The organism is Bradyrhizobium zhanjiangense (genome assembly GCF_004114935.1).
GTDB classification, from domain to species: Bacteria; Pseudomonadota; Alphaproteobacteria; order Rhizobiales; family Xanthobacteraceae; genus Bradyrhizobium; species Bradyrhizobium zhanjiangense.
On the sequence record NZ_CP022221.1, the window covers coordinates 7,466,587 to 7,524,257 of the forward strand.

Consider the following 57,671-nt stretch of genomic DNA (forward strand, 5'->3'; position numbering starts at 1 on the left):
CGCGTCGAAGGCTTTCTCCAGGTCGAGCGCGCGGTCGCCCTTCGCCGCCTGCGTGGCCGGCGTCTGGCCGATACCCACGGTCTCCTTGGCCTTGTCGGTCAGGCTTTGGCTCGGCATCACCGCCTTGAACAGGCGCTGGCGGATCTGGTCGCACACCATCATCACCACGGAGCAGGTGCTGGCCGTCGAATTCGAGCCTCCGGCAACCGGCGCCGGTGGCAGATCGCTGTCGCCGATGAAGACGGCGACCTTCTCGAGCGGCACGCCGAGCCGCTCGGCGGCGGTCTGGGCGATGACGGTGTAGGCGCCGGTCCCGATCTCGTGGCCGGCGATCTCCACACGGGTGCGGCCATCGCGCTGGAGGCGCACGCGCGCGGCGGATGGCCCCATGTGCGTCGGATAGCAGGTGGTGGCACAGCCATAACCGATCAGCCAGTCGCCATCCGACATCGATTTCGGCTGAGGCGAGCGCTGCGCCCAGCCGAAGGCCTTGGCGGCCTCGTCGAAGCAGGCCATCAGCGACCGCGACGTATAGGGCTTGCCGCTGATCGGCTCAACGGTGGTGTCGTTGATGCGGCGGAGCTCGATCGGATCCATGTTCAGCTCCACCGCCAGCTCGTCCATCGCGCTTTCCAGCGCGAACAGATACGGCACCTCCGGTGGCGAGCGCATGAAGCCGGGCGTGTTGCGATCGGCGCGCACGATCGAGACGAGGCTGTCGACATTCGGACAGGCATAGAGCCGCGTCGTCGTCTTGGTGCCGCCGACGCAATAGGGATCGGGGCGCGAAGAGACCTCGGCGCCCTCGTGCCTGAGCGCGACCAGCTTGCCGTCGCGACGCGCACCAAGCTTGATCTCGTGGCGGGTCTCGGCGCGATAGGTGGTGATGGTAAAGCCCTGGTCGCGGGTCGGGACCAGCTTGATCGGACGGTTCACGCGTTTTGCGATAGCGGCGATGATGGCGGTGCGCGGCGTCATCGAGCCGCGCGAGCCGAAGCCGCCGCCGACATAGGGGTTGACCACCCGGACCTTGTCGGCGTCGATGCCGAGCTGTTCAGCGACGCCGTTCTTCAGGCCGTAGACGAACTGGCTCGGCTCGTAGATGACGAGGTTGTCGCCCATCCAGGCGCAGCTCGTCGAGAACAGCTCCATCGGATTGTGATGCTGCGTCGGTGTGTCGTAGGACGCCGTCAGCTTGACCTCGGCCTCGTCGAACGCCTTGGCGAAATCGCCGACCTTCGGGTCTTCCTTGAACTGGGCATTCTGTCCCTTCGCTGCCGCCGTGGTCGTTCCGGGCGAGTCGAAGGTCGCGCTTGGCGTAGTGGCCGTGTAGCTGACCTTGACCCGGTTGGCGGCCTCGCGCGCCGCCTCGTAGCTCTCGGCAACGACCACCGCAATGATCTGGCCGTCATGGGCAATGTCGGCCGATTTCAACGGCTGGATCGTCGTGCCCGCATAGCCGCCATTGCTGAAGAGCTTCGAGTCCTTCAGCTTCGGTGCGTTCTCGTGGGTGACGATGTCGATCACGCCGCGGACACGCCTGGCGTCATCGAGATCGAAGCGATCGACCCGCCCCTTGGCGATGGCGCTGGTGACGAGGAATGCATAGGCGGGGTCGGCGAGCGGCATGTCGGACGCATAGGTCGCGCGTCCAGTCACCTTTACGGCCGCGTCATAGCGCGGCACGGGCTGGCCCATGTTCGTCTTCGGCTCCGGAGCAGCAGCGGTCATGATCAGATCTCCATCGTTACGGCCTGCTGGAGCGCGCGTGCCACCACGCGCTTGCCGAGCGCGATCTTGAAGCTGTTGTGCCGCCGCCCCCTGGCATCTGCGAAAGCGGCATCGGCGACGCGCTGCGCAAGGGCTTCGTCGAACTTTTGCCCCTTGAGCAGCGCCTCCGCTTCGCGCGCCCGCCAGGGCACAGTGGCGACACCGCCGAGCGCGACGCGCGCGTCCCTGATCGTGCCGTCCTGCACGTCGAGCGCGACCGCAGCCGAGGACAGCGCGAACTCGTAGGATTGCCGGTCGCGCGCCTTGAGATACACCGAGCGCGGCCAGCGTCCTGGCACCGCGAAGGCCGAGATCAGCTCACCGGGCTGAAGCGTGGTTTCGATGTCGGGCGTACTGCCCGGCGTCTTGTGAAGCTGGGCAAACGGCATGCTGCGCGTGCCGGCCTTGCCCGTGATCTCGACAATGGCATCGAGAGCGATCAGCGCCTGGGCGAAATCGCCTGGATAGGTCGCGATGCACTGGTCGGAGACGCCGAGCACGGCATGCATGCGGTTGACGCCGTCCATCGCGGCGCAACCGGAGCCGGGATGGCGCTTGTTGCAGTTCTCATAGGAAACATCGCGGAAATAGCTGCAACGCGTTCGCTGCATCACGTTGCCGCCGAGCGTCGCCATATTGCGCAGCTGGGCGCTCGCCGCGAGCTTCAGCGAATTGGCAATCACCGGATAGTTGCGCTGGATGCCGTCATGCGCGGCGACGTCGGACATCTTCGCGAGCGCGCCGAGCCGCAGGCCGTCATCCTTCGGCTCGATCGCCGACCAGTCGCGCGCGAGCGGATTGATATCGACGATCGCGGCCGGCCGCATCACATCCAGCTTCATCAGATCGATCAGCGTGGTGCCGCCGGCGAGCGGCTGCGCAGGGGCCTGTGTCAGCGGATTGTTCGCGGCCGCGGCGGCGCTGAGCGCCTGCACGGCCATGTCAGGGTCTGTTGCCCTCTGATACGAAAACGGTCGCATGCGCCTAGCCTTTCATGATCTCGGGCGCGGCCTGCTTCACGGCGGCGACGATGTTGGGATAGGCGGCACAGCGGCAGATATTGCCGCTCATATATTCGCGGATGTCCGCCTCGTTGCTTGCATGCCCCTCCTTGACGCAGGCGACGGCAGACATGATCTGGCCGGGCGTGCAATAGCCGCACTGGAACGCGTCGTTGTCGATGAAGGCCTGCTGCATCGGATGCAGGCGGTCGTCGGTGGCGAGGCCTTCGATCGTCGTGATCTCCTGGCCTTCGGCCGCAAGTGCGAGCGTCAGACACGACACCACGCGCCGGTCGCCGATCAGCACCGTGCAGGCGCCGCACTGGCCGTGATCGCATCCCTTCTTGCTGCCGGTGAGCTTGAGCTGTTCGCGCAGCGCGTCGAGCACAGTGGTTCGCGCATCGATGCTCAGGCGCTTGTCCTTGCCGTTCACGTGGAGGGTGACCTCGACAGGAAGCGCCGGATCTTGTGCGACCGGCGCATTCGCGTCCTGCGTGGCGGCACGCGCCGTCATCGGTACGAGCGCGCTCCCAGCGACGCCGGCCATGAAGGCGCGCCGATCGAATGCGGATGCTCTGGAACTTGATTTATCGGACATGGACGGCCTCCGCTGCTTCAAACCAAGCAGCGCACGCCTGCACCGCTCATCGCCCCTTAACCTGAAGCAATGAGCTCCGTTCCGAACGAGAAAGGGCGACGCAGCAAATGCCGCGCCGCCCTTCGTCAACTTTTCCTGATCTGTGCGGGGAACCGCGCGGGCGCTCAATAGCCCAGCGCGCAACCGTCCTTGCGCGGATCGGAACCGCCGGTGAGTGTGCCCTTGTCCCAGTCGATCCAGATCGCCTGGGCACCGCCGAGCGGACCGACCACACTGGTGGTCTTGTGGCCGAGCTTCTTCAGGCCCTCGACGATCGCGGCGGGCACGCTGTCCTCGAGCTGATACTGGCCCTCGTAATGCAGGCCGCGCGGCATATCGATCGCCTCTTGCACGTCGCAGCCATAGTCGAGGATGTTGGTCAGCACATGCGTCTGGCCGGTCGGTTGATACTGTCCGCCCATCACGGCGAACGGCATCACGGAACGGCCACCCTTGGTGAGCAGGCTCGGCATGATCGTATGCAGCGGGCGCTTGCCGCCTGCGATGCAGTTGGGATGGCCCGGCTGGATGCGGAATCCGCCGGCTCGGTTCTGGAACAGGACACCGGTCTTGTTGGAGACGATCGCCGAACCGAAGGAATGGGCGATCGAGTTGATGAACGAGCAGACGTTGCGGTCCTTGTCCACCACCGTGATGTAGATGGTCGACGGATTCATCGGCGGCGCGACATTCGGCAGCTCGAGCATGCCGTCCATCCGGATCTTGCTGATGTACTCGTCGGCAAAGCCCTTGGCGAGCATCTCGGCGACGTTGATCTTCATATGATCGGGGGCAGCGACATGCATCTCGCGATTCATGTAGGCGATGCGCGCAGCCTCCGCCTCGAGGTGGAAGCGCTCGACGCTGAGCGGTGCGAACTTGGTCAGATCGAACCGCGACAGGATGTTCAGCATCAGCAGCATGGTCACGCCGGGTCCGTTCGGCGGGCACTGCCAGACGTCATAGCCCTTGTACATGGTGCCGATCGGCGTGGTCACTTCCGTCGTATGCGCAGCGAAATCATCGAGCGTGTGGAGGCCGCCGATCCCGCGCAGGGTCTCGACCATGTCCTCCGCGATCGGGCCCTTGTAGAAGGCGTCGCGGCCATCCTTGGCGATCGCGCGCAGGGTCTTGCCGAGCTCTGCCTGGCGGATGACGTCGCCGGCCACCGGCGGCTTGCCGCCCGGCAGCAGGTAACGCACGGTGTTGGTACCACCCTTCAGCTTCTCGAACTGGTTCTTCCAGTCGAAGGCGATGCGCGGCGCGACGACGTAGCCCTCTTCCGCCGCCTTGATCGCGGGCTGCAGCAGCCGGTCGAAGCCGAACTTGCCGTGATCGCGCAGCACGGTGGCAAAGGCATCGACCACGCCGGGGATCGACACCGCATGCGCCGAGGTCAGCGGGATGGAATTGATCTTGCGCTCGAGATACCAGTCGGCGTTCGCCGCCTTCGGCGCGCGGCCGGAGCCATTATAGGCGATGATCTTGCCCTCGCCCCGCGGCTGGATCAGTGCGAAGCAGTCGCCGCCGATGCCGGTCGATTGCGGCTCGATCACACCGAGCACGGCCGAGCCGGCGACCGCTGCGTCCACCGCCGTGCCGCCCTCGCGCAGCACCTCGATCGCGGCGAGCGAAGCCTGCGGATGCGAGGTCGCCACCATCGCATTGGTGGCGTGGACCGTGGACCTGCCGGGGAAATGGAAGTTTCTCATGCGAATTCTTGCTTTCTTGGACATCCGGCGCGACGGCGCGCCATCTCGGAAAAACCCGGCCTACATGACATATTCCGGCCGGCCGGAGCAATGCTGGCATACCAATGAAATGGCTGCCATCCGCTGGGCGTATGGACCGTTCGCGGCTTTCAGCCATGCGGGTTTTCCGAGCGCCGGCGGCCTGCTAAACGAGCCGCCATGTCTGACAACAATTCGGTCACCAAGGTCGCCGCCTTCTACCAATTCGCCGCCCTCCCGGATTACCGCGAGCTGCGCGAACCGTTGCGTGCGTTCTGCGCTCGCCTGGCGCTGAAGGGGAGCGTGCTGCTGGCCCAGGAGGGCATCAACGGCACTGTCGCGGGCACCCCGGAGGCGATCGGCGCCTTCGCTCACGAGCTCGCGCACGGCGACATGTTCGGCGGCCGGCTCGACAATCTCGAACTCAAATTCTCGACCGCCGCGGCGATGCCGTTCGGCCGGCTCAAGGTGCGGCTGAAGAAGGAGATCGTCACGCTCGGCGATGCGGCCGCCGATCCGACAAAGCAGGTCGGCACCTATGTCGACGCCGCCGAATGGAATGCGCTGATCGCGGCACCCGATACGCTGCTGCTCGACACCCGCAATGCCTTCGAGGTGGCGATGGGCACGTTCGAGGGCGCGGTCGATCCCGGCATCAAGAGTTTTGGCCAGTTCAAGGATTTTGCCGCCGCGCAGCTCGATCCGGCAAAGCACCGCAGGATCGCGATGTTCTGCACCGGCGGCATCCGCTGCGAGAAGGCCAGCGCGCATCTGCTCGCGCGCGGCTTTGCCGAGGTCTATCACCTCAAGGGCGGCATCCTCAAATATCTGGAACAGGTGCCGGAGACGCAGAGCCGCTGGCGCGGCGAATGCTTCGTGTTCGACGAGCGCGTCGCGCTCGGGCATGGATTGCGCGAACTTGGCTTGCGAGAACTTGGCCTGCGCGAACCGGACAAGGGGCACTGCCGTGACGAATGAGATCAAGATGCTGAGCGAGCGAATCGACACGCTGGAGATGCGCCTTGCCTATCAGGACGACACGATCGAGACGCTGAACCAGACCATCACGGCGCAGTGGAAGCAGATCGATGCGCTGACGCGGCAGATCGCACAGCTGAGCGAACGGCTCCAGGAGGCCGAGGCGAATGCGCCGGGCCCTGCCAACGAGCGCCCGCCGCATTATTGAAAAAGATGAGCTACTGGCCGGACGCCTTGGGCATCAGGCTGGCCACTTCGCCCGACATCATCAACCGGTTGCGCCCGGCTTCCTTCGCGGCGTAGAGCGCCTGATCGGCCGCCTCGACGAGCGAGGCCACGCCCGCTGTGCGCTCCAGCACCGGCCGGCACGCCGCGCCTCCGAGCGAAGCGGTGACGCAACCGGTCGCACGGTTGGTGGTGTGGACGAGGCCCGCCTCGCGGATCGCCCGCCTGATCCGGTTGCCGATCCGGGCGCAGCCTTCGGCATTGGTGTCCGGCAGCAGCATGGCGAACTCCTCGCCGCCATAGCGCGCCGCCAGATCGCCGGGACGCTGCATCTCGGTCGCGATGATCTGCGCCACCACGCGGAGGCAGGCGTCGCCCGCGGGATGGCCGTATTCGTCGTTGTAGGCCTTGAAGTGGTCGACGTCGATCATCAGCAAGGCGAGGCTGGAGCGGTCGCGATAGGCACGCGCCCACTCCTCCTTCAGCCGTTCGTCGAAGCGGCGGCGGTTGGCAAGGCCCGTGAGGCTGTCCTCGATCGCGAGGGTCTCGAGCCTGGTCTCCAGCTTCTTGTGTTCGGATATGTCGCGCGAGATCGCCACCACGCCGTCGACGCGGCCATTGTCCTTGCGCGTCACCCGCATGGTCGATTCGAGCCAGACTTCTCCGTTCTCCCGGTGCGCGTTGCGATAGACGAGGCGCGCCTCCTCCGTCTCGCCACGCTTCATGGCGTCGACGATCGCCTGGACCTGCGGCAGATCCTCCGGATTGATGCCCGCGAGCGCAGGCGTGCCGATCAGTTGATTGGCGCGCCAGCCGACGAGGCGCTCCGACGCAGGCGAGACATAGCGCAGCCGCTCGTCGAGCCCGATGCGGGTCACCATGTCGCTGGAGCCTTCCGCGAGCAGGCGGAAGTGAGCCTCCTTCTCGATCAGGGCCGCGGCCATGCGCTGGCCCCGCTGCAACTGCCGCACCAGCATGGCACCGATGATCGCGATCAGCATCACCAGGGCGATCACGTAGAGCATGCGGGAGATTGCGGCCGCGCGCCAGGGCGCCAGCAACTCGTCCTTGTCGACGGTGGCGAGCAGGACCAGCGGGTAGCGGCTGCTGCGCTTGAAGAAGCTGACGCGCTGGGCGCCGTCGAGCGGCGACTTGAAATGATAGGCGCCGCCCGGCCGCTGCAGGCTAGCGTCGCGGAACAGCGGCTTGTCGGCAACACTGTGTCCGACGAACTTTTCGTTGTTCGGGTTGCGCGCGACGATCAGGCCGTCGCCGTGCGTCAGCGCCACCGAGCTGTTGCGGCCAATCTCGAACTGCTCGTAGAAATGGGAGAGATATTTCGAGCTGATGGTCGCGAGCACCACGCCGCCGAAGCTGCCGTCGGCCTTGTTGAAGCGGCGCGACAGGGTGACGACCCATTCGCCGTCCAGGAGGCTCTTCACGGGACGGCCGACATGGGGCTCACGTTTCGGAGAGAGCTGGTGATGACGGAAGAACGCGTCGTCGCTGAAGGTCGAGCCGATCGTGCCGGGCAAGGTCAGCCAATTGCCCTGATCGTCGATGATGCCGAGGCTGTGAATGCGCTCGATGGCCTTCTTTCGCGCTTCCAGCAGGGTACGCAGCTTCGCGATCGTGGCAGGGCCGGCGCCGTCCATCTCCAGCCGGCTGACGACGCCGACGACGCCGGAATCCAGGAGATCGAGGCTGTCCTCTGCATGCTGTGTCAGCGAGCGGGCTACGTTGGCCATCTCGGTCTCGGCACTCTTGAGCACGGCATCGCGCGCGGCCCATTCGCGCCAGGCGCTGACCCCAAGGATGGTCGCGCAGGTGAGCACGACGAACGCGGCCGCGCGCAGCGGCAGACGGCTCCATCCGGCTCTTTGGGTCGCAGCACTCATGCGGCAGAATTCTCCGATCGTTCGGAAACTCTGCCGCTTCTGTTATTGAACTCTGAAATTACCGCAGCAATGCGCGGCGATCCCGTAGTCGTACGGACGCAAGCGTCAGCGCATTGCTAACAGAACATTAGCGTGCTTATCGGAATCCGGCTCCCGCCGGCTAGCTGAAGATGGCCTTAACTTTGTTCCAGAGCGAGGGATGCTCGGCATCCGCATCCGCCTTCGAGGGTGTCGGTTGCGCGGCGCTCACGGGATCGGAGGCCGGGAACGTATCCTTCAGACCGTCATCGAGCTTGGCGTTGCGATCGGCGGCGAGCGCTTCGCGCAGGTCGTCGGCGTGCTTGTCGTGCGGCGCAGGGTTGAATGTCTGAGCCATGAGATCCTCCTCGATTGGCTGGTCAACGCGGCGCATTTGCGCTGGTTCCCCTGTTCCGCTCGGGCCTCCCACGGTGTATCAGGAACCTCAATCTGCATCAGGACAGCTCGTGCCCCAGTCTGCGACAAAGCCCTTCATCGACGTGCTCTCCGGCCAGCGCCAGGCCATCCCGCCCATGTGGATGATGCGGCAGGCCGGCCGCTACCTGCCGGAATATCGCGAGGTGCGCGCCAAGGCCGGCGGCTTCCTCGATCTCTGCTTCACCCCGGAGCTTGCCGCCGAGGTGACGCTGCAGCCGATCCGAAGGTTCGGCTTCAATGCTGCGATCATCTTTTCGGACATTCTGGTGATCCCCTATGCGCTCGGCCGCTCCGTGCGTTTCGAGGTCGGCGAAGGCCCGCGGCTCGAACCGCTGGATGATCCGGCGAAGGTTGCGACGCTGGCCGCGCGCGCCGACTTCTCCAAGCTCGCGCCGGTGTTCGAGGCGCTGCGGATCGTGCGCGGCGCGCTCGCTCCCGAGGTTGCCCTGATCGGCTTCTGCGGCGCGCCGTGGACGGTGGCGACCTACATGGTCGCCGGCCACGGCACGCCCGATCAGGCGCCGGCACGAATGATGGCCTACCGGCATCCGGAGGCCTTTGCGCAAATCATCGATGTGCTGGTCGACAACTCGGTCGAATATCTGCTAGCGCAGCTCGCCGCCGGCGCCGATGCCTTGCAGATCTTCGACACCTGGGCCGGCGTGCTGCCGCCCACCGAGTTCGCGCGCTGGTCGATCGAGCCGACGCGGCGCATCGTCGAAGGCGTGCGCGCGAAGGTGCCGGATGCGAAGATCATCGGCTTCCCGCGCGGTGCCGGCGCGCAGCTACCGGCCTATGTCGAGGCAACCGGCGTCAACGCGGTGAGCATCGACTGGACCGCGGAGCCGGCCTTCATCCGCGAGCGTGTGCAGAGCAAGGTCGCCGTGCAGGGTAATCTCGACCCGCTGGTGTTGATCACTGGGGGTGCCGCGCTCGACCGCGCCGTCGACGACGTGCTGGCGAATTTTGCGCAGGGACGTCTGATCTTCAATCTCGGGCACGGCATCCAGCCGGAAACGCCGATCGCCCATGTCGAGCAGATGATCAGGCGCGTGCGGGGCTGATTTATTTCGCCCCGTAGGGCGCGGCAAAACAAAAAGTGCGAAAACAACCCCATGCACAGTAGACAAGTCATTGAAAAGTCTAGGCCGGCATGACTCACCCCGCGCGTTTGACACGTCGGGCAAAACAGGCGCAGGATGGCACCATCGCCGATTGTGATCTCGCGGGCAGGCTCAGCGCGGCCGGCTGCGCTCGATGATCTCGGCGGCCCCTTTGGCCAACAAATCCAGCCCCACAGCACGACCGAGCTCGCGCGGACGGTTGGCGGGGCCTGAGTGTGAGGCTTCGATGATGGTATTGCCGGAAAGGTCGAGCACGGATGCGGCCAGCGACATCTGATCACCGGCAATGGTCGAGAACCCGGCCACCGGCGAATTGCAGTGGCCGTTGAGCACCCACAGCACTTCGCGCTCGGCATCGGCGCAGGCATGCGCGGCGGGATCGTCGATCGATGAAAGGATTTGCCGCGTCTGCCAGTCCTGCGCCGCGCATTCGACCGCGACGATGCCCTGCCCCGCCGCAGGCAGCATCTCCGCCACGGTGAATTCATAAGCGATGCGGCTGGAAAGACCGACGCGGTCGAGGCCCGACCGCGCCATGATCAGCGCATCGGCCGGTCCCACCGCACCGCCATCCGGCAGGCGCTGCTTCTCGCCATTGTCGAGCTTGCGCACGCGCGTGTCGGCGGCGCCGCGGAAGTGGATCACCTCCACCTCCGGAAACAGGCGCCGCGCATAGGCGGCGCGGCGGACAGCGTTGGTCCCGATCTTGAAACCCTTGCCGCGGGACTGGCGCAGCGCCTCCAGCGTCACGCCGCCGCGCAGCACCAGCGCGTCACTGGGCGGATCGCGCGACAAGGTGGCGCCGATGACAAGGCCGGGCGTATCCTCGTTGCCAGGCATGTCCTTCAGCGAATGCATCGCCGCCTGGAGCTCGCCCGACAGGACGGCGGCGCGGATCTGCGCCACGAAGGCGCCGCCCTTGCCGCCGTGGGGCAGGAGCTTGCTGGTCTGGTCGAGATCGCCGGTGGTGTCGAACTTGACGATCTCGATATCGAGACCGGGCACGGCGGCGGTCAGGCGGCGCGCGATCTCTTCCGTCTGTGCCAGCGCCATCGCGCTCTTGCGGGTGCCGATCTTGAATCGCGTAGCCAAGTCCTGATCCTTTCGAGACGCGTCATCTTGTTTGAGCATGATCTTATCGGAAAACCGGTTCCCACTCTTCCGGATCATGCTCTAACGCGCATCCTCCAATATCATGTCGGAGGCCTTTTCGGCGATCATGATGATCGGCGCGTTGGTGTTCCCCGACACGAGGTCCGGCATGATCGAGCCGTCGACAACGCGAAGGCCGACGAGCCCCCTCACCTTCAGCCGCTGGTCGACCACCGCGAGCGCGTCATTGCCCATACGACAGGTCGAGGTCGGATGGTAGATGGTGCTGCCGCGCTCGCGGCAGAAATCCAGGAGCTCGGCATCCGTGGATACCTTCGTGCCGGGGTCGACCTCGCCAGCGACGAACGGCTTCAGCGCCGGCGCGTTCAGGATCTTGCGCAGGATCTTGAGGCCCTCGACGTTGGTGGTGCGGTCGGTCTCGGTCGACATGTAGTTGATGCGGATCTCCGGCGGCACGGTCGGGTCGGCGCTTTTGATGCGCAAGGTCCCGCGGCTTTCGGGCCGGAGCTGGCACACGGAGGCGGTGAAGCCGGAGAAATCGTGCAGCTTCTCGCCCATCTTGTCGGTCGAGAACGGCAGGAAGTGCACCTGGATGTCGGGCGAAGCCAGCCGCGGGCTGGTCTTGAAGAACGCGCCCGCCGTGCCGGCCGCGATCGTCAGCCAACCCTTCCGGAACAACGCATAGCGCGCGCCGGCCATCGTGCGGCGCAGCGGATGATTGATGGTATCGTTGAGCGTGATCTTCTGCGAGCACCGCATCACGATGCGGACCTGCATGTGGTCCTGGAGGTCATGGCCGACACCGGGAGCATCGAGCACGATGTCTATGCCATGCTTGCGCAAGAGATCGGCGGGACCGACGCCGGAGAGCTGAAGCAGCTGCGGCGAGTTGTAGGCCCCGCTCGACAGCACGATCTCCTTGCGGGCCCGCGCGCGGCGCAAGGCCGCGCCTTGCCGATATTCAACGCCGACGGCGCGGCGCCCTTCGAACAAGACGCGCTGGGCGTGTGCGGAGGTCTCGATCTTGAGATTGCTGCGGGTCTTCGCCGGGCCGAGATAGGCCACCGCCGTCGAGGCGCGCCGGCCGTTGCGCGTCGTGGTCTGGAACAGGCCGACGCCTTCCTGCGTGGCGCCGTTGAAATCGGGGTTGTAGGGCAGACCGGTCTCGACCGCGGCGTCGATGAAGGCTTTCGACAGCGGATCGGTCACGATCATGTTGGAGACCGGCAGCGGCCCGCCGCTGCCGTGATATTGATCGGCGCCGCGGGATTGGTTCTCGGCCTTCTTGAAGTAGGGCAACACGTCGTCATAGCCCCAGCCGGTGTTGCCGAGCTGGCGCCAGCGGTCGTAGTCCTCGTGTTGACCGCGGACATAGAGCAGGCCGTTGATCGAGCTCGAGCCGCCCAGCGTCTTGCCGCGCGGCTGGAACACCTGGCGTCCCTTCAGCTCGGGCTCCGGCTCGGTCTGATACATCCAGTTGACGCTCTTCTCCTTGAACAGCTTGCCGTAGCCGAGCGGCACGTGGATCCAGATGTTGGAATCCTTCGGGCCGGCCTCGAGCAGCAGCACGCTGTGCCTGCCGTTCGCAGAGAGCCTGTTGGCGAGCACGCAGCCGGCCGAGCCGGCACCGACGATGATGTAGTCGAATTCGGGATCGGACGGGGCGAGCGAGGAATTTGCGTTCATGCGCTACTGTTCTTCTTGTTGGTGTTGGCGTTTCCGTTTCGTCACTTAGCACAATCATGCACGCAGGCGCAGCGCCTCGACCAGCGACCTGAACGCACGGGCATATTCCGCACCCGCCCTTGCGATATCGGCGCGCCCGGCGCAGGCGACCGCGGCTTCCGTGACGGCGCCGAGCAGCAGCCGGGCCAGGGGCTCGACCGGCTGGCGCGCGATCAGGCCGGCGTCCATGGCCGCCGCGATCGCGCGCGGCAGCTTGCCGCCAAAGTGCTTGGCGTCGATCTCGCGCCAGCGTTCCCAGCCGAGCACCGCGGGCCCGTCACGCAAGATGATCTGGCCGGTGGGGCCCTTTGCCGTCGCCGCAAAGTAGTGCTGGGTACCGGCGACCATGGCGGCGAGAACGTCCTTCTCGGCGCGCGCGGTGCTGTCGATCTCGACGACGAGGTCGCGCGAGACCTGGTCGAACACGGCTTCGAACACCGCCTCCTTGGTCTTGAAGTGATGATAGACCGCGCCTTTGGCAATGCGGGCGGCCTCGGCGATCTCGTCCATGGTGGTGGCGGCGAATCCTCGGCTCCCGAAGAGGCGGCGTGCCGCCGTCAGGATCGCTTCCATCGTCGCCGCGCGCCGTTCCGCCTGTTTCGCCATGTGTTTCGTCTAATCGAATTCGCAGCAAGCGGCCAGTTGACTTTTCGACCACCGGTCGGTATTTACCGACTATCAGTCGGTTTTAATCGCGAGGTGTTCGATGCCGAGCCGTGACATTGTCGAGGCGTTTGCGCAGCGGCTGGAAGCCGGAGACTTCATCGGTGCCATCGAACAGTTCTGCACGCCTGATGCCGTGACCTACGAGAACAACGCTGCCCCGACGGTCGGCCGCGACAAGCTCGTCGCCAAGGAACGCGGCGTGCTGGCTGCGTCCAAGGACGTCAAGGCCGTGCGTATCGGGCCGAGCCTGATCGAGGGCGACCACGTCGCGACCCGCTGGGTCTTCAGCTTCACCAATGCCGAGGGCGTCACGCGGACACTGGACGAGATCGCGTGGCAGACCTGGCGGGGCGATCAGCTGATCGAGGAACGGTTTTATTACGATCCGAAGCAGCTGGGGCGGTGACCGCGCCTCTCTCTCGCCCTACCACCGCTGTCATCGCCCGGCTTGCTGCCTTCGCTGATGCCTCGGCGTGCCGAGCGCCCGCGTGGGCCTCGGCGTAGCCTTGGCGGAGCCGGGACCGGGCGATCCAGTACGCCGCGGCGGCTGTGATGAATCGAGGGGCCGCGGCGTACTGGATGCCCCGCCTGCGCGGGGCATGACAGCGGAGTTAGCGGCGAACATTCCCCCCGCCATCACGCATTTGTATCGATTTGTTATCGATACCTTCGTTTGAACACGTAGAAGTGCTCATTCCGATCGCGGCAGCTATGGATAATTCATAGTTCGTCAAAGGTTTGCAGCGAATTTTCCGCTTCTAGCCGGACAATCGGCCGATGCTGCTAGGCTCTGGAATGCGGACTCAAACGACCAGCTATTTCGCACGGCTGTTCGCCGGCGATCTGTCGGCCTTTGGCGGTCCCGCAACCGACGAGGCCGTGGCCGGCCATATCCGGGCCGAGCAGATGTCGCTGGTGCTCGGCTATTCGGTCGGCATCATGCTTGCCAATGCCTGCAACGCCATCGTGCTGGCCATCGCGCTGTGGCAGTCGCCGGACAGGATGCCCGCCCTGATCTGGGCGGTCATCGTCGCCGGCGCCGCGATCGGATTCGGCGTGCAATCCCACGCCGCGCGCCGTATCACCAAGCCGCAATTCGTCTCGCGGCGCGCCATGCACCGGCTGGTGCGCAACGCCTTCATCCTTGGCGCGGCCTGGGGCATCGTCCCGGTCGCCTTCTTCGCCGATGCTTCGACCGGCGGCCAGCTCGTCATCACCTGCCTGTGCTCGGGCATGCTAGCGGGCGGCGCGCTGGCGTTCGCCACGATCCCGATCGCGGCCATCGCCTTCACCGCGCCCATCTTCCTCGGCATCGCCATCTGCCTCGGCAGGAACGGCGATCTCGCCTTCCTGCTGATCGCCTTCCTGGTCGTGGTCTACGGCAGCGTGCTGCTGCGCGGTGTGTTCGTCAATTCGTTCGCGTTCGCGCGGCGCGTGATGCGGCAGATCGAGGCGGAGCGCACGGTGCGGCAGGATCCCCTCACCCATTTGCCCAACCGTGTCGCCTTCAACGAAACGCTTGATGCCGCGCTCAAACGACTGGCATTGTCCGGCGAGGAATTCGCGGTGCTGCTGCTCGACCTCGATCGCTTCAAGGAGGTCAACGACCAGTTCGGTCATCCCGCCGGCGACGAATTCCTGGTCCAGGTCGCAAGCCGCCTGCAACGCTGCACGCGCGCGGCCGAGCATGTCGCGCGCATCGGCGGCGACGAATTCGCGCTGGTCATGAACAATCTGGCGCGGCCGGAAGATGCGCTCGAGATCGCCGAGCGCTTCGTTGCTGCTTTCACCGAGCCGTTCCAGATCGAGGGCCGCCAGATCGTCGGCGCGACCAGCGTCGGCATCGTACTGGCGCCGCGCGACGGCACCACGCCGCTTGACGTCATGAAGAATGCCGATGCCGCGCTCTATCGTGCCAAGAAGGCGGGAGCCGGCACGGTCTGCTTTTTCGAGACCAGCGACGACAGGGTATCGCGCGACCGCAAGGCGCTGCAATCGGACCTCGCGGGCGCGATCGCGAGGGACGAGCTGTTCCTGGTGTTCCAGCCGTTCCTCGACCTTGGCGACAACCGCATCACCGGCTTCGAGGCGCTGCTGCGCTGGCAGCATCCGGTGCGCGGACTGGTGCCGCCGAGCGAATTCATACCGATCGCGGAAGAGACCGGACTGATCCACGAGATCGGCGAATGGGTCATCCGCCGCGCCTGCGCGACGGTGGCGCAATGGCCTGAAGAGATTAGGGTCGCCGTGAATTTCTCAGCGGCGCAATTCCACAACACCGGCGTCCTCCAGACCATCGTGCAGGCGCTTGCCGATGCGAAGGTCTCTCCCAGCCGGCTCGAGATCGAGATCACGGAATCGATGCTGCTGTCGAAATACGGCTCGGCCGCATCAGTCCTGAATGCGCTGCTGGAGCTCGGCGTCACCGTGGCGCTCGACGATTTCGGGACTGGCTTCTCCTCGCTCACCTATTTGCGCAAGCTGCCGTTCAGCCGCATCAAGATCGACCAGTCCTTCATCAGCGACGTGCTGGTGCAGCCGGACTGCGCCGCCATCGTGAAGTCGGTGATCTCGCTCGCGCGGGACCTGCGCATCGGCGTCGTCGCCGAAGGCGTCGAGACCGCCGACCAGCTCGAATATCTGCGCCAGATCAGTTGCGGCGAGGTGCAGGGCTATCTGATCAGCCGGCCGGTGGCGGCCGATGCCGTGCTGGCGCTGCTGGACAGCAGGAAGCATCGCGCGATTTACGCGGCGTAGGCCTCGATCGGATTAGGATCGGTGCGGCCACGAAGGAGGTACGCTCCCTCCCCCGCTTGCGGGGGAGGGCTGGGGTGGGGGTGCCTCCGCGTCGGGATTGTCGAGAATTGCGGAGGCGATCCCAGTGCGGTGAGAGCCCTCACCCGCCGCGCTCGGGACGATGCTTCGCATCGCCCGGGACGCGTCGGCCTCTCCCGCAAGCGGGAGAGGCGGAGCAAACTCGCGGGTGGTCCCCGCGAAATGCATACGCGATAGCCCCCCGCTTGCGGGAGAGGGCTGGGGAGAGGGTCTCTCCACGGAGGGACTCTCCAAGAGGAGAGAACGCTCACCCGGCGCTTCGCGCCGACCTCTCCCGCAAGCGGGAGAGGTGGAGGCCGCGGCGCCGTCCATTTATCCTCACGGAATTCCGGGCTCGGTTAGACCGCATCCGCGCGCAGCAGCGTATCCACTGTGATCGTGCCCCTCGCGCGGGAGACGCAGGCACAGATCTTCTGGTTGCTTTGCTTCTGATGGTCGCTGAAGAAGACGTCGCGATGGTCGATCTCGCCGTCGACCGCGACCACGTCGATGGCGCAGAGGCCGCACTCGCCGCGCTTGCAGTCGTACATCACGTCGTGGCCGCTAGCATTGAGCACATCCAGCATCGAGCGCTCGCGCGGAATCTCGAGCTCGACATTTGAGTCTTTCAGACGCACCCGGAACGTCTCGGTCGGCAGCGTGCCGCTGGAGCCGAACGTCTCGTAGCGAAGATCGGGAAGCGGATGGCCGGCCCCGATCCAGGCGTGGCGCGCGGCATCGAGCATGCGCATCGGGCCGCAGAACAGCGCGAGCGTGCCTTGAGGAAGCGAGGCGAACAGGGCGTCGAGATCGAGGCGCTTGCCTTCGTCGCTGGCATGAACGACCAGGCGATCGCCGAGCAGCGTAGCGAGATCGTCGAGATAGGCGGCTTCGCTGCGCGAACGCACGGCATAGTGCAGCGTGACGTCAGCGCCGCGGCGGGCCAGCGCCTGCGCGGCGCCGAGGATCGGCGTGATGCCGATGCCGCCGGCGATCAGGCAATAATTTTCGCGCGCCCAGTCCACCGCAAGCAACGAGGCGGGCTGCGTGATGTCGAGCCGCGCGCCTGGCGCTAATTGCCACATGTAGCGCGAGCCGCCGCGGGAATCCTCGGCGCGGCGCACCGCGATCTTGAAGCCGTGGGACGAAGCTTCGCCGACCAGCGAATAGGACCGCGTCTCCGGCTGGCCGTCGATGCTGACGCTGACATTGATGTGGCTGCCGACCGGATAGGCGGCGGCGTCGAACTGATCGGGCCGGATCAGGAATTCGCGGATGCCAGGTGCGAGATCGCGGGTTGAGACGAGCGTTGCTGGAATCCAGTTTTCGATGAAGCGCATGGTGATTGCCTCAATCGTTTGCGGTCTTGATCAGCGCGAGCGCCGGCAAGAGGTCGAGATGGGTGCGGTTGCGCAGCGCGAGCCGCAGGTTTCGCACCGCGAGCCGCGCATGCTCGCGCATGACGGCCTCGGCGCGCGCGCCTTCGCGGTTCTCGATGGCGTCGATCACGACGCGATGATGCTCCTGCCCGATCATCAGGATCTGTTGGGCCTCCGGCAGCGCCGACTGCGCCATCACGAAGCCGCTCGGCGAGGCGAACGGTAGCGCCGAGGCGCGGTCGATCTGCCGGATCAAGGGCGGGCTGCGCGACAATTCCGTGAGCAGGGCGTGGAAGCGTGCGTTCAGCGTGACGTAAGACGAAAATGCGTCGACCGAGATCGGCACCTGGCGCAGCAATTCGTCGATCGCGGCGAGGCACTCCTTGAGCGGCTCGAGTTCGCGCGCGGAGACGCCGCGCTCGGCAGCGAACCGTGCGGCGAGGCCTTCCAGCGTGCCGCGCAGCTCGATGGAGTCGGAGATGTCGCGCTCCGAGAACGCCTTCACCATGAAGCCGCCGGAGGGGATCGCTTCCAACAGGCCCTCCTCCTCCAGCCGCACCAGGGCCATGCGCACCGGGGTGCGCGAGACGCCTGTCGTCTCCACCGCCTGGAGCTCGGAGATGCGCTCGCCCGGACGCAACGAGCCCGACAGGATCTGATCGCGCAGCGCGAGCTGCGCCTTCACGGTCTGCGAGATAGAGCGATCGACTTCACGCTCGGCCATGACCTGCTACTCCGCGGCCTGGAGGTGTGTCGGCGCGTTTTCCTTCGCCACCATGCGATCGATCAGCTTGCGCGACCACATCGCGCCGGCGTCGATGTTGAGGTTGTAGAAGATGCGATCCGGGTTCTCGTCCATCGCGCGCTGCTGCGCTTCGAGAATCAGCTCGTCCTCGCGGAAGATGCCGGAGACGCCCTCGCGGATCTCGGTGGTGATGCGCTGCTCGCCGAGGCGATAGTTGCGCACGAACGCCCAGAAATAATGGCAGGTCTTCTCGGTCTCCGGCGTGATGGTGTTGAGCACGAAGCCGTTGACGCTCTGCGAGCGGTCGCCTTCCGGCGCGCCGGTGCCGGTCGGCGCCACGCCGACGTCGATGGCGATGGTGCACGGGGCCTCGAAACGGATGATCTGCCAGCGATCGACGAGACCGGGCTTGCCGAGCTGCTTGGCCCAGAACGGCGGCGGCTCGATGCCGCGCATCCAGCGCGTCACCGTCACCGTCTTCTCGCCATGGGTGACGTCGAACGGCGCCTCGGCCACCGCATCGTTGCCGATCGAAGAGCCATGCACGAAGGTCTCGTGGGTGAGATCCATGAGATTATCGAGCACCAGGCGATAGTCGCATTTGACGTGGATGGTCTTGCCGTCGCCGGCCCAGGCCGGATCCTGATTCCAGTGCATGTCCGGAACGAGCGCGGGATCGGCCTGCGCGGGATCGCCCATCCAGAGCCAGATGTAGCGGTGCCGCTCGACCACGGGATAGGCACGGACGCAGGCGGACGGATTGATGGTCTCCTGCGAGGGCATGAAGGTGCAGCGCCCTTGCGCGTTGTACTTCAGGCCGTGATAGCCGCAGACGACGGTGTCGCCTTCGAGCCGGCCCTTGGACAGCGGCACCAGGCGATGCCAGCAGGCATCCTCCAGCGCGGCGACCGAGCCGTCGGCCTTGCGGTACATCACGATGTGCTTGCCGCAGATCGTCCGCGGCAACAGCGCCGGCTTCACCTCGGCATCCCAGGCGGCGGCGTACCAGGCGTTCATGGGGAAGGGTTTTGTCATCGGTCTCGCTCCCACGGGCTTATGCATACGTTATGTATACAGTATCAGCGATGCGGGATCAATCAAGCCCGATCATGAAGTATTAAAGTACCTAAATCGTCGTTATTGTATACAGCGCACCCGTCATTCCCCGCGAAGGCGGGAATCCAGTGCTCCGCGGCGGACATTGGGTTCACACAACTCCTGCCGCGGCGTACTGGATCGCCCGCCTGCGCGAGCGATGACACCGGAGGATACGGCGACCGCTCCGCTGGAGGGGCCCCTGCGGCGCCGGCCCCGCGCCCTACGCCCCGAACACCTTCGCCAAGCCGGCCTTGGCTTCTTCCTGAATGCGCGTCAGGTGCTCGGCGCTGCGGAAGCTTTCCGCGTAGATCTTGTAGACGTCCTCCGTCCCCGACGGCCTGGCCGCGAACCAGCCGAAATCGGTCTCGACCTTGATGCCGCCAAAAGGCTCGCCGTTGCCGGGCGCCTTGCTCAGCGTGGCGCGGACGGGATCGCCGGCGAGATCCTTCAGGCCGAGCTGCTCGGGTGTGACGGACTTCAAAATGGTCTTCTGCGGCCCGGTGGCGGCGACGTCGATGCGCGCGTAATGGGGCACGCCGAACTCGGCGGTGAGGTCATTGAAGAGCTGGCTGGGATCGCGGCCGGTCTTGGCCATGATCTCGGCTGCGAGCAGGCCGAGGATGACGCCGTCCTTGTCGGTGGTCCATACCGTGCCGTCGCGGCGCAGGAACGAGGCCCCTGCACTCTCCTCGCCGCCAAAGCCGAAGGAGCCCGTGAGGAGGCCGTCGACGAACCATTTGAAACCGACTGGCGTCTCGACCAGCTTGCGGCCGAGCTTTTTCGCAACGCGGTCGATGATCGAGCTCGACACCACGGTCTTGCCGATCGCGGCATCCTTGCCCCAGTCCGGCCGGTGCGCGAACAGATAGGAGATCGCGGTCGCAAGATAATGGTTCGGATTCATCAGGCCGCCGGTGCGCGTCACGATGCCGTGGCGATCGGCATCGGTGTCGTTGGCAAAGGCGACGTCGAAGCGGTCACGCATCCCGATCAGGCTCGCCATCGCGTAGGGCGAGGAGCAGTCCATGCGGATCTTGCCGTCCCAGTCGACCGTCATGAAGCGGAAGGTCGGATCGATCGCCTCGTTCACGACGGTGGCCTTGAGGCCGTAGCGCTCGATGATCGGATGCCAGTAATGCACGGCGGCACCGCCGAGCGGATCGATGCCGATCGTGACGCCGGCGGATCTGACCAGGTCGAGATCGACGACATTGCCGAGATCGGCGACGTAAGGCGTGATGAAATCATAGGCGTGGACATTCGCGGATTTCTTCGCCTTGGCATAGTCGATGCGCTTCACGCCCTTGAGGGCGTCGGCGAGATAAGCATTGGCGCGCTTTTCGACCACGCCGGTGACATCGGTGTCGGCGGGGCCGCCATGCGGCGGATTGTATTTATAGCCGCCATCTTCGGGGGGATTGTGCGAGGGCGTGATCACGACGCCATCGGCGAGGCCCGAGCTGCGGCCCTTGTTGTAGGTCAGGATCGCGTGTGAGATCACCGGCGTTGGCGTGTAGCCGCCGTCCTTGTCGATCATGACGTCGACACCGTTGGCCGCGAACACCTCGACGGCGCTGACCAGCGCGGGCTCGGCCAGTGCATGGGTATCGATGCCGATGAAGAGCGGGCCAGTCAGCCCCTTTTCTCTTCTGTAGTCACAAATCGCCTGCGTGGTCGCGAGGATGTGGCCCTCGTTGAAGGTGTTCTTGAACGAGGTGCCGCGGTGACCCGAGGTGCCGAACGCAACCCGTTGCGCGGGGTCGGCCGCATCAGGCTTGCCGGCGAAATATTCCGTCACCAGCCGCGGAATATTGGTGAGCGCGTCCGGCGAGGCCTGCTTGCCCGCCGCGGGATGAACATCAGCCACTGAAACACCTCGTCCTTGTCAAATTGAGGCCTGCTGCACCATAGCATCGGGCTTGCACGCGCCAACTCAAAAGCCACTGGCCGACACCGGCAACAAATGGCCGCATTTGGGCCCATGAATAGTGACATGACCATTTTCGCAACGACCCTGCTGCTCGCCAGTTCCTTGACGCTATCGTCTCCGGCAAATGTCGGGCGAACCGACGTCGAACTCAACCCGATGCTGCGCAACGCGGCCGTGGATCATGACCTCGCCAAGGTGAAGCAGCAGTTCGAACGGGAGCTCCACAGCGACGCTGCAGACCGCTCCGCGGCATCCAGCCAGCGCTAGCGCCGCGGGCCGGGCGCATCCAAAGGCATTCCTGACGGCCGCACATGGCGTTTACTTCCTTGGGGCCGCCTTGAAAGAGGCAGGCACCACAATGCAAATTGCGGGATCATGCTATGGTTGATGCGTCCCCGCTGCCGCGCCGCAAGGCCGGTTTGTTAACTCCAAAGCTCTATCACAGACCCATGCTGTGGGATCGGACACGCTTCAATCTTGGCGCGACGTGGGGACGCGTGGCGGTCGCTCTGCTTTTGTCGGCTCCGATCTGCGCGCAGGCCAAGGACGGCGGTCCGGACGAGCCGCGCCCGACGGCGGCGCTGCCCGACGGCGGGACCGAGTTCGGCGCCGGAGAAACGCCGGCATCCCGCGCCGCGATCCGGAAAATCATCGAGAGAGAGATCGCAAACACCCATTTGCCCGCCGACATCGCCGAAGCGGTGGTCTTCGTCGAGAGCGGCTACAATCCGGCCGTGATCGGCAGCGTCGGCGAGATCGGGCTGATGCAGGTGCGGCCCGAGACCGCAGCGATGCTGGGATTCCGGGGGAGCAATGCCGAACTGGCAGAGCCGGACATCAACATCCATTACGGGGTGATTTATCTCAGCCAGGCCTGGCGTCTGGCCGGCGGGGATCTCTGCCGTGCGCTGATGAAATATCGGGCGGGTCATGGCGAGGAGACGATGACCCCGCGGTCACAAGTCTATTGCAACCGGGCTCGTAACCGGCTTCTCGCGATGAACTCGGCATCGCTGAACGTCGAAGCCGCGGCCGTTCCGGCTCCCGCGCCCCCGGCCATTCCCGCGGCTCCTGCGGCGCCGGCAAAACTGGCAAGTGCACCGAAGATGTCGACGCAGCCCAAAGCCGTCTATGCCCGATACCGTCAGGGCACGGCCGCCGCCAGCCGCGCCTATTGGGCCGCCCACGAGGCCCGGATCAGCCAAATCAAGGCTCGCATCGAAGCAAGATGGAAGCGCGTTGCATCGCGTTGACGGCGATGCCCCGATCTGCCGCTAGAGCCGCTCCCTGAGCGCGAGCTTGTAGCCGACTCCGGTGACGGTCGCGATCACGGGCGTGCCGCTGCCGGTGCGACACCGCCAATTCGGCACATCCGGCTCCGCACGTCCGCCGTTAACGTAAAGGACGCCTTCGGCTTCGAAAACGCCGGCTCCGCCTCTATGGTCCCCGCTCGCAGATACCAGACCACGGAGAAGGCGTGATGCAGGGGCAGGCCCGCTTGGCAACCGGTCGAACCAAAGAAGGCACAACGTCCTTCGGCCGTTCGCACACGCTCGACTTGCTGCGCGGTCTTGCCATTGCCGGCGTGATGGCGATCCACGTCTCACAGTCGTTCCCGTCGCACATCGGCGCCGTCGACTTCGCCTTCATGTGCGGCTGGACCGGCGTCAACGTGTTCTACTTCGTCAGCGCCATGACGATGTGCCTGATGTGGACGCAGCGCACCGAAACGAATCCGGCGCGCAAGTTCTACATCCGCCGTTTCCTGCGCATCGCGCCGCTGTTCTGGCTCGCGATCCCGGTCTACCTGCTCGTCAACGGCACCGGGCCGAGCGCCAACGCTCCCAACGGCATCGGACCGCTTCAGGTGATCCTGACCGCGACGTTCCTGCACGGCTTCTGGCCGGACAGCGTCAACAGCGTCGTGCCGGGCGATTGGTCGATCGCCGCGGAGATGACGTTCTATCTGGTCTTTCCGCTTCTGATCACCGCGTTCGGAGCACGCCGTCATCTCTATCTCGCGCTCGCGATCGTGCTGCATCTCGTCAATGTCTGCCTCTTTAAGCCGTGGGCCTTCGCGCTGTTCTCGGCCTATTACGGATCGGGCAACGAAGCCTTCGTCTGGACCACGCTGCACATCAGCTTCCTCAACCAGCTTCCGGTTTTCCTCGTCGGCTGCGCGCTGTTCTTCTCGCTGCGCGACGGCTTTACGAAGTCGGATGCCGCGGTCTTCGCCGTCTTCATCGCAGTGTCCTTCATCGCCGACCGCGCCACCGGCTCGCATGAATTCAACTATCTGATGATCAATCTCGTGCTTGGTGCGCTGGTCGCCGGCTGCATCCGTCTCGAGATCCGCTGGCGGCCGCTCGAGACGCTCGGCCGCAATTCCTATTCGATGTATCTGTCGCACTTCGCGGTGATCTGTGGCCTGAGCCAGATCTGGCCGCTCGCGGACGGACCGGTCTCGTTGCTCATCGCCTATGCCGTCACCGCCGCGCTCAGCTATTTCGTCGCCCGCGCGACCTGGCATCTGGTCGAGCGGCATGCGCAGGATCTGGCGCACCGCCTGACGTCCGCTCGAGCGGACCGATCAATCATCCGGCCGACCCTCGCCGCCACTGCGGCCGGCCTGCGCTGAGCGGCCTGCTCCGTTCCGGCGCTCGCCCTCGATGCGGCTTGCTTGGCTTGCCGTCTTCAAATCTACTGTGAAAAATCTTCACGCTGGAGGTGGCGCAATGGAGGTCATACTGCTCGGCACCGGCGGCCCACGCCCGGATCCACGCCGGATGGCGACGACCACGCTGATCAGGCTCGGCGACGAGAACATCCTGATCGACGCCGGCCGCGGCGTCGTGCTGCAGCTCAGCAAGGCCGGCGTGCCGCTCGGCGCCATCAACACGGTCTTTCTCACCCATCACCATTTCGACCACATCGGCGACCTCTACGATGTGATGCTGAATTCATGGATGCATGGCCGCAAGGACGAGCTGCGCATCTATGGTCCCCCGGATACCGAACGGCTGGTCAATACGCTGATCACGCAGGTCTACGACAAGGATATCACCTGGCGGGATCGCGGCGAGCCGACCTTCGGCGGCTGGAAACCGGTGGTCGCAACGGACATCGTGCCCGGCCCCGTTCTCGACACCGGCCGCTGGAAGATCAGCGCCGAGCTCGTCTCGCATGGCGATGGCCTCGACATGCCGCGGGCCTTCCTCCAACGCTGGATGTGTCTCGGCTACCGCTTCGAGGCGGAAGGCAAGGTCATTGCGATTTCCGGCGACACGGTCCCCTGCCCCGGTCTCGAGCGACTGGCTGAGGGCGCCGACCTGCTGGTTCAGTGCTGCTTCCTCGCAACGCCAGAGATCAACAACGAGCACTTGCGCCGGCTTGCGAAATTCACGATCGCCTGCGGCGATACGGTCGGCAAGGTCGCGGCCAAGGCCGGTGTCAAGAAGCTCGCCCTGACCCATCACGGACCGCGCACCGACGATTCCATGCTGAACGCACTGCTCAACGATGTCCGGCGGGATTACTCAGGCCCTGTCGTGCTCGGCGAGGACCTCACGCGCATCGAGGTCTAACGGAGATCTCAGGACGATCCGATGTCGATCCGGAACGACAAGCGTTCTTCCGCTCCCGCCGCGATATGCATCAGGCCAGGCTTGTCGGTGAACTCGCCCTCGAAGCCGGCGGGACTGGCATGGCCGCGCCAGGGCTCGATACAGAGGAACGGCGCGCCCGACGGCTTCGACCAGACGCCGAGCTCGCGAAAGCCGCTCCAGGACATTTTCAGCCAGGGCCCGGTTGATGCGCCCGGCCCGGCGGCATAGCGGACCGAGCTGCTCTCAATGCGGTCGAAGATGACAGCGTCATCCACGAACAAGGCTTCGGACAAGCGCAGCGATTTATCTTTGACCGGACTTGGCTCCGTTGTCGCGCGCAGCAAGCCGCCGTCAAGACGGCGGACGGGAGACGCTTCCGCGTTCGCAAAGGTCAGCGCATAGCTCTCCTTCGCCAGTCCGGATTGCAACGGCCAGTTGAAGGCGGGATGACCGCCGAGCGACGCCGGCAATGTCTCCTGGCCGGTGTTGGCGATGGTGAACGTCACATCAAGGCCTGTGTCGTCGATCGCATAGGCCACGGTGAGCCGGAACGTGAACGGATAGAGCGCGCGCGTCGCCTCGCTGTCTTCGAGCACCAGGGTGCAGCGGCTCTCGCCGCGCTCCGTCCACGCAAAGCGGTTGTCGCGCGCAAAGCCGTGCTGGGTCATCCGATACGTCTTGCCCCGGTGCCGCAATTCGTCATTGGCGAGGCGCCCGACGATTGGAAACAACAGCGGCGCGTGGCGCGGCCATTCCGGCCCCGCCTGCCAGACGAATTCGATGCCGCCTCCGTCCTTGAGCGAGCACAACTCGGCGCCGTGCGCCTTGATGGCCGCGCTGAGCCGGCCGCTTCGAATGGAGTGGGTTTCATCGCTCATGCGCGACATCTACACCGCGACCCCGCATGCAGCAAGGCGGCGCCAGCGGCGGCGTGACGGTCATCGATGGCGCTTGCTTGTACAGAGCGTTGAAACGTAACTGAGAATTTGGTGTGGACCATCGCCAGCTCGACACCGCATGATCAGGACGATGCGGCCGGTTTCGACTCAGCACGACGGGATACCCCAGCGCCGGCGAGTTCGTCGGAATTGGAGTTGCGTAACAGGAACAACGACCTCCAATCGCGCTGATGGCCAAATTCGATATAGCGATAGCTCAGGGCACTTAGCAGGATTGTTATTGCAAGATACGGAAATGAAAGTCGAAGCGTGTCTTGCAACGGAGACGTATCGGGCGGGATCATTTCAACCATGATGATCGAATGCCACGCATAGATACTGTAGCACATGCATCCGACGACCTGAATCGGCCACACCTCGAACAAGCGATTTGCGGACCATGCCCCGCACAACACCGCCAGCAGCACCATGGAAAACCCGGCGCAAAAGATCGTGGCGTAGAGAATGCTCACAGCCCAGGGGCCATTATCCTTGAGATATATGGCGGCAATCATCAGCAGCAGTCCCGGCAGCAGGCCGCGCGACTGAAATCTCCTGAGTGAAACACTGTCCCTGGACTTGACGTAGAGATCGCAAACCAACATTCCGAAAATGAACTGGTAACACGACCCAAATATTCCACCCACAAACGGGCGAAACATCCCAATCCGATCCACCGCGATAAGATGCCCAGCCACCACGAAAGCTGAGCAAATGACGACGCTCAACAGCAACAGCCTTCCAAGGCCGAAGCGCGCGATCAGAAGAATCAGCATCGGAAACAAAAGGCTGAACCAGATCTCAACGCCTACGGACCACAATACGGGATTGGAGGGGGGCATAAACCCGTGCGGCACAAAAATGAAAAGCGTAGATAACAGTCCGCCGAGCTCCAGGTACCACGCGTGCGATCCAGCGGGCGACTTGGCATGGAGTGCAACCGTCACGAGGACAACCGTATAGTAAAGTGGAAGCAACCGGGCTGCGCGATGCCAATAGAAATGCGGGAAGTCGGCGAGCCGATCGATGGCTCGCTTCTTTGTGCGATAGGGCAGGTACAGAACGAATCCGGAGAGCACAAAGAAGATATTTACGCCCAAGAAGCCGTGCTTCGCGACAATGGCCAGGAGACCGTTTGGATCAAGTTCGCCGGGAAACGCCGGCGCGCTGGATGTGAACGGAACAAGCAAGTGAAAGAGGATCACCATCAAGATGGCGAGTCCGCGAAAACCGTTGACGGCCCCGATCTTCTGCGCGCGACTATCGGCTATGATGGTGGAACCTGGGGATTGTAACGACAAGGGGGCAATCTCAGTATTCGTGGTTTCCTGTTTGCGATGTTCGCTACGTTGAGCGAGCTGTCAATCGATGGCCGTCGCATCACTCACGACACGTGCGATGCCAAACCGAAGGCGCATTAACCAGCAAATAGGCAAGTCACCGGATCGCGGGGGAATGCAGCGAATATCTCGTATCGCGAACACCTCACGCCTCGTCGGAAGCGATCCTCAGGCGAGCGCAGCCCTCCCCGGACACGGCGAACGACGTGCCTTCAAATCGTCAATTACGGCATCTATCAACTACGGGATATAGACGGTAGCAGGTTAACTCTGAGGCAGAATTATGAGTGGGCGCGTATAGTTTGATGGTTGGGCTCCTCATCATATTTGTTCTGCTCGCGATTGGCTTCGCGGCCGGCTACGGCACGCGCGAGCTGATCTCTCGTAAGCGGCACGCCGAGTACTTGCACTTGCAGCCCTACGTTTCGCCCGCGCTCAGAACCGGGCGACCATCTTCCGATGAAAGCACCAGGACGCGATACGCCACACCTCAACCCGCAATGACTGAGCAGGTGAATTATGACATGCCTCAGTCGTTTAAACCCGTATCCATTCGGGAGCCGAAGCCAGTGAAATCGAAATCCGGGCCTGCCGGCGCAAGCTTGCGTCTGATCGAGCCGCAGTCCTCTAAGCCCGATACCGGATCTTTGCAGTCCGTGGACATTGAGCAGAGCCTCGAAGAACTGGTCGGACTCCTCCTGCGCAAAAGGCAGGGAAGCTAGGACCGGTCTCATCCGAGGCGTCTTGGTCACGAGCCTCTTGCCGCATTTGCGTGTCGGCCTGTTGCCGAGGTCGACCACCCGGGGTGGAAAAGTAAGCCCCTGGAACCGAAAAGCACCAATGTCAGCACGAGAACTCCGGGATCCAGGGGACCGGATCGACGACCGAGCACGTTCCAGGGCAGAACCGCCCGCCCGCAGCACGGCGGCAGGCGCACCAAAGATTTGGCCACGCCCGCGCAAAAGTGGTATGTTTTTAGCGGTTCTGTGGCTACAATACGGCCCGTCACGCGTCCAGAACATCTCTGGTGCAAGAGCAGGAGGGCAGATCTTGGTTGTGCTGATGATCGCAAGCGCCGTGGCCGGTGCTCTTCTGGGGCGTTTTCTTCGCGCATACGCCCTTATTCCCGCAACGATGCTGATCCTGGTTGCCGCGTGGTATTTGGGTCTTGAGCAGGGTTTCGCCACGGGCTTGATAGCATTCGTCGCAAGCGCGGTAATTTTGCAAGTGGTCTATTGCGCGAGCCTGCTGATCTATCTGCTCATCGCGAACCTCTCGGTGCTCGACCAGGTGCAGTCGGAGGCATCACCGCAGATGCGTGAATCGCGAATCGCAGTCTAATCAGACCCCTATCATGAGCGGCCGGCGAGGATGTTGTCGCATGGCCCGTATATTGTTACATCCTCCTGTAGAAGCTCCGCACCTGCTTAATTGCCATGCAGATCATCCCGCAGGGCCGCATTCCTGCCGGTGTGCTTGTGAGCGCTTCGTTTACGCGGCATGATCCCCTGCGCGCGTGATGCTCTACAGAAAGCTGTTGCCGCAGCTCCAATCTGCTCAACGGCTCGAAAGATCTCCGGCACCAACTGAATGCGCTTGGCGGAGGCTTCTTCTTTGACTTTGATTTCGGCCCCTTGAAACTTCAGCGGAATGGCTGTGTTGCACAAAGTCGACCGGGCAAAATGTTTTTGGACGACACAACCGGCGACAAGCTGGAGCGACAAATCAAGTATGCTCAAGAACGTTTGGAAATGAATGGCAACGCAATTTATTTGGAACCGACGCGAAGCCGTCGGCCGATATTCCTCGATTGCAAAGAAGAAGCGCACATTTGCGCCCTGCCACGGGCTTATGAGGCTAGATCAACCCGCTGAGACAAAGTGACCGTCCATAGCACCTATATTCGCCGTCTTTATTCGATAATGCAGATGTGATCGGTTGGCTGGAAATTAAAAATGGAATTGCTGGCGAGAACAGCCGCGGGCGGCAACGGCGCGCAGAACGCGTTACAAAAGTTGATCGTAAGGGGTCAAGCGGCTGTCGCACTTTTGACGCCAGCGCGATCACGAGCCAAGCAGCGTCCCGATCCGGTCATTCACCGGATTGATACCCGGCCCCTCGACTTCGGCGCCGATGAGATCGTGGCTGTCGGCAAGCTCCGCAACGAAATGCTGCGATTACCCGAATTCCTGCGCCATCATCGCCGGCTCGGGGTCGGACGTTTCCTCGCGATCGATGACCGTTCGGATGACGGCACGCGAGCATTCCTGCTCGATCAGCCGGACGTTCACGTGTTCGAGATCCGGGAGCCCTTTGCAGAATCAAGTGGTGGCGCGCGTTGGACCAGCGCCGTGCTCGACCAATTCGCGCCAGGACGGTGGGCGCTGACGCTCGACGCCGACGAACTCTTTGTCTATCCCGGTTGCGAAAATTTTGATCTTCGATGGCTGTGCCGATATCTGGAGAGCACCGGCGCCGATTGCATGACCGCGGAGATGGTCGATATGTATCCACGCTGGCTCGGAGGCCCGGAGCGCTACCAAGCCGGTGAGAGCCTCGTCGCGTTCTGCCCCTACTTCGATTCAGATACCTATGTGAAGCGCCGTCGGCGCGGCTTTCCGACCAACTACCTGGTGGGCGGTGCGCGAGCGAGGCTGTTTTATGACGAACCGATGCCGCCGAAGATCGCCCTTTATGACGCACTTGTACAGTTGCTTGAGCCATACGGGCTGGCGCGGCTGCTGCCTGCAGTTAACATCACGCGCTGGCAGCCACCGCTGCTCACTAAAGTGCCGCTCGCGCGCTGGTTGCCCAGCCGTCGCTATATCGCCGCCGGTCACCTGATGGCCCCACCAGGCAAGCTAGGCGATGTCACAGGCGCCCTGCTCCATTTCAAATTTCTCCACGACTTCACCGATAAGGTCGCAATCGCGGTCCGTGAAGGGAATTACTATCTCGGATCGGTCGAGTATCAGCGCTACGCGGAGCGACTCGATCAAAATCGGTCATTCGAGCTCATCTATCCGAAAAGCCTGATCTACCAATCATCCGACGACCTTGTCCGTTGCGGCCTGATGCGTCTCTCTCCGGCCTATCAGGCCGCGACGCGATAACCTGCCCCATCGCTTCTTGTACACAGGAGGCGCGCTGGAGCCTTCCTCCAATCGTCATCGGACCCCGTCGTTGTGCTTGATGTTTTCGTCGGAAGGACCGACCGGTATCCGCTGTTCCGGAGCATTGATCTCATCGATCAGTTTGCGGCCGAGAAGCCGAAGGAGAAGCTTCCTTCCACGCACCAGTGCCGGATAAAGTGCCCTTGCGAGGCGTGGCCGGGAGAACACCAGCCGATTAAGGCGATTGAAGACAGTCGTCTCCCCGGCAAGCGTTGCCAGCAGATGCATTGCATCGGCCCCATGGTAGTGCCGCCCACGCCAGCGAACCACCATGCCTTCATTGAGATCGAGGTTGCGGGCGCGGATATCGCCGACGATCGGATGCTCCGAACGCGCGTCGATCAGGTGAATGCGCTGCCCACGCTCCCGCAACTGGTACAGCAGAACATAGCGGCTGCATAACGGGCATTCGCCGTCATAGACCACCCAGATATCGTCATCACTATGGGTCAATTCGATAGTCCGTTCGATTCCGAACGTCGCGCACAAGCTTGCCCTCCGCCAGGCCGAGGCATACTGAGTCCACCACATAGTGATAGGCGACGATATCGTCCATGGTCAGCTTGTTGAATTCGCCATACAGCCATGGATTGGACAGCATGTGGTGCGGATAGGCATAAAAGCTGTTGTTGTCCTTCACCCAGGGGTAGACACGAAAAAAGCGATCCGTCTCGCGGACCAATTTTTCCACGGCCTCCATGGATACGCCTGTGTCCTGACGCGGAAGGATCTCCGGGCCGCAGGTGGTCGCGTCGTGCCAAGTCGCAAGATCGTGGTTGTTGCCGCCAACGCGAGCCCGGAAATGATTCTCAGGGATGTACATGGTTCCGGTTCCGATCATGTACGAGTAGATGCCGAAATACGTGGAAGGCGCGAGAACTTGGCGACCATCGCGGGTCTCGACGAAAAGCCGCGGGCTTGCCAGCTTCGGCCCGTCCAGCCATCCCAGGTGATTGGTGTAGAAGAAGAACCGGCCACAGATGACGGTCACGACCATCACAACCTTCATCGCCGGGGTGAACCCATCACGCGGCAGCGTGCGTGCCGCGGCTACGATGAACAGGTTGAGCGCAATCCAGAAGAAGAAAAGAGCCCCGAGCGTGAAGTACACGCCGATGTGGAAGACGTCGAACAGCAGGCAGAAGAACGACAGCGCGCGCGTCGAGATCGCAGCCAGGGGCGACAGGAGCTGGGCACCCAGCACGAAGACGTTGAAGATCAGCTGGTTGCTCACGATCGCGTCCCAGATCGTCTGCAACGCGCCCGACCACAGGCCGAGCGGGGCGTCGCCGCGCTCGAGGCCCATCAGGATCGAGGTCTGCGTGGGATTTGCGAACAGCCAGGTCCATGGCTTCTCGCCACCAGCCTGCAGCTTTGCGATTCCCGACCAGAAATAGCTGCCGAGATGCGCCCCGACGGCGCACGCCCAAATCAAGCCATAGGCGCGATCGCGAAGCTGCTTCACGTCATATGCGGGAGCGAACAGAGTTCGCAGCCACGGCACGCGATCCATCACCCAGGCGCTGGTGAGAACGATCGTGCCGAGCACGCCAAGCACGGCGAAGTTACCGACGTCGAGCATGCCGAGATAATCGGTCTCCGTCACGAAGATGCCGGACACGACGCTCACCATTTCGCGCCATGCATGATAGAAGTAGAACAGCGGCACCAGAAATGAAGGACGCCAGATCGCGGCTATTCCTGCCACAACCGCAAGCACCGCACCGTAGCGGAAGAACAGAATCTTGTCGCCCGACCCGAACAGGATGTTGGGGGGCCCTGCGAAGGGCCCCAATGAATCGAACAGCAACTGCACGAAGATCGTCATTCCGATCGCGAAGGCGGTGATCCGCAATGGCGGCGAGAAATCACGGTAGCGAATGGAGCTGAAGGCGAGCGCGCCGGCAAATGCCGAGCAAACCAGCACCAGAGCGTAAATGTCAGACCAGCGCGCGAGATGTGTGACGGCCCGCCGCGAAATCGCAGACAGAATGACGGCTACTGCAAGGAGGAAGAGAGGTCCCGCAAGCGACGCGACACCAGACCGCGCTCCTTGCCGTGATGCAACAGTGTACAACGTCATCCCGTCTCGGACCTCCGGAGCTTCGCCATCGAGATCAACCAAACATTATAGAATGACTAGCGGCCTGCAAATATCGCAAGCGCAGCTTGCCCTTCTCTTGGTGTAAGTGCTCACAAAATCATCTCACGGGAACCTCAGCACTGTGAATTGAAATATGACAAACTGCGGGCATTGATGTGACCACAAGTGTCCGCATTGACATTGGTGACGTCCGGCCATCGCTTGAAATCAGTTTCAAACAGGCTCGCCAGGGTACGCCGATCCCACATCGCCCGATCACGTCTTCCGTTCGTGTCAAGGCCAAGCTAAAAGCCGGAGACGATCGGAACCGCCATCGTGCAGCGCGCTGGATTTCCCGCGGCATTTGCTGGCAGGCGCGAGACCGCGCAAGAGGTGTTTGAGATCGCGGGGTGAGCTCGTTGGACAAGGACAGCAAGTCACGGGCCGTAACCAACATCCTCATAACAGGCGGGTCCCAGGCCTGGAAACTGTCGGCCGGTTTTGTCCTGACGATATTCTCGACGCGAAATCTTGCCCCGTCCGACTTCGGCCTGCTGGCCATGTCTGCGACGGCCGCAACGTTCCTCGGGCTCATCAAGGATGTCGGCGTTGGACAGGCCATCATTCAACGCACGGAAATCGCCAAGGGCCAGATCGATGCGCTGTTCTGGCTGTCGGTGCTCGCTTCCGCGGCATCTGCTCTCGTTCTGGCGTTGAGCGCGCATCCGGTTGCGCTGTTTTACGGCGATACGAGGCTTCAGCAGCTCATGATCGCAATTGCCGGCCTAAGTTTCATAGCTGGCCTTCCGACCGTTCCGGCGGCTCTCCTTGCCAGAGAATCCCGATTTAAGGCCCTAGCAATCCTGGATGTCGCCGCGACAACCGCTTCCGTTGTCGCAGGGATCGTCGCTGTAATCATCTTGAGAAACTATTGGGCACTTTACCTGTCCACGCTCGTTCTTACGCTCTTTTCGACAATCGGGATCTGGGCCTATTCCGGCTATCGCCCCGGATATCCCAGTCTGGACAGCGAGACGCGGCACATGGCGCGATTTGGCCTGCACGTGTCAGGGTTCAACCTCGTCAACTATCTTTCGAGAAATGCGGACAACATTCTCATCGGCAAATTTCGAGGCGGCGACGAACTTGGCCTGTACGATCGGGCCTATAAGCTGTTGCTGCTGCCGATCGTCCAATTACACAACCCGATCGGCCAGGTGATTGTCCCGCTGCTTTCGCGGCTTCGTTTCGATAAGGAGAGATATCTCAGTACCTACAACGATGCCCTTGCCATGGTTATGCTCATATGTCAGCCGGGCATCGTGTTTGCCATCCTGCTCTCGGAGCCGCTCTTCAGAGTTCTCCTTGGCGAGCATTGGGTGGGCGCAGCCCCGATTTTTTCCTGGCTCGGCGTTGCCGGCTTGATCCAGGTCGCGACCGCGACGGCAGCTTGGCTGCTCCTCAGTCAGGGCCGTAGCCAGGAGTACTTCAGGCTTGGCGTTTGGACCGCCTTGATCAACGTGACCTCATTCCTCGTCGGTCTTCCCTGGGGCGCGCTTGGAATCGCCGCGGCGTATACGCTGGTGAACTGCACCGTCGTGCTGCCGCTTTGCGCGATATCTATCGGTCGTCATGGCCCGGTGACGACAACGAGCCTGGTCAAGACGACCGTCCCGCATTGGATCGGTTGTGGCGTTGCGGCGGGCGTCACAAGGATTTCGAACATCTCATTGCTGGATGGAAACTCTTTCGCTGGGCTGGTTACGCTGCTGGCGCTTGCCTATGCATCATATCTCCTCGCCATGATCTCCTTCACGCGGAAACGGGAACTTGCGAAACGCGCGTTGCGCAACGTTGTTCGAAAGGCAAAGACCTTCAGCGAAGCATGAAGTCATGCAACTCCGCCAGATGGACATCAATCGGGGCTACCGCGTGAACGGCGTCGACCTGATGAAGGCTCGAGTCAACATCTGGATAAGTGGTGGCCGCGAGGAGCCCTACCTTGGCCGTTTCATGAAACGCCTCGTTAACTAAGTCATATGCGTTGGAGGTGACGGACTGCTCGAACACGAACCCCTCGCCTCCCAGGCGCGCGGTGCCGACGGCCGGTGCGGTAGCAGGAGGCTGCGACGGCGCAACCGCCGAAAAATCAAAGCTAGCCTTCGGAGGATCGATGACCAGCGTGCCCCCGGATCCGTCGCTCGAGAGATTGAAGGTCGAGTTGGTGTAGTCGCCAACAAGCGAGATATGTGCCGTGTGATTTTGAGCGTCGACCACGGTCAACACGCCACCGGCTGTATCGCCGGAAAAGGACGCCGTCGTTCCCGCTCCGTACGCGATGTCCTTCAGGTCGATATGGTTGGAATTTGACGCGGTGCCGTCACCCGTCAGACCGATGAGCGTTCCCGTAAATTGCGACGCGTGGTCCAACACCAGATTGCCGGTCGACGCCTTGAAGGTGATCGACCCGGAAGCGGCGCCGGACAATTCGAGCGTGGCGCCGGGGTCGACCGTCGCGGCCTGTGACATATTGCCCAGATTCAATACGACATTTCCGGAGATCTTGAGGATGGTCGATGACGTATTGATTACACCATCGCCATTGAGGTCCTGATAAAACGTCGTCTCGACCGCTTTAAGAGCAGGGTCGGTCGGGGACACCTTGTTCAGGAGGTTCGATAGATAGTTGCCATTGCTGTCCGTGGTCCACACACAGAGTTCGCCGGTGGCCGGAATCTTCCAGGCGACATCATAGCCGCTGGTCGTTTGCTCAACGCCCACCGGCGTCCAAGCGCCGAACTGTCCCGACACAACCGCTACGCCACCGTACTTCAAGGTCGGCCCCGCGCCGCTGGCCATCGCGTCGAGCAAGTAATTCGAGCCGACCAGAACCAGGCTGGTTGAGCCGGACGCCTCGATTGTCGTGCCTGAAACCTGCTGGGGCGTTGGTGGAAGACCAATCACGCCATCACCGTTGAGATCCTGGTGAAAGAGGGTCTCGCTCGACTCAAGAGCCGGGTCGGTGCCGGACACCTTGTTCAGATAGTTGGATACGAAATTGCCGTTGCTGTCGGTGCTCCAGACCGCGAACTGGCCGGTCGAGGGGATCTTCCACGCGACGAGATAGCCGTTCGACGACGCTTCCGCAGCCACTGGCACCCATGCGCCAAGCTGCCCCGCGACAACCGCCGTTCCGCCATTCTTCAGGATCACCGATGAGCCGGCCGTCGAAAGGTAGAAGTTGCTTCCCGACTTGATAAGCGATGTCGTGCCGGTCGCTTCGATCACCGTACCCACGGCGGAACTGAAAGCATTGGAAAGCTGGCTCAAATTGCCGGCGATGTCGGTGGCGGTCGCGGTGAAGCTGTGTTGCCCTGCCGTGAGCGATCCGGTGGTGACGCTCCAGGCCCCACTCGTCGCCGCGACGCCCGTGCCGAGCAAGGTCGCGCCTTCGTACAGCCGGACAGTGCTTCCGGCTTCTGCCGTGCCGGACACGATTATCGCGCTTGAAGCTCCAGGTGCGCCCGAGGTCAGGATGGGTGCAACCGGTGCACGCGTATCGACCGTGACGTTCAGCGCACCGGAGGAAGCGCTGACGTTGCCGGCGGTGTCCGCGGTCTTGCCGGTAAAGGTGTGATTACCGTCCGCCAACGTTGCGGTGGCAAAGGACCAGGCGCCGTTGGTATCGGCGATCGCCGTTCCGATCATCGTCGCGCCGTCGAAGACCTGCACCGTGCTCCCGGCGTCCGCGGTTCCAGTCAAATTCACGTGGTTGACATTGGTGACGCCATCGCCGGCGACGTTGCTGTCGGGCGAGAACGACGCGAGCTTGGGCACGTTCGGGGCGATCGTATCGATGGTGACATTCACCCCGGCTGAGAGCGCGGTGAGATTGCCGACACCGTCCATCGCTGCGGCGGCAAAGGTGTGGCCGCCTTCGGCCAGCATTGCAGTCGCCATGCTCCAGCTACCGTTGCCGTCGGCGATCGCCGTGCCGATCTGAGTTGTCCCGTCGAAAACCTTGACGGTTACACTTGCCTGCGCGCGACCCGTGAGGACCAGATGATTTGTATTGATGAGGCCCGACACGATCGAGCCGCTGTCGTTGACAGCCGAGATCGTCGGCACGGCGATAGATGTCATCGTCATCGGCGAATTCGTCGCGGAAACGAATGAATAGTCGGCCGACGTCAAGCTGGTGACGCCCGCAATGCGCAGCGTATCTGCTCCACCCGCGTAGTGAACGGTCCACACGTCGTTCACATGGGTCAAATAGGCGCCGCTATCGTAACCTTTCAGAATCAGCTTGTCGTGTTCGGCAGTCGCGCTTGTGAAGACGTGGAAATCGGCGACCGTATCGTTGCCGCTGCCTACATTGTAAATGAAGGTATCGTTTCCGGCTCCTCCGGAGAGCCAGTCATTCCCGCCCGCACCATCCAGGAAATCGTCACCGCTCGAGCCGACCATACGGTTTGCCATTTGGTTGCCGACGCCGGCGAGCCCGCCCATCATCAACGTCAAGTTTTCGACGTTTGCCGACAACGTGTACGACGTCCACGCCTCCACGCTGTCAACGCCGCCGCCGGGATTCTCGACGATTTTCTGGTTCGCATTACCGATGACGTAGGTATCGTCGCCGTTCCACCCGACGAGCGTGTCATCGATATTGACCGCCGAGAGCTTGTCGTTCGCCGCGGTACCGTACACCATGCGGCTGCTCGCTTTCCCGCTGATCCAGGACGTAATTGTCCCGCCGACCGGGAGCGTTGCTGGCAATTGGAAATCGTCGCTGGTGAATACTGAGACCGTCGTGTTGCGGAACACCAGGGTATCCTGGCTCGTCAGCTTCAGATATACGTCGCTTCCGACCTGGCTCATCGCCGCTTGAACGTCGGCGAATGAGGTGAAGGCAAAGCCGTTCAATTGGACAACATCGTGTCCAGCGCCTGATCCCGGCGAAAAGTCGGTGATGATGTCCGAACCGTCGCCGGAGTTGATTACGAAGCTATCCGCACCGCCCCCGCCGGTCAGGATATCATTGCCGAGCCCGCCGGTGATCACGTTTGCCGCGGCATTGCCGATGATGATGTTGGACTGAATATTGCCGGTCGCGTTGATGGCCGCCGAACCGGTGAGCGTCAGATTCTCGACGTAGCTCGAAATTGTATACGTCACCGAGGAGTTTACCGTGTCGATGCCTCCGCCATAGGCTTCGATAACCTTCGCACCGGAATCGGTGACGACATAAGTGTCATCGCCGGCACCGCCGGTCATGACATCGGCCCCTCCTGCACCACCGATCAGATCATTGCCGGATGTGCCGCTCAGCGTGTCCGCAGCCGCGCTTCCCACGATCGTGTTGGTCGTTGCGCCACTCGTGAGCAGGGTGTAGTTCGCAAGCGTGTACTCCGGCAATTGATAGGCTTTGATTGAATCGATCGTCATCGTCGCCGTCGATCCCGGAGCGGCGTTGCCCGGCCAGCTCCCGCCCATCGCCAGATTGGCGATCATATACATCGCCGAATTCATGTCGGAGGGTGTGGCCTGCTGTGCGACCGCCTTCCCGTCGACGAAGAATGTCAGGTCGTAAGGGGTCCATTTGAGCGCAAACGTGTGTTCTCCGGTGGTCAGGTTGGCTGTATTTGCCCAACCCCCATTCGTCGCAGGCGCGTAGGGCGAGTGAATGGCCCAATGCGCCTGGTCAGGATCCTGACCAAAGGCCTCGAGCACATCGATTTCCGTCTTGAGGTTATTGGCAGTGCTGGGCAGCAACCAGAACGCCGGCCACGCGCCGCTCGTGCTGGGCAGTGTGGCCGTCATCTCGAAATAGCCGTAGGTCTGGGTAAAGCTGTTCTGGGTCGAGATCATGCCCGACGAAAATATGGCACTGCCCGTATAAGGCGTTGCGCTCGCGGGCAAGGGCTGCGCCGTGATGACGAGGTGACCGTCCTGAATCGAGAACGGATTAAGCCCAAGCGACGTTGACGCCTGAGTTGCCGGCAGCCCGGAAAAGCTGGGATCGACATACACTTCCTGTTCGCCGGCCAGCCCGTAGCCTGCCGCTCCGCTCCAGGCATAGCTCGTGCGCCAGGTCAGGCTCGGATCCTGACCCGCGGACAGCGTGTTGAAGTCGTCGTTGAAGGTCTGCACGAGCCCGGTCAGGGGGCTGACGATGTTTATATTGGCGGCCGTGAGATTCTGGAGACTGGTGTTTTCAAGTGTTATCGTTTCGCCGCTGGCGATCGTCAGGACAAGGTCGGTGCCCACCTGCTTCATGGCCGCCGTGACATCGGTGAACGTCTTGAAGCCGGTGTTGTTGAGCTGCAGGATGTCCCCGCCGGCGCCCGCCTGAAAGTCGGTGACGATGTCGTTGCCGTTGCCCGCTGTCACGACAAAAGTGTCGCGACCGGCCCCACCGGTCAGCACATCGTTGCCTCGCCCGCCGTCAATCATGTTGTCGCCGGCATTGCCGACAATGATGTTGTTGAGATCATTGCCGGTGGCGGGCGACGGAACACTATCTGTCAGGACAAGATTCTCGACGTTCGGCGCATTGACGAGGCTGTATCCATTGATGTTCCAGACACGGATCGTATCGATACCCTCTCCGGCCTGCTCGACAACCTTGGTGTTGTGGTCATAGACATAGTAGGTGTCGTCCCCTGCTCCGCCGATCAGCGTGACGCCCGTGCCGCCGGCCTCCATGCCGTCATTTGTCGCCCCGGTCGTCAGCGTGCCGCCTGCGGGGACGGTACCCGCCCAGTTCCATGCCGTTCCGCTCGCTGGCAGCGGATTGTCCAGCACGACATTGCTTGCAACCAAGGTCGAAAGCGCGACATTCTGCAGCGTCAGGGTTTCGGTGGACGACAGCGTGACGACCGTATCGGAGCCCATTTGGGTGGCCGCTGCCAGGAAACTGGCGAACGTCGCAAAACCGTAGTTCTGCAACCGCAACACATCGCCGCCTAAACCCGCCTGAAAATCAACGACCGTATCGGAGCCGTACCCCTTCGAGATGACGAAGGTATCGCTGCCTGCGCCTCCGGTCAGAACATCGTTTCCGGTCCCGCCAAACAGAACGTCAGCACCGGAACTTCCATTGATAATGGACATGATGGATACGTGCTCCTTTTACGTGGCACACAACTATGCATGCGTTCAAAAGAACCTTATGGATTCGACGCAATTTGACGCATGACGAGAGAAACAGCTGGCGGCTGGCGATTTCTGCGGAGACACCGGAATGCTACGGGCTCATGTGAAGTCCACGCTGCTTTGCAAGTGTAGGACCCGTCATTCACTGAGCAGGCGCCGAACACGCTGGGTTCCGATTAGGGAACCGTGTTCCGCATCCGATATGTGTGCACATCATCTTGCGAAGTTCCCGTTACGCACGCTCCTCGACTCGCCAGGACTTTCGCCGGAGGGCCCTCAGCGCGAACTCGGCCGTTTTCAATGCACACCACATGGTCCGCATCGCGCACTGAATCCAGGCGATGTGTTATCAGCAACAAGGTTCGGTTCTTGAATTGTAGCTGGATCGCGCGTCGAATGCTGTCCTCGAGCGTCAGATCGAGCGCGCTCATCGCTTCGTCGAGGATGAGGAACTTCGGATTGCGCACAATCGCACGTGCAAGACCAAGACGCTGACGCTGACCGCCCGAGAAGCGCAGACCATGCTGTCCTATCCAGGTGTCGTATTTGTGAGGTAAGGCCTCGACGACCTCTGAAATGCCCGCGACCCGCAGCGCCTGCCGAACCTCTTCCTCGGAGGCGTCGTTCCTAGCCATCCGCACGTTTTCGATCACCGTGCCTTCGACCAGGTCGACATCCTGGCCCGCAATCGCGAGCATGCCGAGCCAATCGGTTCGATGAACGTCTTCGATGGACCGCCCATCAACCCGTATGTCACCCTCGTTGGCCGAATAGAGCCGCAACAATAGATTTACGATCGTGGTCTTGCCCGCTCCACTGGCTCCAATGAGCGCAGTGGTCTTCCCCGCAGGAATGTCAAACGAAGCATCCAAAAGAGCGGGCTCCGTACCGGCATCATAGCGGAACGTCACGTTGCGAAATGAGATGCCGTTCTCCAGTTTAGCCACGGCCACGCGCCCGGCGTTCGGATACTCCTTGTCATCCGTCGACAGCATCTGTCTGATGGACCGAAGCTGTGGCTCGATCTGCGCCATATACAGCAAGTTCCCTTCCAGATCTCGCATATGCGGCTGCAATCGATAGAGCAACGCGACCGCGGTCAGGCTCGTCGCGAAGCCGATTCCCCATAAATCAGCGAATGCGATTACGAGAAACAGCACGACAAGATACCCCACCTCCGTCAGAGGCGAGACCAGGGCGGATAGGCGCGCAAGGCGCAGCGCGACCTGTCGGGCCTGCGTCGAAGCCTGCTCGAAGCGTTTCTGGTGAATCTCCTCCTGGCCATACGCGCGGATCGTGCGCATACCCTGGAGTGTCATCAGCATATGCTCACCCAGCTTTTGATGAACCAACTTTACGCCGGCACCCAACTGCTGCATGGGCAACGAAAGATGGCGCAATCCGGCCGATACAACCATCGAGGCGACGAGAGCGAGGACGGTTACCTTGATCGAGAGCGCCAACAGAAATGACGCGAAGAGAAAAACCGAGCACGAACTCACGATAATGCGGGTAAGAGTGGCGTATGCCCCGGAGATCACCCATGTCTCGGTTCCCAACACCTCCATGAGATATGCTTCGTCATGGCGTTGGAAGAACGAATACGAAGTTGACAGATACTGCAGATGAACGCGGTTGCGCGCGACTTCATTGATCTTCTCTCCGACACGCGCACTGATTAATGTGTTGATAAAGGAAAGAGCACCGCGAGCAATGATGAGAAGGAGCAGCACGACAGCAGTTTCGGTCGAGCTGTGAAACCAGTTAGCCGCATATCGGAGCGCTTCGCCCAGGAGGCCACTGGTCGACGTTGCAAGTTCCACCTGACCCATGGCGAAATAGAAGAACAGGAGTACGAGAGTAATCCCGACCGTCTCCGCCAACGATGTAGCAAGGCCAAGGACAATCAGCGCGGGCGTCACCCAACCGGGCAGCGGAGCAAGCTTGAGCAGCTTGAACAGTTCGACCAATGCAGCGCGGCGAGCAGCTCTCGGTCTTCGTATGTTGTTCGGGTGCTCTGTCATAGCGATTGACTTGGATCGCCGATGGCAAACAACGAAGCTGGAGGTCGAACCACCCTGCGACGCTGATGACGCCATTTCCACCGGATTTCCGAGACGGTATCCCGCGGAACATCGTGCACGGCGACCCTGAGCGCGAGCAAGGGATGCCGTCTGAAAAGGTGTCCAAAGATTGAAACGAAGTACCACAACTGACCGCCCGTCAGAGCTCTGCGAAGCAGCCAACGCGCATAGTTTCTGAAGCCCATGTCGAGGAGCGCCCTGCGCTCAGGGTGCCGCGTCATGATCTCATCCGCGACCAGCATCCACGACCGGAACATCCGCGTCTTGTTGCTTGACATGTTGTTCGGGAGGTAACGATAGCCGATCTGGTACTCGGGCACGACCGCGAAGTGGTACGCCTCCGCGACACGGCAATAGAACAGCAGATCCTCGCAGCCTTCTGCCCCCGATGCCCTGAGTCCGCTCTCGAAACCTTTTGCAGCTATGAGGGCTTCGCGGCGGACCAGCGCCGAGCTGCCGTTGCCAATGAAATTTCCCTGACAGAGATAGTCCAGCACCTCGCCCGCATGAAAGACGGGATCGGACCTGGCAGTTACGCGACTATCGGCATCGATCCAGTCATACCAGCTGTAGACAAGACCAGTCCGCTCCCCTGCATCAAGCAAGGCTTGAAGCTGTTGCTCAATCTTGCGGGGCGTCCAGAGATCATCGGCATCAATGAACGCGACGAAGTCCGCGCGCGCCGCCTGCCAGCCCGCATTCCGGGCGGCCGCCACCCCTGCATTACGCTGTTCTATGATCGCTACTCGAGAATCCTGACTCAGATGCCGCTGGACAACTGCGACCGTGTCGTCTGTGGAGCCGTCGTCCACGACAATGATTTCCAGCTCCCGGTGCGACTGGGATCTGACGCTGCGAAGCGTCTCATCTATCGTTGCAGTGGCGTTGAAGGCGGGAATAACCACACTGACCAGAAGCGCACCGGTACTCATTGATACTGCTCCAAGCAGCGCGCGAATGTGTCCAGCGTAAAATCGCCCCTGACCTCAATTCGCGGCAGGTCTAACAAATTGTCTCTGAGGGTGGCGGCCCGGCTGACCGTGTTGAACAGGGTCTTGTAGCCGCATTCGGCTGCGAGGATTCCAAGCCGCTGATCCGTGGAGCCAAACGGCGCGGCAAGCGACGTTATAGGTCGCCCAAGCCATCGCTCCAATTGCGCACGAGATCGCGTCAGTTCCTCGGCGAGATTCCAGGTCGCAAGTTCCTCGCTGCGCGGGTGGCTCGCCAAATGGCTACCAAAGGATACGCCTTCGGCGGCAAGCCCGGCAATCCTGACCGCATCGAGCAGCGGAGCGGGTTCTCCGAACGGAGCATCCCACTCCGCCCGCTTTCCCACGAAGTCGGTCGCAACGAACACCTCTGCCGAGAAATCGTTTGCCTGCAGGATCGGCCATGCATGCTCGGCAAAATCCTCGTACCCATCGTCGAAGGTGATCAGCACCGGCCTGCCAACGAACGGATGATTGCTTGCCACGAACCAGGCGAGCTGATCCGAATTGATCGCGTGGTAGCCATTTCGGCGCAGCCACAGCATCTGTTGCCCGAACGCATCCGGAGACAAGCGGTACCGCGCCAGTTCGCCGGGTCCTTCGGCCGCAATTCGGTGGTACATCAGGACCGGAACGTGCGTGCGTCTTTCGGATTGCGCGACGTCAAACCTGCGCGCCGCGGCCCCACCCCACACGATTGACCGCGCAACCTCGACCTCGATCGGCGCGTCGATAGCCGCGCATTTCACCTGTGTGTCAGGGGGCGCTTCGCCCGGAAGTAACCGCCTGAACCGATCGATACGGTACAGCTCCGTCTCGATCGATGTCTCCAGGGCGAGCCCGGGTACGCCCTGGATAGTCCGCGTGATCGTCTCCGCCCCATACGGACTCTCCCAGTCGAGCCCCGTACGCGACATGTTGTCCTTCAGCACAAAGGCATGGGCCGCCACGAGGTGACCGCCAGGACGCAGCGCCTGCACCAGTCGCTTCGCGACCGACTCTAGTTCGGCTTCATTATTAAGGTAGTAAAGGACCTCGGAGCAGACGATCAGATCGATGTCCTGTGGGAGCGGATCGGCGGACAAATCCAGTTCAGAGAATTCGATATTCTGATGCCCATTGCATCGGACACGAGCGCGATCGAGCGCCCTGGTCGAAATATCGGCGGCCCTGAGGCGCTTGACCCTGGGTGCCAATTGCCGCGTGAAATGTCCTTCCGCGCACGCGAGCTCGAGCGCGTGATCCACTGGCTGGTCTGGCAGAAGCTCGAGCTGCCGAGTGTACTTTTCCTGTTCATACGGCGAACCATAGTTCCAGGGATCCTCCTGCTCGAAGAAACCCTCCCAAAATTGCTTGCGTGCGGTGTCTCGAGGCTTTTCGGCACATCGCTTACGTCTGCCGGAATCGGGGATACCTGAAATGGCCAGCGGCCGCGCCTCACGCGAGGCCCGCGTGGCCAACTCGCGCAGGCGCCCCCGATGAGTATCTCGGCCGTCTCGCATCAAAGATCGAACCCGTTCGGTACGCTTGTGGAGTGCGATTTTCGCCCGAACCAGCCTTCCGATCTGGTCTTTGACCTGCAAATGAACGAGGCCATGGGCGGCCAGCGCAATCCAGAAGCGGCTGTCGACAGTGCCGAGGGCACCAATATCGAGCAGCGTCAGGATGCGAGGCCCGTCACAGAGATAGACGTACAATCGATCAACAGTCCCGATCGGCCTAATGGTGCCGATACGGCGAAGGTCAACGCGCGTGCCGAACGTCAACGTGAGGACCCTGGGCGCCGAAAGGTCGTCATAGTCGAGCACTTTCCGCTCAAAGCGGTATTGGCACTTTCGCCCTGCCGCCGGGTCGTTCCATGCGCGACCGATCGCTGAAATGAGGTTGGTTACGCCCTCCCCGTATTGCGGCCACCGTTCCGCCAGCTTGGCGGGCACCGTTCTTGCCCCGACCGTCACGGCATCGAGCAGAACAGCGGCAATGAAGTCCGCCGTTGTCTCGGTCTTTGGAATGTCGCTGAGCGTTTCCAGCGATGGATCGCTGGCGTTCCCCCGGCCGCATTCAAATCCGGCACACCAGAGCGCGAAATACGCATACGCCGCCGCGGCGCTGCCATATGCAGCAGTTGACGCTCCCGCCCGATGTGCGGGTGCCGGCTCGCTGATGCGGTCATCGCTGGAAAATCCGCGCGCAATGACCACCCGCGCATCGGCCAGCATCCGTTTGACGTCTTGTGTCAGTGAACGGTCGCTTGTTCGATAATAGCTCAATTTCTCATCGACATGGATCCACCTGCCGCCGCAGCGAGCGATCCGTTGCCATAGGTCCCAATCTTCGCACGTGCGGAGACTGGTCTCAAAGCCACCGACCTTTGCGACCGCGCCCTTTAGGACGAGCACGCCATGGATGAACGTGGCACACGTGCGGGCGAACCGTTCAAATGCGTTGTCCTGGATGGCCGGATCGCGGCGAACGGGAGTTTCACTGCCGTCAGGCATAACCCGGCAACAGTTGCAATAGGCGGCCACCGCCGCGGGATCGCGATCCAGCGCAGCATTCATCCGCGCAAGGAAGGATCGATCAATCCAATCGTCACTGTCCAGGAACAGTATTCGTTCGCCGCGCGCGCTTGCAATTCCCTTGTTGCGGGCACCTGAAGCGCCTGCTCCGCCAGACTGCAGAATCCGAAAGCGGGAATCCCGCGCCACATATTCAGCAACGATCGCGGCCGTGGCATCGATCGAACCGTCATCCACGACAAGCGCCTCCCAGTCGGCGGCGCTCTGCGCGAGCACGCTGTCAAGCGTTTCAGCAATGGTCCCTGCAGCATCGCGGGCGGCGATCACGACGGACGTACGCGGATGGGCTGTCATCTGCGAAACCTTCGACGATGATAGAACAGCAATCCGGCGAGATACCCCGTCATCTCCTCTTTGAGGAAGCGGTCGCCAATGCTCCTTCCTTCCATTGCTTTCCGGAGCAACCGATAGAGATACCAACGCGGCTTGTGATAGTAGGCCAGACGCCGGTTCGCTGAGATTCCGGTTCTTTCATACTGCACCAAAAGTGCGGCTGCATGACCGCGCATGTAGTGATAGATCTGGCTGGCCAGTCCATCCATTGTCCTGCGGTGAAAGTGGAATGCGACTGACGCCGGATTGTAACGACACGTGTAGCCGCCCGCGAGCAATCGATACCAATACTCCGAGTCGCCCGAGCAGCCGGCCTGACCGACGTCCAGGCGCTCATCAAAGAGCCCGACGGCCTGAAACACCTCGCGCCGGAACGCCATGCTCGCTCCGGCGCCGATGTCCCACGCGGGAAGGACCTGGCCGCGATGAGATCGGAAGGCTGCGCTGTCGTAATCCTGTTCGCGATAGCCCTTGCCAAATCCCCAATACGTCTCGAAGTGCCGTTGCGCCTCAGTCGCGAGCTCGGCGGGAAGCACAAGCCCAGTCACCGCACCGATTTCGGGAGAATCAAACGCACATGTCAGTTGCTCCAGCCAGCGCGGGTGAAGCAGCACATCGTCGTCCGTATAGGCGACAATTTCTCCGGTCGCCTGGAGCGCGCCGGCATTGCGTGCAATATCCAGACCGGGTCGCTCCTCGCGAATATAGGTTGCTGCCGCGGCCAACGCGACATCCCGCGTCCTCCGATCCCGCGATGCATTGTCCACCACAATGATTTCTCGTGGAGGATGGGTCTGTTGCGGCAATGACGACAAGCATTTGCTCAGATCGTCCGGGCGGTCGCGCGTGCAGATCACCACGCTCGCCGAGAGCCTCACTTTCGTCGGGATTCGCACTTGGGAATCGACGGCTGACAGGAAGGTGTCGTCGATATGATCGATCCTGGCGTCGGTTATCTGGCCTTCATGCATCAGCACATGGCCGATCGGCTGGTCGGCGCGCCAGAACACCGTCATGCCCTCGTTCAATGTCGTTACCGCAACATCGGACGCCGACGTCACGGAGACATGCGCCACGCCTCTTCCCAGTCCAATTCCTGCGAATGGGGTGTCCATCATCGTCGTGCGAAATCATGCCGGCGGGTTGCTATCGCTCCACCTGAGTGCAGTCTCAATAATGAAATCGATCCCGGATTGCCGCGGGCTCCAACCGAGCTCCCGCTTGGCTTTGGCAAAGGAGGCGACGAGCATGGGCGGGTCGCCCGCGCGGCGCGGGCCGCGGCGGACGACCGGATCGTCTCCGGAGACACGCTTCACGGCCTTTATTAGTTCGAGCACACTCGTGCCAACCCCTGTACCGAGATTGAAGACATGAGTACCGCCTCGAGCCACCAGCATGTCACCTGCGAGAAGGTGCGCCTGCGCCAGGTCATTGACGTGGATATAGTCCCTGATTGCACTGCCATCCGGCGTCGGAAAGTCCGTTCCCAGAATGGTGAAAGGCCGATCGGGTCGGCGCGCTGCTTCGATCGCCAGCGGAATGGCATGCGTTTCCGGTTCGTGGCGCTCGCCGAGTTCGCCGTCAGGGTCACAGCCCGCCGCGTTGAAATAGCGCAGCGAAACCGACGACATCTCGTACGCGCGACCAAAGTCCTCCAGCATACGCTCGATGATCATCTTGGACCAACCATAGGGATTAATCGGCGCCTGCGGATGTGTTTCGTCTATCGGGGTGTGCTTGGGTACTCCGTAACTGGCACACGTACTGGAAAAGAGCACGCGCGAGCAGCCGGCCGCTCGCATTGCCTCCAGGAGGGCAAGCGTTCCTCTCGTGTTATTGTCGTAATAGACGGCGGGATCAGCCACGGATTCGCCGACATAAGCCAGCGCCGCGAAGTGCGCGACGAGGTCTGGCTTATAGGTGTCCAGCACTGCGCGCACGCCGGCTGAATTGCGAATATCGCACTCGACCAACGGTCCCCAGCGCACCGCATCGCGCCAGCCCCGGGAAAGATTGTCGAGCGTCACGACGTTCCAACCCGCCGTCGCAAACGCCTTGCAGCAATGCGAGCCGACGTAGCCGGCACCGCCGGTGACCAGAACGGTCTTCTTCATCTCGCCGCGTCCGCGCGCTGCGCATCGGTCGGAGGTGGGGGACTACCGAAATTTGTCGGACCGGCAAAATCGTTACGCGGCTTAATCAACCTTCGCGCCAACAACACTCAACTCCTTGTCACGAAGAACGACCTTGTTCTTGATCTCCAATATTCCAAATTCCATCAAATCATATCTAGATGGATTGTGGCGTCATTCGTACGATCAAACGGCGGCGCGCAGACGCGTGGAGCTGCCACGCGCAGTTGCAAAGGCCCGAAACGGTGCAATACATGGATTGATGTTGCGAAGTTATTGCTTCGCTACGGTTTCATCCGCGGGATAGAATCGCGCCTGATGCGCTTCCGATAGAACCTGTCCCGTCGATGATTTCACGAGGGCGGTCCATTCATACAGACCCGGCTTGCAAGGACCAAATGTCCGGATCGTCCCCGACGGCACGACGCCATTACCAGGAACCGGAACGTTCTGGCCTCCCATTTCGCGAGCGCCTTCCGCAAGTGTGAGCGTCATCGAAGTGGCACCGGCGGGAATGTTGCGCAGACGTATCTCCGGATTTGGGAACAGCGTGACACAGCCGTGCGCCCCGCGCCATGAGAAATCCAACGTCATCGGATCGGCCAATGCAGGATGACAGACCGCTAGCAACAAAGCGACGGCAACAACAACAGCTCTCACATATCGCTCCCAGTCCGATTCGCTTCCGATCTTCGAGCGATCGGGGCACGCACTATTCGCGATTCACGCAGAATAGATCGCCCATTTTAAGGCGCCATCGGTAAGCCCACTTGCAACCGAAGCATCAAAAGAAGCAGTCACGAGTTGGCCATTCTTTTGACGGACCGTCGGTTCGTCCTTTGGCGTGCATCAACGACCATTCCCGCGCCTGCCAACGGATTGAGCAAACAATGGCAAGTGGCAGCTAAACCGTGTCCAGAAACGTCCTGATCGTCGTACCCGTTTTGAACGAGGCTTCCCATATCGAGACCGTTGTCCGCAATCTGGCGCGGGACAGTCTCGACGAGGATCGCACGATAGTGGTTGCAGATGGCGGCAGCACCGATGGGACGCCTGACATTGTCCGCCAGCTCGGCAGGGAGATTCGCGGCGTCCATCTGTTGCGCAATCCCCAGCGGCTGCAGAGTGCCGGGGTCAATCTAGCCGTACAAGTCTATGGTGCTGCGGCGCAGGTCCTGGTGCGGTGTGACGCCCATTGCGAATATCCAGCCGATTATGTTTCGAGCCTCCTCAAGACTCTGGACGAGCGCAAGGCCGACTCGGTCGTGGTCCCCATGGACTCCCGAGGTGACGGCTGCCTGCAAAAGGCCGTCGCCTGGGTCTCGGACACCAAGGTCGGTTCGGGCGGATCGGCACATCGCGGCGGAAAGCAAAGCGGCTTTGTCGATCACGGGCATCATGCGGCGATGACCATCGATGCCTTTCGCAGGGCTGGTGGTTACGATGAAACCTTCACTCACAATGAAGATGCAGAGTTTGACTGCAGGCTGCGTGCACTCGGCGGCCGGATATTTCTGGATTCGGACATCCGCCTTTCATATCGACCGCGGTCGAGTTTTCTGAGTCTGGCGAAGCAGTACTTCAACTACGGGCGTGGTCGATCGAGAACGGTGAGACGGCATCCAGGATCGTTGCGACTGCGTCAATTCCTGGTGCCCACTCATGTTGCATTGACGCTCGGCGCCATCGTGCTGTCGCCGGCGGCGCCGCTGCTGTTGACATTGCCGGCAGCCTATCTGGCGATACTGGCGCTGACTGCAATGATGATTGCAGTAAAACATCGCTCTATTTGCGGGCTGCTTGCACTGCCGGCCGCTGTCGTGATGCACTTCGCGTGGGCACTTGGCTTTTTCTGGGGCATCCTGTCGATCCGCCAGGCCACCTGGCAGATGACCCCTTCAGTTTCCTGAACCCTGCAGAACCTGGGCACTGGCCGGCGCGCCCACACGCCGGCCCGCCTTCGCATAGGCCGCCTCGGTCAGGCGTGCAATCGAGGTCCACGTCGGCACCGAGTCTCGCAGATCCAACATTCCTTGACTCTTGCGGTTTCGATAATCGGGGTCGCTGATCAAGCGCTCGAGCGACCGAGACAATGCGGCGGGATCACCTGGAGGAACGAGTGTCCCCTCCGCCCGATCGCTCAGCCATTCCGAAAACGTTCCAAGGTTCGAAGCGACGATCGGACGTCCCGCCGCGATCGCCAGCATCAGCACACCCGATGCGTCGATATCCCGGTACGGAAAAGCCAGGATGTCAGCGCGCGCGACCAGCGAGGTCACTTCATCTTCCGGAACGAAACGCAGGTCGAATTCGACATGGTCTTCGAGCTGCAGATCCTTCACCATCGCAAACAGCGGCTCCATCGCCATTTCCGGCCAGCCCACGACCTTCACCACGCAATTCGCCCTGACCTCTCGGGGAAGCAGCGCAAGCGCGCGAAGCATGACGTCGACGCCCTTGTAGGGCTTTATCTTGCCGAACAGGAGTATTTGAACGCGCCCGTCCCCGGCCGAGGGCTCGTCGGCCGGTCGGGTGATATGATCCGTCAGCAATCCGTGCGCGATAACGGATATCTTTTCGTCCGGGATACCAACGCGTAGCAGGCGATCGCGCGCAACGGTCGTATGAACGATAAGATGGTCGAAGCAATGCAGAATGCTGAACGCGCCAATTCGCTGTATCCGCGAGCTCGGATTGTTATTGAACGGATTCGAGTCATGAACGGTCAGAACCGTTGGCGCGACCCTCCTGAACTTGGGAATGAACTGGCTGTCGACGATCGCCAGCGGCGCCCATTGAAAATGGATCACATCGGGCGGCGTCTTCCTGAAGCGCCTGATCAGCCGTGTCATTGATTCAGCGTGACTGAGGCCCTTCAACCCCAGCTGCACGTTGCGTGGAAGTCTCTTGAAAAAGCGCGACTGCAATCCCGGATAAAAATGCCGGTCAAGAAACAGGTCTTCATCAACGGAGGGCTTCCGCCCGAGCTGGCGCCCGACAATGCTGGCTGCGTGCCCAATATCGGTCAATCCTTTGGCTAATTTAAGATCATATGGCCAAGTAAACAGTGACGGATCGATCAGAGCGATTTTCATGCGATTGCCTCACCAACCATGCTTTGCGGACCGTGAAATTACTTCTGGCTCATCAAAGCATGGATTGATAGCCTCTTCTGTCACCTTCAAATTGTGAGCGACACGCGTTGAAGATCAGCATCGTCATAACTGTCTACAATTACGAACGGTATGTCGGATTGGCAATCGACAGCGCGTTGAATCAGACCCGTCCGGCGGACGAGATCGTCGTCGTCGACGACGGATCGATCGACGGTTCCCGCCAGATCATCGCCGGCTATGGTGACAGGATTCGAGCCATATTTCAGGCAAATCAGGGCAACATCGCAGCATTCGAAGTTGGGTATCGCGCGGCGACAGGCGATGTACTGCTGTTCCTCGATGCGGACGACATCCTGATGCCGACGGCGGTCGAAAACGTCGCCGCGCACTGGCGTGAAGGTGTTTCGAAAGTTCAGTTCAATCTGGACATCATCGATGGCGCCGGCAGGCGACTTGGGCGCTCGTTTTGTGCGTTTCCTGAATCCTATGCGCCAGACGATGTGCACGCAGAATTTACCCGGTCGGGAACGTACATCTGGCCAGTCATGTCGGGAAATGCGTACTGCCGAGAGTTTCTTCGACAGGTCATCCCCCTCAACCCGCCCGTCGGATATGACGGCGCCCTCAACACGATCGCGCCTCTTTACGGAGACGTGGTCACGGTGCAGGAAACCCTGGGGCAATATCGGCTCCATGGCAGAAATATCAGCCGAAATGACGCGAAGGGCCGGGCGCAGCGCTTTCCGGATTTTCCTAGGCAGATCGGGTTCCGCGTCGCCGAGTTCGATATTCTGAAGGCGCATTGCGACAGGAAGTCCATGCATGTGCAAGCGGCACGGCCGATCGATAACGAGATCGTCTTTGTCAACTATCGCCTCGCATCGCGTAAATTGGGACTGCGCTATGTTGGGCAGGACGCGGACACGTCGAGTTCACTTCTCCGCCGTGGGATATGGCTTGCGCTGACCACGACCACACATTGGCGCGCCGCCGCCTCTCATATCGTCTGGTTCACAGGGCTGTTCTTGAGCCCTTCCTGGCTTGCGTACCAGCTGATCATGCTCCGGTTCAACAGGGCAGAACTCCTGAGGCCGCTCGTCAGGTTCGGAAGTGTCATCCGCCGCAAGCCCGCCTGAGGGGCAACGGCGCAAAGGCAACCGCCTCGTCAGATCTCGTCCCGCGCACTCCCGGCGTCAATCACGCGCTTTCGATCGTACGAATTGTCTCCGGCATTGGCCCGGAAAGACTGGTTGCGCCGACGAGGCGGGCGCGAATTCGTCTGTCGGACTGGCGAAGGCGGATATTTTCCGACAGGCGCAGAACATATTCCTTCGATTTCCACGCAAACCGAGCCGCTCTGTCAAACGCACTAGGCTCGCGGACCGACTCCGCCGCCTTTGCGATCGAAGATGTCAGCGTCGCCTCAAGGCACGGAAAAGGAAACAAGGCATAATTGTGGAGGCCATTTGCCCAGAAGCGGTCCATCTCCCAGTCGATCGGCCGATGGATCGTTGTCACGCTGTCGATGAATCGACGCGCGGCATGGCCGGAGATCAGATACGCTTGCGTTCCCATTGGCGCACGCTCAAACCGCACCAATTCCCGCTGATCCAGCCAGGCAACGTGCTTGCACGGCGCCATGTGTCGTCCATACAGCCGTAGATAGCCGATCTTTGCAGCCTTGCAGATGTCCGGAAGCGATCGAAAGCTGAACCCGGCATCGAGAATGACGTCGTCTTCGATCACAAGTGTCCATGAATTGTCGGCATCTGACGCTGCCACTTGCGCCATGACGCTCATATGACTCGCTGCGCAGCCGATCTCGGCACGTGAAAGGCCCCTGCCCCAAAAGCGGATGGCCAGCGCTTCATCATATTGCGGGAGCCCCTTGGCCGGCACACGCAAGGCATCAAAGAAGGTCCATGGAATCTCAAGCGACTCCAGATTTGCACTCGCGCGCTCGCGGCGCACGGAACCGGCCAAACTAATCGCCACAATTCTGAGATTGCTGCCCATGGATTGATCAGTCCGACATCCTTGATTGGGAACCGTATTGCACGTGATCTCCAAACGATTACCGCGAACTTGTCTCTGCTGACAAGGACGCGGCACGTCCGGCGGCTGCCATGCTGGTGGCCATTTCACATTCTTGTCTCGTAAAGCACAGCGAAATCTGCGGCTATACCGAAAGCCGCCCGCATTCGGACGCCTTGGATCGAACCAATGGCTCCTCACCGACGAGTGACCATGTACCTGGCGAAAGTCGCTACGGTCTCAAGCAAGAGAGGCGTGGATGCCATCAAAGCGTCGAATGAACAGCACCATTGCAGCATTGTTCGCCGCATCATTGGTTGTCGGTGGCTCAGTAATTTATCTTGGCCTGAGCAACGATGGTTTGCGACAGCGCCTGCAATTCGTCCCGCTATTTAAGGAACGCAGCCAGGTCGTCGGCGGCGCCGTCATCGGCCAGAATGGCAGCGGGTTGTATGCGGGCTATACGCTGTCGTGGGGTGATGAATTCAACACTCTCGATATCGTGGGTCCTGCAAACCCTCGCGGCAAGTTCTTCCCGACTGGCGCCTATCATCCAGGCATCCGCGGCAATACCACGTCGCTCGGCACGGCTTTTGATGCCGACCCGCTGACCACAGGCTACAAGGACCGCAACCGCGGCGTCGCGGTCGGCTTCGACAACATGTCGGTCTCCGGTTCGGTGCTGCGCCTCGGAGCGCGCAAGGCAACAACGCGCGAGCAGGCATTTCTTACGCCGACCGACCGATCCATCAACGGAGGCGTGCGGCCGCACCTCTCCGCGATGATTCATACCGCCGGGGCGTTTGCATACTACCCGACCACCAACGCCGTCATCATCGAGATGCGTGCCCGGTTCAGCCCCAGGCTTACAAATCCGGCTGGCTTTCATCCCGCGTTCTGGACCTATTCGGTCGCACCCGTGCTCAATCCAACCGGCAACGAGTGGGATCTGGAATGCAACTCCCAAGGGATGCACTTCAGCAATATCGTCCATACCTCGGGGACAATCTCGACCGACAACAGCGCCGGACCATTCGACTATATGGACGGCACGTTCCACGTCTTCAGCTTTGTCTTTCGAAACGGTGGAAACACCCAACTCTACGTCGATGGCGCGCTTCGATCCCAGTTTGCCGGCGTGGATTCCAATACCAAGAATATGCCCTCATTTGTGCTGCTGACGTCACACATATTCAACAACACGTTCGCGGGCGAGGCGTATGACGCCGCAGCGTGGGCCAGCTCGGCGACCGGCGCCTATCTCGATGTCGACTGGATCCGCGGCTGGCGGACGACAGGCGTCAAGCATTGGAAGCCGCTGGTTTCGGTCGCAGATCTCAATGTCGATTACGACGGCAACGGCAAGATTGTGCTGCCGAGCGCCAAGGCCCTCTGGGGTGATGCGGGCGTTACCGAATTCGTCCAGGTCGTACCCTATGACAGCTCCGAACCCGGTATGACGGAGCAGACGACGTTTACGCAATTCCCGGAAGGAATTTCGTACGATGCGGTGTCGCGCACGATCAAGGCGGACTTCACCGCCGGCAAGGGCAATGCCGGACGGTCTCATGTCGTCGTTTATGGCTACAAACCTGACGGCTCAACGATGGAGCCCGTGCGATTCTCCATCAATCGCGGTCCGCGCGTGACGACGGGCCCCCTTTCAGCCGCCGCAAGCGACAGCTACCACCACGATGTCTATGGGGAGTGCGATGTCGGGGTCATGATGCCGAAGATCTTGTCCGTCAAAGGACTGCCGCGGGGGCTCTCCTTTGACCGATCCACCGGACTGATCAGCGGCGGCCCAACGGCAACAGGGGTCAGCAAGCTGACAATATCCTGCGCAAACAATGCGGGCCAGACGACAGAGAGGACGACGACGTTCACCGTCCACGCGCACGATGAGGCGAGCCGCCCGGACGGAGGATGATGCTCGACCTTCAACCTTGATCCGTCGGGGCGGAACCGCCAAGAAATTTTGCGAGGGCCTCGGCCACACTCGTGCTCAATGGCCGGCTCAACTTTTCGAAGGGCTTGCTCCAGGCATCGACAAAGGTGCTGATTTTCCCATAATTGTTGTCAAGGACCGAGTGCGGCACATTCAACAACACGCAAAAAATGTGCGTGTGAAGCCGGTCCGTGATCACATAGGCCGACGATCCAACTTGTCTCATTCCGCGGGCTACACGGTTCGACGCCAGAAGGTGAAACCAGCGAATACGCACATCGAGCTCTGACGGCTTCCTGCCCTTGAGCACGAGGAGCGCCGTCTCAAGCAGCGCCTTCACAAACAACCACTTTCCCAAGCCTCGTTGTTCGACGAGCCAGTCCTCGACAACTGCAACGTTTGGGAGCGGAGGGAAACCTTTTCGCTCCACCTTCTCGTGATCGGTTCGGAGCAGCAGCAACAATTTCCTGGTTATTGCTGCTGGCGAGCTCTGCGCCCCCAGACAGAACGCCATGTCCGGACAGAGATCGACGGGCGCCGTAAATTCCTTTGTCGCGATATTCAAACTTTGCACGTCGCGGACCAGAATCCGGAACTTTTTATGCGAGTTGATGATGTCCGCGGCGCGCTTGAGACTTGCCGCCGAGGAGAAGTGTATGGTTTGCGGCAACTGGATGATCTGGCGATCCGGAAACTCCGACAGAAGCCTGAGCCGAAACTCCTGATGGCTGGGCCACAGGTCGCCGAAATTGCCCCCACCATGGATAAGGATAGGTCCGGCAGGAACGGCTCTTTCAAACTCTTCCCTTGACCAGGTGTCATAGGTGCAGACGTAGGACGGTGCTCTGCCTAGCTTCTTCTGCAGATAGGTCTCTTCACCCAACCATATGGCGCTGTCGCCCACATTTGAGTGGTTGGGGAAATCCACCAGCGCAAAATTCTCGACGCCCTCCAGATGAGGCCCGATGACCCTGTCGATTTCATTCTGTAACTCGGTAATGAGGGAACGAGAATCCTTCATGGGCTTTTCGGCCATCGTCCTGAGCTCTTCGGCGCCACCGGTCGCATCACAGCATCGAACCGCTTCTGATGCATCACCCAAACTTCGCATTTCGACAAACCTACTTCTGCCATTGCGCGAGGCACTCGCTACGGTTGCGCGAACGACTTGACCGCAACGCCGGACTTTTGCGCTGCCGAGCTTCCCGCGTCGGTCATTCGACCTTTGGCACTCAGCCGGCTTCTGCCTCTAACACGCGTGCTCCCTCGGCGTCCCTGCCGATGCGGAAGCTGACCGGGTTCCAGAGCACGGAATAGATCGGCTTAGCAGCCAAAAGGCAAGTCTCGGCAACGGTGCCTTAGCGACAACACCGCACATATTCATGACAAAAATCGAATCTATTGAAGTCCTAAGGCAGGCAAATGTGTTCATCGCAACGAACATAGGCATCGAGCCTACGGGAGTGCCGCTTCTTGCAGCAAGCCCGCACCCAGGTGCGTTAGCGAGCTCGGAGTCAACTGAATGATTGGTTTGTTGAAAGACTACGTAAAGGCACGCCTGCTCGATAACGACTTTATGATATCCGGCACCTCAAAGGAGGAGGAGCTCAGGGAGTTCTTCCGGGACCTTTTCCCTGTCGTGACGGACAAGAAGTTGATTCGACTGGGCGGATCGGCTGATGGCGGCTATCTGGTTCCGGACGACCTGGATGGATGCGTCGGCTGCTTTTCACCGGGCGTCTACAACGTCTCTGACTTCGAGCTCGGCCTTGCCGAACGCGGCATCCCATGTTTCCTCGCTGACTTCTCGGTGGATGCACCCGCGATCCACAATGACCTCCTCGATTTCGAAAAGAAATTCCTCGGAAACGAAAACAATGCCAAGTTCATGACTCTAGAGAACTGGATGTCGAGGAAGGGCCCTCACACCGGCGACCTCATCCTCCAGATGGACATTGAAGGCGGCGAGTACGAAGTTCTCATTGAAACGAGCTGGGAGTATTTGAAGCGCTTCAGGATCATAATCATCGAGTTCCATTCCTTGGACAGAATTCTCAATCCGATCGGACTCAAGCTGATCGGCGCTGTTTTCAAGAAGATCACCAAGCACTTCGACGTCGTACACATTCATCCAAACAATTACTTCAAACCCATCGAATACAGGGACTTCAAGGTCCCGCCGATCATGGAATTCTCGTTCTTGCGCAAGGATCGCGTTTCTCGCCGGACACCTGCGAGAAGGTTTCCTCACGACCTCGATAGGAGAAACGTCGCAAACAGGGATGATGTCGTGCTGCCGAAATGCTGGTTCGCTCCGGAGTGATCGCCCCCGCGGCCGCGCCGATGAATCGCGCCAGCCGCTGACAACGGGCGCGCGGATGCGCGACCGTTGGCTCGCAATTGCGAGGCGCGGTCCCTACTCCCCCGCCTGACGGCTTTCGCTGAGATATGCCTGATAGGCCAACTTGAGCCCATCCTCGAGCGAGGTCTTGGCCCGCCAACCCAGCTTCGCCAACCGGTTGACGTCGAGCAATTTGCGTGGGGTGCCGTCGGGGCGCGAGGTGTCAAAGCTGATCTCGCCGGAATAGCCGACGGTCGCCGCGACTAGGCGTGCAAATTCGGCGATCGCAATGTCCACGCCGGTGCCGATGTTGACGAGCTCGCCGCTCGAATAGGTCTTCATCAGGTAGATGCAGGCGTCCGCCAGATCGTCGACAAAGAGGAATTCGCGCCGCGGCGTGCCGGTGCCCCACACCACGACGTTCTTCGCCCCCGACGTCTTGGCCTCATGGAAGCGGCGGATCAACGCCGCGACGACGTGGCTGTATTCGGGATGATAGTTGTCGCCGCGACCGTAAAGGTTGGTCGGCATC

The 57,671-nt window shown here is 61.7% G+C and carries 46 protein-coding genes (2 of these 46 only partly in view); 17 read left to right on the top strand and 29 right to left on the bottom strand.

The genetic code is table 11. The features are described 5' to 3' along the window. The 4 genes from XH85_RS35880 to ggt all read right to left on the bottom strand — a co-directional run. Positions 1 to 1,731, bottom strand: the 5' portion of a protein-coding gene (locus XH85_RS35880; protein ID WP_128935668.1) for a xanthine dehydrogenase family protein molybdopterin-binding subunit. It extends 561 nt beyond the left edge of the window; 1,731 of the gene's 2,292 nt are visible here — the first part of the coding sequence; its start codon is at positions 1,729 to 1,731; its stop codon lies beyond the left edge, outside the window. A 2-nt stretch (positions 1,732 to 1,733) separates the two neighbouring features. Beyond that, complete coding sequence (locus tag XH85_RS35885) at positions 1,734 to 2,750, bottom strand: FAD binding domain-containing protein (protein WP_128935669.1); 1,017 nt, start codon at positions 2,748 to 2,750, stop codon at positions 1,734 to 1,736. 4 nt (positions 2,751 to 2,754) lie between these two features. Beyond that, complete coding sequence (locus XH85_RS35890; RefSeq protein WP_128935670.1) at positions 2,755 to 3,369, bottom strand: (2Fe-2S)-binding protein; 615 nt, start codon at positions 3,367 to 3,369, stop codon at positions 2,755 to 2,757. 164 nt (positions 3,370 to 3,533) lie between these two features. Then, entirely contained in the window at positions 3,534 to 5,120 is a 1,587-nt protein-coding gene (ggt, locus tag XH85_RS35895; protein ID WP_164939182.1) for a gamma-glutamyltransferase, read from the bottom strand. 198 nt (positions 5,121 to 5,318) lie between these two features. On the opposite strand from ggt, the gene trhO reads away from it, so the two are divergent. Together trhO and XH85_RS35905 are read left to right on the top strand one after the other, a co-directional pair. Next, on the top strand, positions 5,319 to 6,116 hold the full coding sequence (gene trhO / locus XH85_RS35900) for an oxygen-dependent tRNA uridine(34) hydroxylase TrhO (protein WP_128935672.1): 798 nt from the start codon (positions 5,319 to 5,321) through the stop codon (positions 6,114 to 6,116). Positions 6,117 to 6,123: 7 nt separating this feature from the next. After that, complete coding sequence (locus XH85_RS35905) at positions 6,124 to 6,324, top strand: SlyX family protein (RefSeq protein WP_206734280.1); 201 nt, start codon at positions 6,124 to 6,126, stop codon at positions 6,322 to 6,324. Between the two features lie 10 nt (positions 6,325 to 6,334). On the opposite strand, the gene XH85_RS35910 is transcribed toward XH85_RS35905, so the two are convergent. Together XH85_RS35910 and XH85_RS35915 are read right to left on the bottom strand one after the other, a co-directional pair. Continuing rightward, positions 6,335 to 8,239 carry a diguanylate cyclase domain-containing protein gene (locus tag XH85_RS35910; protein ID WP_128935674.1) on the bottom strand — a complete coding sequence of 635 codons (1,905 nt, stop codon included), beginning with the start codon at positions 8,237 to 8,239 and terminating at the stop codon, positions 6,335 to 6,337. Positions 8,240 to 8,399: 160 nt separating this feature from the next. Then, on the bottom strand, positions 8,400 to 8,615 hold the full coding sequence (locus XH85_RS35915) for a hypothetical protein (protein ID WP_091898984.1): 216 nt from the start codon (positions 8,613 to 8,615) through the stop codon (positions 8,400 to 8,402). Between the two features lie 109 nt (positions 8,616 to 8,724). On the opposite strand from XH85_RS35915, the gene hemE reads away from it, so the two are divergent. Then, positions 8,725 to 9,759 (top strand): uroporphyrinogen decarboxylase, encoded by a 1,035-nt coding sequence (gene hemE, locus XH85_RS35920; RefSeq protein ID WP_128935675.1) that lies wholly within the window; start codon positions 8,725 to 8,727, stop codon positions 9,757 to 9,759. A 171-nt stretch (positions 9,760 to 9,930) separates the two neighbouring features. Here the strand turns inward: hemE and hemC are convergent, their stop codons facing one another. From hemC to XH85_RS35935, 3 genes are all read right to left on the bottom strand, one after another. Continuing rightward, a complete protein-coding gene (gene hemC, locus XH85_RS35925) occupies positions 9,931 to 10,911 on the bottom strand; it encodes a hydroxymethylbilane synthase (protein WP_128935676.1) in 981 nt (326 codons plus the stop codon). 81 nt (positions 10,912 to 10,992) lie between these two features. Next, positions 10,993 to 12,618 (bottom strand): GMC family oxidoreductase, encoded by a 1,626-nt coding sequence (locus tag XH85_RS35930; RefSeq protein WP_128935677.1) that lies wholly within the window; start codon positions 12,616 to 12,618, stop codon positions 10,993 to 10,995. Positions 12,619 to 12,672: 54 nt separating this feature from the next. Continuing rightward, positions 12,673 to 13,263, bottom strand: a complete 591-nt coding sequence (locus tag XH85_RS35935) for a TetR/AcrR family transcriptional regulator (RefSeq protein WP_128935678.1) — start codon at positions 13,261 to 13,263, stop codon at positions 12,673 to 12,675. 100 nt (positions 13,264 to 13,363) lie between these two features. Between XH85_RS35935 and XH85_RS35940 the strand changes: the two genes are divergently transcribed. Continuing rightward, the gene (locus XH85_RS35940; protein WP_128935679.1) at positions 13,364 to 13,729 is read left to right on the top strand and encodes a nuclear transport factor 2 family protein; all 366 of its coding nucleotides are present in this window, start codon (positions 13,364 to 13,366) and stop codon (positions 13,727 to 13,729) included. 389 nt (positions 13,730 to 14,118) lie between these two features. After that, a complete protein-coding gene (locus tag XH85_RS35945; protein ID WP_128935680.1) occupies positions 14,119 to 16,080 on the top strand; it encodes a putative bifunctional diguanylate cyclase/phosphodiesterase in 1,962 nt (653 codons plus the stop codon). Positions 16,081 to 16,496: 416 nt separating this feature from the next. Here XH85_RS35945 and XH85_RS35950 read toward each other — a convergent pair whose 3' ends face one another. The 4 genes from XH85_RS35950 to pgm form a co-directional block, all read right to left on the bottom strand. Further along, entirely contained in the window at positions 16,497 to 17,477 is a 981-nt protein-coding gene (locus XH85_RS35950; protein ID WP_128935681.1) for a PDR/VanB family oxidoreductase, read from the bottom strand. A gap of 10 nt (positions 17,478 to 17,487) precedes the next feature. Next, positions 17,488 to 18,240, bottom strand: coding sequence for a GntR family transcriptional regulator (locus tag XH85_RS35955; protein ID WP_128935682.1), 753 nt, complete (start codon positions 18,238 to 18,240; stop codon positions 17,488 to 17,490). Positions 18,241 to 18,246: 6 nt separating this feature from the next. Further along, the gene (locus tag XH85_RS35960; protein WP_128935683.1) at positions 18,247 to 19,296 is read right to left on the bottom strand and encodes an aromatic ring-hydroxylating dioxygenase subunit alpha; all 1,050 of its coding nucleotides are present in this window, start codon (positions 19,294 to 19,296) and stop codon (positions 18,247 to 18,249) included. A gap of 283 nt (positions 19,297 to 19,579) precedes the next feature. Further along, positions 19,580 to 21,226 carry a phosphoglucomutase (alpha-D-glucose-1,6-bisphosphate-dependent) gene (pgm, locus tag XH85_RS35965; protein ID WP_128935684.1) on the bottom strand — a complete coding sequence of 549 codons (1,647 nt, stop codon included), beginning with the start codon at positions 21,224 to 21,226 and terminating at the stop codon, positions 19,580 to 19,582. A gap of 126 nt (positions 21,227 to 21,352) precedes the next feature. On the opposite strand from pgm, the gene XH85_RS35970 reads away from it, so the two are divergent. The 4 genes from XH85_RS35970 to XH85_RS35985 all read left to right on the top strand — a co-directional run bounded on the left by XH85_RS35970 (position 21,353) and on the right by XH85_RS35985 (position 24,873). Beyond that, positions 21,353 to 21,556: a hypothetical protein gene (locus XH85_RS35970; RefSeq protein WP_128935685.1), complete on the top strand. Its 204-nt coding sequence runs from the start codon at positions 21,353 to 21,355 to the stop codon at positions 21,554 to 21,556. A gap of 182 nt (positions 21,557 to 21,738) precedes the next feature. Beyond that, a complete protein-coding gene (locus XH85_RS35975; protein WP_128937547.1) occupies positions 21,739 to 22,542 on the top strand; it encodes a transglycosylase SLT domain-containing protein in 804 nt (267 codons plus the stop codon). A 227-nt stretch (positions 22,543 to 22,769) separates the two neighbouring features. Then, positions 22,770 to 23,927: an acyltransferase family protein gene (locus tag XH85_RS35980; protein ID WP_128935686.1), complete on the top strand. Its 1,158-nt coding sequence runs from the start codon at positions 22,770 to 22,772 to the stop codon at positions 23,925 to 23,927. A 97-nt stretch (positions 23,928 to 24,024) separates the two neighbouring features. Beyond that, complete coding sequence (locus tag XH85_RS35985) at positions 24,025 to 24,873, top strand: MBL fold metallo-hydrolase (protein WP_128935687.1); 849 nt, start codon at positions 24,025 to 24,027, stop codon at positions 24,871 to 24,873. 8 nt (positions 24,874 to 24,881) lie between these two features. On the opposite strand, the gene XH85_RS35990 is transcribed toward XH85_RS35985, so the two are convergent. Both XH85_RS35990 and XH85_RS35995 read right to left on the bottom strand, forming a co-directional pair. Continuing rightward, positions 24,882 to 25,772: an aldose 1-epimerase family protein gene (locus tag XH85_RS35990; protein WP_128935688.1), complete on the bottom strand. Its 891-nt coding sequence runs from the start codon at positions 25,770 to 25,772 to the stop codon at positions 24,882 to 24,884. A 143-nt stretch (positions 25,773 to 25,915) separates the two neighbouring features. Further along, the gene (locus XH85_RS35995; RefSeq protein WP_128935689.1) at positions 25,916 to 27,133 is read right to left on the bottom strand and encodes an acyltransferase family protein; all 1,218 of its coding nucleotides are present in this window, start codon (positions 27,131 to 27,133) and stop codon (positions 25,916 to 25,918) included. 344 nt (positions 27,134 to 27,477) lie between these two features. On the opposite strand from XH85_RS35995, the gene XH85_RS36000 reads away from it, so the two are divergent. Continuing rightward, on the top strand, positions 27,478 to 27,894 hold the full coding sequence (locus XH85_RS36000; protein ID WP_128935690.1) for a hypothetical protein: 417 nt from the start codon (positions 27,478 to 27,480) through the stop codon (positions 27,892 to 27,894). A gap of 328 nt (positions 27,895 to 28,222) precedes the next feature. Next, positions 28,223 to 28,513 (top strand): hypothetical protein, encoded by a 291-nt coding sequence (locus XH85_RS36005; RefSeq protein WP_128935691.1) that lies wholly within the window; start codon positions 28,223 to 28,225, stop codon positions 28,511 to 28,513. An 86-nt stretch (positions 28,514 to 28,599) separates the two neighbouring features. Here XH85_RS36005 and XH85_RS36010 read toward each other — a convergent pair whose 3' ends face one another. Next, positions 28,600 to 29,001: a hypothetical protein gene (locus XH85_RS36010; RefSeq protein ID WP_128935692.1), complete on the bottom strand. Its 402-nt coding sequence runs from the start codon at positions 28,999 to 29,001 to the stop codon at positions 28,600 to 28,602. 126 nt (positions 29,002 to 29,127) lie between these two features. Between XH85_RS36010 and XH85_RS36015 the strand changes: the two genes are divergently transcribed. Beyond that, positions 29,128 to 30,285 (top strand): glycosyltransferase family 2 protein, encoded by a 1,158-nt coding sequence (locus XH85_RS36015; protein WP_128935693.1) that lies wholly within the window; start codon positions 29,128 to 29,130, stop codon positions 30,283 to 30,285. A 54-nt stretch (positions 30,286 to 30,339) separates the two neighbouring features. Here XH85_RS36015 and XH85_RS36020 read toward each other — a convergent pair whose 3' ends face one another. Together XH85_RS36020 and XH85_RS36025 are read right to left on the bottom strand one after the other, a co-directional pair. Next, on the bottom strand, positions 30,340 to 30,834 hold the full coding sequence (locus XH85_RS36020) for a thiol-disulfide oxidoreductase DCC family protein (RefSeq protein WP_206732720.1): 495 nt from the start codon (positions 30,832 to 30,834) through the stop codon (positions 30,340 to 30,342). Next, on the bottom strand, positions 30,788 to 32,272 hold the full coding sequence (locus XH85_RS36025; protein WP_128935695.1) for a hypothetical protein: 1,485 nt from the start codon (positions 32,270 to 32,272) through the stop codon (positions 30,788 to 30,790). Before XH85_RS36025 ends, XH85_RS36020 begins: the two co-directional genes overlap by 47 nt. A gap of 575 nt (positions 32,273 to 32,847) precedes the next feature. Between XH85_RS36025 and XH85_RS36030 the strand changes: the two genes are divergently transcribed. Continuing rightward, entirely contained in the window at positions 32,848 to 34,317 is a 1,470-nt protein-coding gene (locus tag XH85_RS36030; protein WP_164939181.1) for a lipopolysaccharide biosynthesis protein, read from the top strand. Here XH85_RS36030 and XH85_RS36035 read toward each other — a convergent pair. The 7 genes from XH85_RS36035 to XH85_RS36065 form a co-directional block, all read right to left on the bottom strand. Then, positions 34,304 to 39,541, bottom strand: coding sequence for an Ig-like domain-containing protein (locus XH85_RS36035; RefSeq protein ID WP_128935697.1), 5,238 nt, complete (start codon positions 39,539 to 39,541; stop codon positions 34,304 to 34,306). The genes XH85_RS36030 and XH85_RS36035 overlap by 14 nt on opposite strands. Before the next feature lie 218 nt (positions 39,542 to 39,759). After that, a complete protein-coding gene (locus XH85_RS36040; RefSeq protein ID WP_245473838.1) occupies positions 39,760 to 41,553 on the bottom strand; it encodes an ABC transporter ATP-binding protein in 1,794 nt (597 codons plus the stop codon). Positions 41,554 to 41,603: 50 nt separating this feature from the next. Beyond that, positions 41,604 to 42,599 carry a glycosyltransferase family 2 protein gene (locus XH85_RS36045; RefSeq protein ID WP_128935699.1) on the bottom strand — a complete coding sequence of 332 codons (996 nt, stop codon included), beginning with the start codon at positions 42,597 to 42,599 and terminating at the stop codon, positions 41,604 to 41,606. Then, a complete protein-coding gene (locus tag XH85_RS36050; RefSeq protein WP_128935700.1) occupies positions 42,596 to 45,529 on the bottom strand; it encodes a trifunctional glycosyltransferase/class I SAM-dependent methyltransferase/polysaccharide deacetylase in 2,934 nt (977 codons plus the stop codon). The genes XH85_RS36045 and XH85_RS36050 overlap by 4 nt, the downstream gene beginning before the upstream one ends. Beyond that, on the bottom strand, positions 45,526 to 46,644 hold the full coding sequence (locus tag XH85_RS36055) for a glycosyltransferase family 2 protein (protein WP_128935701.1): 1,119 nt from the start codon (positions 46,642 to 46,644) through the stop codon (positions 45,526 to 45,528). Before XH85_RS36055 ends, XH85_RS36050 begins: the two co-directional genes overlap by 4 nt. A gap of 54 nt (positions 46,645 to 46,698) precedes the next feature. After that, positions 46,699 to 47,682: a UDP-glucose 4-epimerase GalE gene (gene galE / locus XH85_RS36060; protein ID WP_128935702.1), complete on the bottom strand. Its 984-nt coding sequence runs from the start codon at positions 47,680 to 47,682 to the stop codon at positions 46,699 to 46,701. Between the two features lie 291 nt (positions 47,683 to 47,973). Then, positions 47,974 to 48,360: a hypothetical protein gene (locus tag XH85_RS36065; RefSeq protein WP_128935703.1), complete on the bottom strand. Its 387-nt coding sequence runs from the start codon at positions 48,358 to 48,360 to the stop codon at positions 47,974 to 47,976. 251 nt (positions 48,361 to 48,611) lie between these two features. Between XH85_RS36065 and XH85_RS36070 the strand changes: the two genes are divergently transcribed. Continuing rightward, positions 48,612 to 49,610, top strand: a complete 999-nt coding sequence (locus XH85_RS36070; RefSeq protein ID WP_128935704.1) for a glycosyltransferase family 2 protein — start codon at positions 48,612 to 48,614, stop codon at positions 49,608 to 49,610. Here the strand turns inward: XH85_RS36070 and XH85_RS36075 are convergent. Then, positions 49,599 to 50,795 carry a glycosyltransferase gene (locus XH85_RS36075; RefSeq protein ID WP_128935705.1) on the bottom strand — a complete coding sequence of 399 codons (1,197 nt, stop codon included), beginning with the start codon at positions 50,793 to 50,795 and terminating at the stop codon, positions 49,599 to 49,601. The two genes, XH85_RS36070 and XH85_RS36075, sit on opposite strands and share 12 nt — an antisense overlap. A gap of 107 nt (positions 50,796 to 50,902) precedes the next feature. Here XH85_RS36075 and XH85_RS36080 point away from each other — a divergent pair, with 107 nt between their 5' ends. After that, on the top strand, positions 50,903 to 51,952 hold the full coding sequence (locus tag XH85_RS36080; protein ID WP_164939180.1) for a glycosyltransferase family 2 protein: 1,050 nt from the start codon (positions 50,903 to 50,905) through the stop codon (positions 51,950 to 51,952). Positions 51,953 to 52,013: 61 nt separating this feature from the next. On the opposite strand, the gene XH85_RS36085 is transcribed toward XH85_RS36080, so the two are convergent. After that, positions 52,014 to 52,832, bottom strand: coding sequence for a glycosyltransferase family 25 protein (locus XH85_RS36085; protein WP_128935707.1), 819 nt, complete (start codon positions 52,830 to 52,832; stop codon positions 52,014 to 52,016). A 295-nt stretch (positions 52,833 to 53,127) separates the two neighbouring features. On the opposite strand from XH85_RS36085, the gene XH85_RS36090 reads away from it, so the two are divergent. Continuing rightward, positions 53,128 to 54,780 (top strand): putative Ig domain-containing protein, encoded by a 1,653-nt coding sequence (locus XH85_RS36090; protein WP_164939179.1) that lies wholly within the window; start codon positions 53,128 to 53,130, stop codon positions 54,778 to 54,780. A gap of 10 nt (positions 54,781 to 54,790) precedes the next feature. Here the strand turns inward: XH85_RS36090 and XH85_RS36095 are convergent, their stop codons facing one another. After that, a complete protein-coding gene (locus XH85_RS36095; RefSeq protein ID WP_164939178.1) occupies positions 54,791 to 55,834 on the bottom strand; it encodes a polysaccharide pyruvyl transferase family protein in 1,044 nt (347 codons plus the stop codon). 486 nt (positions 55,835 to 56,320) lie between these two features. Between XH85_RS36095 and XH85_RS36100 the strand changes: the two genes are divergently transcribed. After that, on the top strand, positions 56,321 to 57,121 hold the full coding sequence (locus XH85_RS36100) for an FkbM family methyltransferase (RefSeq protein ID WP_128935710.1): 801 nt from the start codon (positions 56,321 to 56,323) through the stop codon (positions 57,119 to 57,121). Positions 57,122 to 57,214: 93 nt separating this feature from the next. On the opposite strand, the gene fcl is transcribed toward XH85_RS36100, so the two are convergent. After that, a protein-coding gene (fcl, locus tag XH85_RS36105; protein ID WP_128935711.1) for a GDP-L-fucose synthase crosses the window boundary here: on the bottom strand, positions 57,215 to 57,671 show its 3' end. Its footprint extends 500 nt past the window's final position; only the last 457 of its 957 coding nucleotides appear in the window; its start codon lies beyond the right edge, outside the window; the stop codon is at positions 57,215 to 57,217.

Coding starts and splice junctions, on each gene's coding strand:
- XH85_RS35975 (WP_128937547.1), top strand. CDS start 21,739: ATGCTGTGGGATCGGACACGCTTCAATCTTGGCGCGACGTGGGGACGC.
- XH85_RS35945 (WP_128935680.1), top strand. CDS start 14,119: ATGCGGACTCAAACGACCAGCTATTTCGCACGGCTGTTCGCCGGCGAT.
- XH85_RS35915 (WP_091898984.1), bottom strand. CDS start 8,615: ATGGCTCAGACATTCAACCCTGCGCCGCACGACAAGCACGCCGACGAC.
- XH85_RS35990 (WP_128935688.1), bottom strand. CDS start 25,772: ATGAGCGATGAAACCCACTCCATTCGAAGCGGCCGGCTCAGCGCGGCC.
- XH85_RS35985 (WP_128935687.1), top strand. CDS start 24,025: ATGGAGGTCATACTGCTCGGCACCGGCGGCCCACGCCCGGATCCACGC.
- XH85_RS35980 (WP_128935686.1), top strand. CDS start 22,770: ATGCAGGGGCAGGCCCGCTTGGCAACCGGTCGAACCAAAGAAGGCACA.
- XH85_RS36100 (WP_128935710.1), top strand. CDS start 56,321: ATGATTGGTTTGTTGAAAGACTACGTAAAGGCACGCCTGCTCGATAAC.
- ggt (WP_164939182.1), bottom strand. CDS start 5,120: ATGAGAAACTTCCATTTCCCCGGCAGGTCCACGGTCCACGCCACCAAT.
- XH85_RS36085 (WP_128935707.1), bottom strand. CDS start 52,832: ATGGGCAGCAATCTCAGAATTGTGGCGATTAGTTTGGCCGGTTCCGTG.
- XH85_RS35905 (WP_206734280.1), top strand. CDS start 6,124: ATGCTGAGCGAGCGAATCGACACGCTGGAGATGCGCCTTGCCTATCAG.
- XH85_RS35890 (WP_128935670.1), bottom strand. CDS start 3,369: ATGTCCGATAAATCAAGTTCCAGAGCATCCGCATTCGATCGGCGCGCC.
- galE (WP_128935702.1), bottom strand. CDS start 47,682: ATGAAGAAGACCGTTCTGGTCACCGGCGGTGCCGGCTACGTCGGCTCG.
- trhO (WP_128935672.1), top strand. CDS start 5,319: ATGTCTGACAACAATTCGGTCACCAAGGTCGCCGCCTTCTACCAATTC.
- XH85_RS36015 (WP_128935693.1), top strand. CDS start 29,128: ATGGAATTGCTGGCGAGAACAGCCGCGGGCGGCAACGGCGCGCAGAAC.
- XH85_RS36045 (WP_128935699.1), bottom strand. CDS start 42,599: ATGAGTACCGGTGCGCTTCTGGTCAGTGTGGTTATTCCCGCCTTCAAC.
- XH85_RS36075 (WP_128935705.1), bottom strand. CDS start 50,795: ATGAAAATCGCTCTGATCGATCCGTCACTGTTTACTTGGCCATATGAT.
- XH85_RS36000 (WP_128935690.1), top strand. CDS start 27,478: ATGGTTGGGCTCCTCATCATATTTGTTCTGCTCGCGATTGGCTTCGCG.
- XH85_RS35950 (WP_128935681.1), bottom strand. CDS start 17,477: ATGCGCTTCATCGAAAACTGGATTCCAGCAACGCTCGTCTCAACCCGC.
- XH85_RS35960 (WP_128935683.1), bottom strand. CDS start 19,296: ATGACAAAACCCTTCCCCATGAACGCCTGGTACGCCGCCGCCTGGGAT.
- XH85_RS35955 (WP_128935682.1), bottom strand. CDS start 18,240: ATGGCCGAGCGTGAAGTCGATCGCTCTATCTCGCAGACCGTGAAGGCG.
- XH85_RS35910 (WP_128935674.1), bottom strand. CDS start 8,239: ATGAGTGCTGCGACCCAAAGAGCCGGATGGAGCCGTCTGCCGCTGCGC.
- XH85_RS35970 (WP_128935685.1), top strand. CDS start 21,353: ATGACCATTTTCGCAACGACCCTGCTGCTCGCCAGTTCCTTGACGCTA.
- XH85_RS36095 (WP_164939178.1), bottom strand. CDS start 55,834: ATGGCCGAAAAGCCCATGAAGGATTCTCGTTCCCTCATTACCGAGTTA.
- XH85_RS36050 (WP_128935700.1), bottom strand. CDS start 45,529: ATGACAGCCCATCCGCGTACGTCCGTCGTGATCGCCGCCCGCGATGCT.
- XH85_RS36035 (WP_128935697.1), bottom strand. CDS start 39,541: ATGTCCATTATCAATGGAAGTTCCGGTGCTGACGTTCTGTTTGGCGGG.
- XH85_RS36090 (WP_164939179.1), top strand. CDS start 53,128: ATGAACAGCACCATTGCAGCATTGTTCGCCGCATCATTGGTTGTCGGT.
- XH85_RS35935 (WP_128935678.1), bottom strand. CDS start 13,263: ATGGCGAAACAGGCGGAACGGCGCGCGGCGACGATGGAAGCGATCCTG.
- XH85_RS35930 (WP_128935677.1), bottom strand. CDS start 12,618: ATGAACGCAAATTCCTCGCTCGCCCCGTCCGATCCCGAATTCGACTAC.
- XH85_RS35940 (WP_128935679.1), top strand. CDS start 13,364: ATGCCGAGCCGTGACATTGTCGAGGCGTTTGCGCAGCGGCTGGAAGCC.
- XH85_RS35885 (WP_128935669.1), bottom strand. CDS start 2,750: ATGCGACCGTTTTCGTATCAGAGGGCAACAGACCCTGACATGGCCGTG.